Origin of the sequence: Erwinia rhapontici, from assembly GCF_020683125.1 — a bacterium.
GTDB classification, from domain to species: Bacteria; Pseudomonadota; Gammaproteobacteria; order Enterobacterales; family Enterobacteriaceae; genus Erwinia; species Erwinia rhapontici.
In genome coordinates, this window is sequence record NZ_CP085627.1 from 4,023,431 (window position 1) to 4,081,101 (window position 57,671).

The 57,671-nt window shown below is 53.6% G+C and carries 53 protein-coding genes, 2 tRNA genes and 3 rRNA genes (2 of these 58 running past the window's edge); 16 read left to right on the plus strand and 42 right to left on the minus strand.

Features of this window, described 5'->3' with window-relative positions:
* Positions 1–128: the 5' portion of a diaminopimelate decarboxylase gene (gene lysA / locus LJN55_RS18545; protein WP_133846107.1), read on the minus strand. The gene continues 1,126 nt to the left of window position 1, outside the view; 128 of the gene's 1,254 nt are visible here — the first part of the coding sequence; it begins with the start codon at positions 126–128; its stop codon lies beyond the left edge, outside the window.
* 125 nt (positions 129–253) lie between these two features.
* Here lysA and LJN55_RS18550 point away from each other — a divergent pair, with 125 nt between their 5' ends.
* A complete protein-coding gene (locus tag LJN55_RS18550) occupies positions 254–1,174 on the plus strand; it encodes a LysR family transcriptional regulator (protein ID WP_227535022.1) in 921 nt (306 codons plus the stop codon).
* Here the strand turns inward: LJN55_RS18550 and LJN55_RS18555 are convergent.
* Positions 1,171–2,340 carry an MFS transporter gene (locus LJN55_RS18555; RefSeq protein ID WP_133846109.1) on the minus strand — a complete coding sequence of 390 codons (1,170 nt, stop codon included), beginning with the start codon at positions 2,338–2,340 and terminating at the stop codon, positions 1,171–1,173. The genes LJN55_RS18550 and LJN55_RS18555 overlap by 4 nt on opposite strands.
* A gap of 420 nt (positions 2,341–2,760) precedes the next feature.
* Between LJN55_RS18555 and LJN55_RS18560 the strand changes: the two genes are divergently transcribed.
* Positions 2,761–3,384, plus strand: a complete 624-nt coding sequence (locus tag LJN55_RS18560; protein WP_133846110.1) for a serine protease — start codon at positions 2,761–2,763, stop codon at positions 3,382–3,384.
* A gap of 62 nt (positions 3,385–3,446) precedes the next feature.
* On the opposite strand, the gene LJN55_RS18565 is transcribed toward LJN55_RS18560, so the two are convergent.
* From LJN55_RS18565 to prfB, 3 genes are all read right to left on the minus strand, one after another.
* Positions 3,447–3,950: a cupin domain-containing protein gene (locus LJN55_RS18565; protein ID WP_227535023.1), complete on the minus strand. Its 504-nt coding sequence runs from the start codon at positions 3,948–3,950 to the stop codon at positions 3,447–3,449.
* A gap of 114 nt (positions 3,951–4,064) precedes the next feature.
* Positions 4,065–5,585 (minus strand): lysine--tRNA ligase, encoded by a 1,521-nt coding sequence (gene lysS, locus LJN55_RS18570; RefSeq protein ID WP_133846112.1) that lies wholly within the window; start codon positions 5,583–5,585, stop codon positions 4,065–4,067.
* A gap of 9 nt (positions 5,586–5,594) precedes the next feature.
* Positions 5,595–6,693, minus strand: a protein-coding gene (gene prfB / locus LJN55_RS18575) for a peptide chain release factor 2 (protein WP_133846113.1) whose coding sequence is annotated in 2 segments (ribosomal slippage) — positions 5,595–6,617 and positions 6,619–6,693 — 1,098 coding nt in all. Because the reading frame shifts where the segments join, the coding sequence is not laid out codon by codon here.
* A 102-nt stretch (positions 6,694–6,795) separates the two neighbouring features.
* Here prfB and LJN55_RS18580 point away from each other — a divergent pair.
* Positions 6,796–7,419: a LysE family translocator gene (locus tag LJN55_RS18580; protein WP_133846114.1), complete on the plus strand. Its 624-nt coding sequence runs from the start codon at positions 6,796–6,798 to the stop codon at positions 7,417–7,419.
* Between the two features lie 114 nt (positions 7,420–7,533).
* On the opposite strand, the gene recJ is transcribed toward LJN55_RS18580, so the two are convergent.
* The 3 genes from recJ to xerD are packed head-to-tail and all read right to left on the minus strand — an operon-like array spanning position 7,534 to position 10,904.
* The gene (recJ, locus tag LJN55_RS18585) at positions 7,534–9,252 is read right to left on the minus strand and encodes a single-stranded-DNA-specific exonuclease RecJ (RefSeq protein ID WP_133846115.1); all 1,719 of its coding nucleotides are present in this window, start codon (positions 9,250–9,252) and stop codon (positions 7,534–7,536) included.
* A gap of 5 nt (positions 9,253–9,257) precedes the next feature.
* The gene (gene dsbC / locus LJN55_RS18590) at positions 9,258–9,962 is read right to left on the minus strand and encodes a bifunctional protein-disulfide isomerase/oxidoreductase DsbC (RefSeq protein WP_133846116.1); all 705 of its coding nucleotides are present in this window, start codon (positions 9,960–9,962) and stop codon (positions 9,258–9,260) included.
* Positions 9,963–10,010: 48 nt separating this feature from the next.
* Entirely contained in the window at positions 10,011–10,904 is an 894-nt protein-coding gene (gene xerD, locus LJN55_RS18595; RefSeq protein WP_133846117.1) for a site-specific tyrosine recombinase XerD, read from the minus strand.
* A 179-nt stretch (positions 10,905–11,083) separates the two neighbouring features.
* On the opposite strand from xerD, the gene fldB reads away from it, so the two are divergent.
* Positions 11,084–11,602, plus strand: coding sequence for a flavodoxin FldB (gene fldB / locus LJN55_RS18600; RefSeq protein WP_227536411.1), 519 nt, complete (start codon positions 11,084–11,086; stop codon positions 11,600–11,602).
* 96 nt (positions 11,603–11,698) lie between these two features.
* Here fldB and creD read toward each other — a convergent pair whose 3' ends face one another.
* The 5 genes from creD to sdhE form a co-directional block, all read right to left on the minus strand.
* Entirely contained in the window at positions 11,699–13,060 is a 1,362-nt protein-coding gene (creD, locus tag LJN55_RS18605; RefSeq protein WP_227535024.1) for a cell envelope integrity protein CreD, read from the minus strand.
* A gap of 89 nt (positions 13,061–13,149) precedes the next feature.
* Positions 13,150–14,568: a two-component system sensor histidine kinase CreC gene (gene creC, locus LJN55_RS18610; protein WP_133846119.1), complete on the minus strand. Its 1,419-nt coding sequence runs from the start codon at positions 14,566–14,568 to the stop codon at positions 13,150–13,152.
* Complete coding sequence (creB, locus tag LJN55_RS18615; RefSeq protein ID WP_133846120.1) at positions 14,568–15,263, minus strand: two-component system response regulator CreB; 696 nt, start codon at positions 15,261–15,263, stop codon at positions 14,568–14,570. Before creB ends, creC begins: the two co-directional genes overlap by 1 nt.
* On the minus strand, positions 15,256–15,669 hold the full coding sequence (locus LJN55_RS18620; protein ID WP_159337897.1) for a protein YgfX: 414 nt from the start codon (positions 15,667–15,669) through the stop codon (positions 15,256–15,258). Before LJN55_RS18620 ends, creB begins: the two co-directional genes overlap by 8 nt.
* Positions 15,650–15,916 (minus strand): FAD assembly factor SdhE, encoded by a 267-nt coding sequence (sdhE, locus tag LJN55_RS18625; protein ID WP_133846122.1) that lies wholly within the window; start codon positions 15,914–15,916, stop codon positions 15,650–15,652. Before sdhE ends, LJN55_RS18620 begins: the two co-directional genes overlap by 20 nt.
* A 226-nt stretch (positions 15,917–16,142) precedes the next feature.
* Here sdhE and ygfZ point away from each other — a divergent pair, with 226 nt between their 5' ends.
* Positions 16,143–17,129: a tRNA-modifying protein YgfZ gene (gene ygfZ / locus LJN55_RS18630; protein WP_212813250.1), complete on the plus strand. Its 987-nt coding sequence runs from the start codon at positions 16,143–16,145 to the stop codon at positions 17,127–17,129.
* 11 nt (positions 17,130–17,140) lie between these two features.
* Here the strand turns inward: ygfZ and trhA are convergent, their stop codons facing one another.
* Positions 17,141–17,794, minus strand: coding sequence for a PAQR family membrane homeostasis protein TrhA (trhA, locus tag LJN55_RS18635; protein WP_133846124.1), 654 nt, complete (start codon positions 17,792–17,794; stop codon positions 17,141–17,143).
* Between the two features lie 212 nt (positions 17,795–18,006).
* Here trhA and LJN55_RS18640 point away from each other — a divergent pair, with 212 nt between their 5' ends.
* The gene (locus tag LJN55_RS18640) at positions 18,007–18,615 is read left to right on the plus strand and encodes an HD domain-containing protein (protein ID WP_227535025.1); all 609 of its coding nucleotides are present in this window, start codon (positions 18,007–18,009) and stop codon (positions 18,613–18,615) included.
* 70 nt (positions 18,616–18,685) lie between these two features.
* Here the strand turns inward: LJN55_RS18640 and LJN55_RS18645 are convergent, their stop codons facing one another.
* The gene (locus LJN55_RS18645) at positions 18,686–19,408 is read right to left on the minus strand and encodes a class I SAM-dependent methyltransferase (protein ID WP_133846126.1); all 723 of its coding nucleotides are present in this window, start codon (positions 19,406–19,408) and stop codon (positions 18,686–18,688) included.
* A 45-nt stretch (positions 19,409–19,453) separates the two neighbouring features.
* On the opposite strand from LJN55_RS18645, the gene gloB reads away from it, so the two are divergent.
* The gene (gloB, locus tag LJN55_RS18650) at positions 19,454–20,209 is read left to right on the plus strand and encodes a hydroxyacylglutathione hydrolase (protein ID WP_227535026.1); all 756 of its coding nucleotides are present in this window, start codon (positions 19,454–19,456) and stop codon (positions 20,207–20,209) included.
* A 71-nt stretch (positions 20,210–20,280) separates the two neighbouring features.
* Positions 20,281–21,660, plus strand: coding sequence for a murein transglycosylase D (gene mltD / locus LJN55_RS18655; protein ID WP_133846128.1), 1,380 nt, complete (start codon positions 20,281–20,283; stop codon positions 21,658–21,660).
* Positions 21,661–21,718: 58 nt separating this feature from the next.
* Here the strand turns inward: mltD and LJN55_RS18660 are convergent, their stop codons facing one another.
* The 8 genes from LJN55_RS18660 to gmhB form a co-directional block, all read right to left on the minus strand.
* Positions 21,719–22,483 carry a class I SAM-dependent methyltransferase gene (locus LJN55_RS18660; protein WP_227535027.1) on the minus strand — a complete coding sequence of 255 codons (765 nt, stop codon included), beginning with the start codon at positions 22,481–22,483 and terminating at the stop codon, positions 21,719–21,721.
* Positions 22,484–22,501: 18 nt separating this feature from the next.
* A complete protein-coding gene (locus tag LJN55_RS18665) occupies positions 22,502–23,305 on the minus strand; it encodes an endonuclease/exonuclease/phosphatase family protein (RefSeq protein WP_133846130.1) in 804 nt (267 codons plus the stop codon).
* Between the two features lie 179 nt (positions 23,306–23,484).
* Positions 23,485–23,561 (minus strand) — tRNA-Asp (locus LJN55_RS18670).
* A 100-nt stretch (positions 23,562–23,661) separates the two neighbouring features.
* A 5S ribosomal RNA gene (gene rrf / locus LJN55_RS18675) occupies positions 23,662–23,777 on the minus strand.
* A 206-nt stretch (positions 23,778–23,983) separates the two neighbouring features.
* A 23S ribosomal RNA gene (locus LJN55_RS18680) occupies positions 23,984–26,889 on the minus strand.
* A gap of 226 nt (positions 26,890–27,115) precedes the next feature.
* Positions 27,116–27,191: transfer RNA gene (locus LJN55_RS18685), tRNA-Glu, on the minus strand.
* Positions 27,192–27,263: 72 nt separating this feature from the next.
* Positions 27,264–28,806 (minus strand): 16S ribosomal RNA (locus LJN55_RS18690).
* The 16S, 23S and 5S rRNA genes sit together here with 2 tRNA genes alongside, the layout of an rRNA operon.
* Positions 28,807–29,217: 411 nt before the next feature.
* A complete protein-coding gene (gene gmhB / locus LJN55_RS18695; RefSeq protein WP_133842165.1) occupies positions 29,218–29,778 on the minus strand; it encodes a D-glycero-beta-D-manno-heptose 1,7-bisphosphate 7-phosphatase in 561 nt (186 codons plus the stop codon).
* Positions 29,779–29,966: 188 nt separating this feature from the next.
* Here gmhB and metN point away from each other — a divergent pair, with 188 nt between their 5' ends.
* The 6 genes from metN to proS all read left to right on the plus strand — a co-directional run bounded on the left by metN (position 29,967) and on the right by proS (position 35,554).
* Positions 29,967–30,998, plus strand: a complete 1,032-nt coding sequence (gene metN, locus LJN55_RS18700) for a methionine ABC transporter ATP-binding protein MetN (protein WP_133842166.1) — start codon at positions 29,967–29,969, stop codon at positions 30,996–30,998.
* Positions 30,991–31,644 carry a methionine ABC transporter permease MetI gene (locus LJN55_RS18705; RefSeq protein ID WP_133842167.1) on the plus strand — a complete coding sequence of 218 codons (654 nt, stop codon included), beginning with the start codon at positions 30,991–30,993 and terminating at the stop codon, positions 31,642–31,644. Before metN ends, LJN55_RS18705 begins: the two co-directional genes overlap by 8 nt.
* Before the next feature lie 36 nt (positions 31,645–31,680).
* Positions 31,681–32,496 carry a MetQ/NlpA family lipoprotein gene (locus tag LJN55_RS18710; protein ID WP_133842168.1) on the plus strand — a complete coding sequence of 272 codons (816 nt, stop codon included), beginning with the start codon at positions 31,681–31,683 and terminating at the stop codon, positions 32,494–32,496.
* 140 nt (positions 32,497–32,636) lie between these two features.
* Entirely contained in the window at positions 32,637–33,041 is a 405-nt protein-coding gene (gene rcsF, locus LJN55_RS18715) for an Rcs stress response system protein RcsF (protein WP_133842169.1), read from the plus strand.
* Complete coding sequence (gene tsaA / locus LJN55_RS18720) at positions 33,038–33,745, plus strand: tRNA (N6-threonylcarbamoyladenosine(37)-N6)-methyltransferase TrmO (protein WP_133842170.1); 708 nt, start codon at positions 33,038–33,040, stop codon at positions 33,743–33,745. The genes rcsF and tsaA overlap by 4 nt, the downstream gene beginning before the upstream one ends.
* A gap of 90 nt (positions 33,746–33,835) precedes the next feature.
* Positions 33,836–35,554, plus strand: a complete 1,719-nt coding sequence (proS, locus tag LJN55_RS18725; RefSeq protein WP_227535028.1) for a proline--tRNA ligase — start codon at positions 33,836–33,838, stop codon at positions 35,552–35,554.
* A gap of 73 nt (positions 35,555–35,627) precedes the next feature.
* On the opposite strand, the gene LJN55_RS18730 is transcribed toward proS, so the two are convergent.
* The 4 genes from LJN55_RS18730 to LJN55_RS18745 all read right to left on the minus strand — a co-directional run bounded on the left by LJN55_RS18730 (position 35,628) and on the right by LJN55_RS18745 (position 39,226).
* Positions 35,628–37,484: a M48 family metallopeptidase gene (locus LJN55_RS18730; protein WP_227535029.1), complete on the minus strand. Its 1,857-nt coding sequence runs from the start codon at positions 37,482–37,484 to the stop codon at positions 35,628–35,630.
* A 337-nt stretch (positions 37,485–37,821) separates the two neighbouring features.
* Positions 37,822–38,232: a copper resistance protein NlpE N-terminal domain-containing protein gene (locus LJN55_RS18735; RefSeq protein ID WP_133842173.1), complete on the minus strand. Its 411-nt coding sequence runs from the start codon at positions 38,230–38,232 to the stop codon at positions 37,822–37,824.
* Between the two features lie 26 nt (positions 38,233–38,258).
* Positions 38,259–38,675, minus strand: coding sequence for an alternative ribosome rescue aminoacyl-tRNA hydrolase ArfB (gene arfB / locus LJN55_RS18740; protein WP_133842174.1), 417 nt, complete (start codon positions 38,673–38,675; stop codon positions 38,259–38,261).
* The gene (locus LJN55_RS18745; protein ID WP_227535031.1) at positions 38,672–39,226 is read right to left on the minus strand and encodes a YaeQ family protein; all 555 of its coding nucleotides are present in this window, start codon (positions 39,224–39,226) and stop codon (positions 38,672–38,674) included. Before LJN55_RS18745 ends, arfB begins: the two co-directional genes overlap by 4 nt.
* Before the next feature lie 132 nt (positions 39,227–39,358).
* Between LJN55_RS18745 and LJN55_RS18750 the strand changes: the two genes are divergently transcribed.
* Both LJN55_RS18750 and rof read left to right on the plus strand, forming a co-directional pair.
* A complete protein-coding gene (locus LJN55_RS18750) occupies positions 39,359–39,562 on the plus strand; it encodes a YaeP family protein (protein WP_133842176.1) in 204 nt (67 codons plus the stop codon).
* Positions 39,546–39,812, plus strand: a complete 267-nt coding sequence (gene rof / locus LJN55_RS18755) for a Rho-binding antiterminator (RefSeq protein ID WP_133842177.1) — start codon at positions 39,546–39,548, stop codon at positions 39,810–39,812. Before LJN55_RS18750 ends, rof begins: the two co-directional genes overlap by 17 nt.
* Before the next feature lie 37 nt (positions 39,813–39,849).
* Here the strand turns inward: rof and LJN55_RS18760 are convergent, their stop codons facing one another.
* The 15 genes from LJN55_RS18760 to cdsA form a co-directional block, all read right to left on the minus strand.
* Positions 39,850–40,164 carry a c-type cytochrome gene (locus tag LJN55_RS18760; protein WP_133842178.1) on the minus strand — a complete coding sequence of 105 codons (315 nt, stop codon included), beginning with the start codon at positions 40,162–40,164 and terminating at the stop codon, positions 39,850–39,852.
* Between the two features lie 14 nt (positions 40,165–40,178).
* A complete protein-coding gene (gene tilS, locus LJN55_RS18765) occupies positions 40,179–41,480 on the minus strand; it encodes a tRNA lysidine(34) synthetase TilS (protein ID WP_227535032.1) in 1,302 nt (433 codons plus the stop codon).
* 53 nt (positions 41,481–41,533) lie between these two features.
* Complete coding sequence (locus tag LJN55_RS18770) at positions 41,534–41,929, minus strand: VOC family protein (protein ID WP_133842180.1); 396 nt, start codon at positions 41,927–41,929, stop codon at positions 41,534–41,536.
* A 90-nt stretch (positions 41,930–42,019) separates the two neighbouring features.
* On the minus strand, positions 42,020–44,170 hold the full coding sequence (locus LJN55_RS18775; RefSeq protein WP_159336928.1) for a lysine decarboxylase LdcC: 2,151 nt from the start codon (positions 44,168–44,170) through the stop codon (positions 42,020–42,022).
* Positions 44,171–44,271: 101 nt separating this feature from the next.
* Entirely contained in the window at positions 44,272–45,231 is a 960-nt protein-coding gene (gene accA / locus LJN55_RS18780) for an acetyl-CoA carboxylase carboxyl transferase subunit alpha (protein ID WP_133842182.1), read from the minus strand.
* Between the two features lie 12 nt (positions 45,232–45,243).
* Positions 45,244–48,726 carry a DNA polymerase III subunit alpha gene (dnaE, locus tag LJN55_RS18785; protein ID WP_133842183.1) on the minus strand — a complete coding sequence of 1,161 codons (3,483 nt, stop codon included), beginning with the start codon at positions 48,724–48,726 and terminating at the stop codon, positions 45,244–45,246.
* A 76-nt stretch (positions 48,727–48,802) separates the two neighbouring features.
* Entirely contained in the window at positions 48,803–49,435 is a 633-nt protein-coding gene (gene rnhB, locus LJN55_RS18790; protein WP_133842184.1) for a ribonuclease HII, read from the minus strand.
* A complete protein-coding gene (lpxB, locus tag LJN55_RS18795) occupies positions 49,432–50,577 on the minus strand; it encodes a lipid-A-disaccharide synthase (RefSeq protein WP_159336925.1) in 1,146 nt (381 codons plus the stop codon). The genes rnhB and lpxB overlap by 4 nt, the downstream gene beginning before the upstream one ends.
* A 3-nt stretch (positions 50,578–50,580) precedes the next feature.
* Positions 50,581–51,369 (minus strand): acyl-ACP--UDP-N-acetylglucosamine O-acyltransferase, encoded by a 789-nt coding sequence (gene lpxA, locus LJN55_RS18800; RefSeq protein ID WP_133842186.1) that lies wholly within the window; start codon positions 51,367–51,369, stop codon positions 50,581–50,583.
* 3 nt (positions 51,370–51,372) lie between these two features.
* On the minus strand, positions 51,373–51,828 hold the full coding sequence (fabZ, locus tag LJN55_RS18805; protein WP_133842187.1) for a 3-hydroxyacyl-ACP dehydratase FabZ: 456 nt from the start codon (positions 51,826–51,828) through the stop codon (positions 51,373–51,375).
* 148 nt (positions 51,829–51,976) lie between these two features.
* Positions 51,977–52,999, minus strand: coding sequence for a UDP-3-O-(3-hydroxymyristoyl)glucosamine N-acyltransferase (gene lpxD / locus LJN55_RS18810; RefSeq protein ID WP_133842188.1), 1,023 nt, complete (start codon positions 52,997–52,999; stop codon positions 51,977–51,979).
* Positions 53,000–53,002: 3 nt separating this feature from the next.
* Positions 53,003–53,500, minus strand: coding sequence for a molecular chaperone Skp (gene skp, locus LJN55_RS18815; RefSeq protein WP_133842189.1), 498 nt, complete (start codon positions 53,498–53,500; stop codon positions 53,003–53,005).
* Positions 53,501–53,617: 117 nt separating this feature from the next.
* Entirely contained in the window at positions 53,618–56,029 is a 2,412-nt protein-coding gene (bamA, locus tag LJN55_RS18820) for an outer membrane protein assembly factor BamA (protein ID WP_133842190.1), read from the minus strand.
* A 55-nt stretch (positions 56,030–56,084) separates the two neighbouring features.
* The gene (rseP, locus tag LJN55_RS18825; RefSeq protein WP_133842191.1) at positions 56,085–57,434 is read right to left on the minus strand and encodes a sigma E protease regulator RseP; all 1,350 of its coding nucleotides are present in this window, start codon (positions 57,432–57,434) and stop codon (positions 56,085–56,087) included.
* A 9-nt stretch (positions 57,435–57,443) separates the two neighbouring features.
* A protein-coding gene (cdsA, locus tag LJN55_RS18830) for a phosphatidate cytidylyltransferase (protein ID WP_133842192.1) crosses the window boundary here: on the minus strand, positions 57,444–57,671 show its 3' portion. 630 nt of this gene lie beyond the right edge of the window; only the last 228 of its 858 coding nucleotides appear in the window; the start codon falls outside the window, past its right edge; its stop codon occupies positions 57,444–57,446.

The following is a 57,671-nucleotide window of genomic DNA, read 5'->3' on the forward strand; positions in this document are numbered from 1 at the left end:
AGCTGGCTGATGCGGGCCTGGATGATACTGGCATCATAAGCCCAGAATGGGCCGCCATAGTGGCGTGCCAGCGGTAACAGGTTGTCCTGAGTCAGGGCGGTGGTGGTGTCAGTAAGCAGGCGCGGCATAAGGATTCTCCATAAGTTTATGCCTCTATTACGCCACAGCCTGAGACGGGATAAAAATATCTTTTTTATCGCACTCTATTCATCCATGATATGGCTTTAGCATTGATCATTCACGGGAGCCGAACGTGGCGGGCGTTTCTTTGCGTCATATTGAAATTTTTCATGCGGTGGTCACTACCGGCAACCTGACGGAAGCGGCAACGCTGCTGCATACCTCGCAGCCCACCGTCAGCCGTGAGCTGGCGCGTTTTGAAAAGCTGATTGGTCTGCAACTGTTTGAACGCGTGCGCGGACGCCTGCAACCCACGGTACAGGGCTTGCGTCTTTTTGAAGAGGTGCAGCGATCCTGGTACGGACTGGACCGCATTATCAGCGCCGCCGAAGGATTACGTCAGTTTCGCCAGGGTGAGCTGTCGGTGGCCTGTCTGCCGGTGTTTTCCCAGTCACTGCTGCCGCTGCTGTGTCAGCCCTTTATGGCGCGCTACCCGGACCTCAGCCTGAATATCATTCCCCAGGAGTCACCGCTGCTGGAAGAGTGGTTGTCGGCGCAACGTTATGATCTGGGACTGACCGAAACCACACACACCCCGGCAGGCACCGAACGCAGCGCACTGTTTACCGGCGATGAAGTCTGTGTGCTGCCAGCACAGCATCCGCTGGCCAGTCGCGACTGCCTGACACCACAGGATTTCGCCGGGCAGCGTTATATCAGCCTGTCACGCACGGACAGCTACCGTCAGATTCTTGATGGCGTGTTTGCCGAACAGGGCGTCCAGCGGCACATGGTGATGGAGACACACAGTGCGGCGTCGGTATGTTCGATGGTCAGGGCGGGTGTAGGGGTATCGATTGTGAACCCGCTGACGGCGCTGGATTACGCCGACAGCGGAGTGGTGATACGGCGTTTCAGCATCGCCGTGCCGTTTACCGTCAGTCTGATTAGGCCGCGCCACCGCCCCGCATCGGCACTGGTCGATGCCTTCAGCCAGCATTTGCAACAGCAGACGGGCCTGTTCAGCCAGCGCCTGCAACAACGACTCATTTAATGCGTTGCCCTGGCGGGCTGTGGCTGGCCGCGTGATCCCCGGAAGGTATAGAGGCAAACCAGCAGCCCAATCACTGCCAGTACGGCTGCCGAGACGGGCACCGCCGTCAGGCCGTAGCCACCGCCAATCACTGCGCCGCCCACCCAGGCACCCAACGCGTTACCGACGTTAAAGGCAGAGATATTCAGCGTCGACACCAGGTTCGGTGCATCTTTACCGTGGCGGACCACGTTGATTTGCAGCGCCGGAACCATTGCAAAGGTCGCCATCGCCCACAGGAACAGGGTAATTTCCGCCAGCCACAGTGAATGGCTGGTCCAGCTAAACAGCAGGGAGAACACCGCGATCAGCGAGAAGCTGAGGATCAGGCTGAACGACACTTTCCAGTCGGCCAGCTTACCACCGAGGATATTACCCACTGTCAGACCCGCGCCGATCAGGAACAGCGTCCAACTGACGCCCCGGTCCGTCATGCCCGTCACCTGCAACAACAGCGGCGCAATATAGCTGAATAAGGCGAACATCGCGGCGGCGAAAAACACTGTCATCAGCAACGACAGCCACAGCTTGCCGTTATTCAGCGCACTGACTTCTGATGCCAGATGTACCGGCTTCTCATTACGGTTAGTGGGCAGGCTGACGATCAGGCCGATAAAGGCCAGTACGCCAATCACCGCCACGCCCCAGAAGGTGGCACGCCAGCCAAACATCTGACCAAACCAGGTGCCCAGCGGCACACCCAGCACGTTGGCAAGCGTTAAGCCGGTAAACATCAGCGCAACGGCAGAAGCCTGTTTACCCGGTGCGACCAGGCTGGCTGCGACTACGGCACCGATACCGAAGAAGGCACCGTGACACAGCGCGGTCACAACGCGCGCCAGCATCAGCAGGTTATAGGTGTAAGCCAGCGCACAGAGAATATTCCCGACGATAAAAATCGCCATCAGCAGGATCAGCGTCCGTTTGCGCGGCAGCCTGGCCGTCAGCAATGCCATAATCGGAGCGCCAATCGCCACCCCCAGCGCGTAACCGCTGATCAGCCAGCCTGCCGATGGAATCGACACGCGCAGGTCATTCGCCACTTCCGGCAACAGCCCCATAATGACAAATTCAGTGGTGCCGATAGCAAAGGCACTCAACGCCAGCGCCAGTAATGAAACAGGCATGTCACACACTCCCAGGATAATTGGTGTAGAAGATAAATTTGATCTGCGTCACAGCAACGCATTAAAGCACAGCTAATGAACGCCTTACAGCCCGCTATCAGCAACTGTCTGTTGCCTGGGCAGCAAGAATCCTCTGGGTAATGATGAATCGGTGAGAAAAATGCGATCGCACGCTCATTTTGTCGTTTTTCTTCGCTATACTTTCCGTTAACTGGCCATTACATAAACCTTCCTAATCATTCAATTCTACGAATCATCTGAGTTTTGGAAATTTTGCTTCAACGCTGCTGGCACCTCTTCGCCTTGTGACAGATTTGATGGAGCATTGATACATTAAAGTTCTGCGACAGATGGCCGATATGCCAGTAAATGAGGTTAAAACCCTGCCATTGCTGTATCAACCATTACCAAGGAGACCCGATGCGACTCGTCATTTGCCTGCCAGCCCTGATTCTGGTCGGGTGTTCCGTCGGAAAGTATCAGTACAGCAGTGAAGCGCACGACCGGGTGGATATGACTGTTACGGGTATTCCAACCGTGCTGGGCTTAGGTACGCTGGGTACCACCATCCCGCTGACGGCCGATTACAGCCTGACCGCGGCCCATGTGGCAAAATTCTCCATGTACCGGGTGAAGTCATATCATCCTGAGTGCGACCTGGCCGTGGTCTATCATAAAAATGATAATGTCCCGGCACCGCATTTCCGTAACGGCCTAATCGGTGACAAGATTAATCTCTACGGTTACAGCTTTATTTCGGCGATGCCGGTCGCATCGACGGGCACCAATCTGATCAATACCGGGCTAAAAAACACCTGGAATAAAGTCAGTTGCGTCGTGGTGGCGTCCGATGCAGGCGTGGTACAGGGCATGTCAGGTGGCGCTGTGTATAACGCGTCTGATGATTCGATTGGCGGGGTGATTGTCGGCTACAGCAAACGCATTAACGATATGAAAACGGGTAAGACGCTGTATAAAGACGTCTCGCTGTATGTGCCGTATGCCCGCTTTAAAGACTGGCTGAACGACGCGGTGAAATCCTGAGTTTCACCGCCGCGGGCGCTCCTCCTGCCGCCTGCACATGTCTCCCTTCCATCCCGGCATTTTCAGGATGTCCCTTTTTTCAATGAGTCCGGCATCCCATCATGGGGGCCAAAATCCTGCTTTGGCGGATCGTCCCAGCGATCCTCTCGCGTAGCGAGGTAGGCTGGATTTGTCGGATACCAGATGCGGTTCTCTTTCTTATTCGCCTCACCAACGATAATAAAGTGCGCTTCGCGATCGCTGTTATTGATAAAGGTATGGCAAATCCCGGTGCCTGCCGGGAACGCTATCGCATCACCGGGTGTTAAGCGATATAACTCGCCATTGATCCATACCTCCGGCTCCCCTTCCAGCACATAAGCAAACTCTTCTTCTGCACTTTCAGCATGCGGGTAGGACATGCGACGGCCAGGCAACAGACGTTCATGATGTATCCCGAGGCGCGTCAGACCGAGCGCCCTTCCCAGCGGCGCACCTATGGACATCAGCTCCTCGCTGTCGGGATAGTGTTCGTTATCTTCGCCCTCAAGCTCACGCCAGTGGCGGATAAAATCAGGTCGGGTCATGGCAGCCCTCTTTACGGTTGCAGTTTGAAAGTCCTTACTATTTGCTTTTTTTCCCGCGGAGGCAAAAAAAAACGGCCAGCGCTAAGGCTGACCGTTGATGTTACAAGCGTGCGTTTACTTGTTGCTTGGACGCAGTGCCGGGAACAGGATCACGTCACGGATGGTGTGGCTGTTGGTAAACAGCATCACCATACGGTCAATACCAATCCCCAGACCCGCCGTTGGCGGCAGGCCGTGTTCCAGCGCGGTGACATAGTCTTCGTCATAGAACATCGCTTCGTCATCACCGGCATCTTTCGCGTTAACCTGTTGCAGGAAACGTTCTGCCTGATCTTCCGCATCGTTCAGCTCTGAGAAACCGTTACCGATTTCGCGGCCGCCGATAAAGAATTCGAAACGGTCAGTGATTTCCGGGTTCTGGTCATTACGGCGCGCCAGCGGTGACACTTCGGCCGGGTATTCCGTGATGAATGTTGGCTGGATCAGATGCGCTTCTGCGGTCTCTTCGAAGATCTCAGTGACCAGACGGCCCAGACCCCAGCTCTTCTCTACTTTGATACCCAGAGACTGAGCAATCGCTACCGATTTATCAAAGTCGTCGAGATCGGCCAGGTCGGTCTGCGGACGGTATTTCAGAATCGCTTCTTTCATCGTCAGCTTCTCGAATGGCTTACCGAAGTCGAACTCCTGGTCGCCGTAAGGCACCACGGTGGAACCCAGAACATCCTGTGCCAGCGTACGGAACAGGCTTTCGGTCAGTTCGATCAGGTCTTTGTAATCCGCATACGCCATATAGAGTTCCATCATGGTGAACTCTGGGTTATGACGTGGCGAAATACCTTCGTTACGGAAGTTACGGTTGATTTCAAACACGCGGTCGAAACCACCCACCACGAGACGCTTCAGATACAGCTCGGGTGCGATACGCAGGTACATATCGATGTCCAGCGCATTGTGATGCGTGATAAACGGACGGGCAGACGCACCGCCAGGGATCACCTGCATCATCGGGGTTTCCACTTCCATAAACTCACGGCCGACCATAAAGCTGCGGATACCCGCCATGATCTGGGAGCGAATTTTGAAGGTGTTGCGCGAGTCGTCGTTCGAGATCAGGTCAAGATAACGCTGACGGTAACGGGTTTCCTGATCGGCCAGGCCGTGGAACTTGTCCGGCAGCGGGCGCAGTGCTTTGGTCAACAGGCGCAGTTCGCTACAGTGGATAGACAGTTCGCCGGTTTTAGTCTTAAACAACTTGCCGCGTGCGCCGAGGATATCGCCGAGATCCCACTTTTTGAACTGTTCGTTATAGATGCCTTCCGCCAGGTCATCGCGGGATACGTAAAGCTGAATACGGCCGCCCACATCCTGCAACGTCACAAAGGATGCCTTACCCATAATACGACGAGTCATCATACGGCCAGCCACGCTGACTTCGATGCCAAGGTCTTCCAGCTCTTCGTTCTCTTTACCACCAAACTCGGCGTGCAGGGTGTCTGCGGTGCGGTCACGGCGGAAGTCGTTCGGGAATGCCACGCCAGTTTCACGCAGTGCGGCCAGTTTTTCGCGACGCGCTTTGAGTTCGTTATTCAGTTCAATGGCGGCATCAGCGGCCTGCGGTTGTTGTTCAGACATGTGAGTTCCTTATAAACCTGCTTTCAAACTTGCTTCAATGAAACGATCCAGATCGCCGTCCAGAACCGCCTGAGTATTGCGTGTTTCCACGCCTGTACGCAGATCCTTAATGCGGGAATCATCCAGCACGTAAGAGCGGATCTGGCTGCCCCAGCCGATGTCAGACTTGTTGTCTTCCGCCGTCTGTTTGTCAGCATTTTTTTTCTGCATTTCGTATTCGTACAGTTTGGCGCGCAACTGTTTGAAGGCCTGATCTTTGTTTTTATGCTGAGAGCGGTCATTCTGGCACTGCACGACAATGTTGGTCGGTAAGTGGGTAATACGCACCGCCGACTCCGTTTTGTTGACGTGCTGACCACCGGCACCGGAGGCGCGGTAAACGTCGATACGCAGGTCGGCCGGGTTAATGTCGATATCGATGTTGTCGTCCACTTCCGGGTAGATAAACACCGAACTGAAAGAGGTATGACGACGGCCACCGGAGTCAAACGGGCTTTTACGCACCAGGCGATGCACGCCGGTTTCAGTGCGTAACCAGCCAAACGCGTAGTCGCCGATGATTTTAATGGTGGCGGATTTGGTACCGGCCACTTCACCGTCAGACTCTTCGATAATTTCGGTTTTAAAGCCTCTCGCTTCAGCCCAGCGCAGGTACATACGCAGCAGCATGCTGGCCCAGTCCTGAGCTTCTGTCCCGCCGGAGCCTGCCTGGATATCCATGTAGCAGTCGGCGCTGTCGTATTCGCCGGAGAACATACGACGGAATTCTAATTCGCCGAGTTTCTTTTCCAGCACATCCAGTTCAGCAATCGCTTCATTGAAGGTGTCTTCATCATCGGCCTCAACGGCCAGCTCGAGCAGGCCTGAAACATCTTCCAGCCCCTGCTCCATCAGATCCAGTGTTTCCACAACGGCTTCTAATGCGGAGCGTTCTTTACCCAGCGCCTGGGCGCGTTCAGGTTCATTCCAGACATCAGGCTGTTCCAGTTCAGCGTTTACTTCCTGAAGACGTTCTTTCTTGGCATCATAGTCAAAGATACCCCCGAAGAACGCTGCTGCGCTCTGTGAGATCCTGAATACGGTTCTTTACCGGATTAATTTCAAACATGGTTTTAATCTTTTTAGGTGATCGAAATGGACGTAATAGTAACCACGCAGTTTAACCGAAATAGCGCACAGTTTGTAGCACTGAACACAATGGAGAATCGCCATGTCCGTTACCGATGCCCTGATGGCATTCACCTTTGCCGCCGCACTGCTGACGTTGACGCCGGGGCTGGATACCGCGTTGATTTTACGCACCGCCACGGTAGAGGGAACCCGGAAGGCCATTCAGGCTCAACTGGGCATTAATGCCGGCTGTCTGGCGTGGGCCGCTGCCGTGGCGTTTGGCCTCGGTGCACTGATTGCCGTGTCTGAGCTGGCTTATAACCTGTTGAAGTGGTGCGGAGCAGGCTACCTCGCCTGGCTTGGCGTGCAAATGTTGCTGAAACCTCGCCAGCAAATGGGCGACGTAACCCTGAGCAGCGGTAGCCAGAACGCGTTTCTACGCGGTTTTTTCGGCAATCTGCTCAATCCTAAAGTCGGGATTTTTTACGTCTCCTTCCTGCCACAGTTTATTCCGACCGGGCATTCGCCGGTGCTCTGGACCTTTGGACTGGTGCTAATCCATGTAGTGCTGGGCACGCTGTGGTCGGCGCTGCTGATTGGCAGCACGCGCAAACTGTCAGGGATATTAAAACAGGAAGGGGTGGTGAAGTGGCTCGACCGCACCACGGGCGCGGTGTTTTTATTGTTTGCTGCAAAACTGGCGTTAAGCCGCCGGCCGGGATGATGTGAAAAAGGGGCGACGGATCAGTAGCGTCATGGTCGCCCCCTACGGGTTAAATTTCCTCCAGGGGCTGACCTTCTGTGTCGGTCAGCCCGCCAGCACAATGGATGAGGTGAATTACAGCGCCCAGAGATGGTCGATGATCAGCTGCACATTACGGTTGCCGCGGAACTCGTTGATGTCCAGCTTGTAAGCCAGCTCAACCTGCTTCACGCTGGGATCGGGCCACAGAGCCGTATCAATGTTAAACGCGATACCGTCCAGCAAAGGGCCACCGCCCAATGGCTCAATCATCACTTTCAGATGACGCTCACCTACCAGCTTCTGCTGTAACAGCTTAAATTTGCCATCAAACGTCGGTTCAGGGAACGCCTGGCCCCAGGGGCCTGCTTCACGCAGCAGTTCCGCGGTGGGCAGCGTCAGCTCCTGCGCCATCAGTTCGCCGTCGGACCAGACCACGCCCTGAAGGGATTCCGCCTCCAGCCAGTCGCCCACCAGATCGGCAAAACACTGACGGAAACGTTCAAAGTTCGCCTCTTCCAGTGACAACCCTGCCGCCATCGCATGTCCACCAAATTTGATGATCAGCCCCGGATTAAGGGTATCCAGCCGCTCCAGCGCATCACGCATATGCAGCCCGGCAATCGAGCGTCCTGAGCCTTTCAGCGTGCCGTCGCCTGCGGGCGCAAAGGCGATCACCGGACGATGGAAACGCTCTTTCAGCCGCGAAGCCAGAATACCGACCACGCCCTGATGCCACTCTGGATGATACATCGCAATACCGAGCGGCAAAGCGTCACTGCTGCTTTCCAGACGATCGCAAAGCGCCAGCGCTTCTGACTGCATGCCCTGCTCTATCTCTTTGCGCGTCTGATTCAGTGCATCCAGCTCACTGGCAAGCATACGCGCCTGGCCCAGGTCTTCACTGAGCAATAGCGCCACCCCGACCGACATATCATCCAGCCGCCCGGCGGCATTGAGACGCGGGCCAAGGGCGAAACCTAAATCACTGGCGGCCAGCTGGCGTGCATCACGGTTGGCAATCTCCAGTAATGCCCGGATGCCGGGACGACATTTGCCCGCACGAATGCGGCTCAGCCCCTGCCAGACCAGGATGCGATTGTTGGCATCCAGCGGCACCACATCCGCCACCGTGCCGAGCGCGACCAAATCCAGCAGTTCTGCCAGATTCGGCAGCGTGGTCACGCCACTGTCGCGCAACTGTGCACGCAGTGCCAGCATCAGATAAAACGCTACGCCCACACCCGCCAGCGATTTAGACGGAAATTCGCAGTCGTTAAGATTGGGGTTAACAATGGCATCGGCAGCAGGCAGCGTATCGCCCGGCAAATGGTGATCGGTGACCACAACCGGAATGCCTTTTTCATGGGCCAGCGCCACGCCCGCATGGGAAGAGATGCCGTTATCTACGGTGACGATCAGCTGTGCACCGCGTGCAGCCGCCTGTTCTACCACTTCCGGGCTAAGGCCATAGCCATCATCAAAACGGTTAGGCACCAGATATTTGATGTTCTGCCCGCCCATGCTGCGTAGCGCCAGTACCGTTAGCGCCGTGCTGGTGGCCCCATCGGCATCGAAATCGCCGACAATCATGATGCAGAGGTTATCGGCCAGTGCCCGTTGCAGGATGTCCACCGCCGCCTGAATACCGCTGAGTGACTGGAAAGGATGCAAATATTTCGCGCCGCGTTCCAGTTCACTGGCCTGGCGGATGCCCCGGCGGGCATACAGGCGACGTAACAATGGGTGAAGATCGGCAGGTAAGGCGGCCGTGTCCGTCGCCTCGCGACGACGGAGTTCAGTTGTGCTGTTCACGAATATCAGCCGCCGTTTTTCTGGCTGTCGAGGAATTTCTTCAGGTCCTGTGGATTCTGATAGCCAGGGATCATGCTGCCATTCTCAAGCAGAATAGCCGGGGTGCCCTGGATACCGTAAAGAATGCCCAATTTGTACTGCTGGCCGATATCGATTTTGCCGTCAATCGGCGATACAGCTTCACCTTTCATCGCGGCATCAAAGGCTTTGCGCGGTTCAGCGGCAGACCAGATAGATTTCATCTCTTTCGCCACATTGCCGTTCATCCCTTCACGCGGGAAAGCCAGATAACGCACGGTAATCCCCAGCGCATTATAGTCAGCCATTTCCTGATGCAGCTTGCGGCAATAGCCGCAGGTAATGTCGGTAAACACCGTCACCACGTACTGCTGTTTTGGCGCTTTATACACGATCATCTCTTTGCTCAACGCTTCAACTTTCTTTTCCAGCAGTTGATTGGTGACGTTGACCGGCTGACCGCCGCTGACATCATAGAGAGGCCCCTGTACGAAATGTTTGCCATCGTCGGTGACGTACAGCACACCGCTTTCGCTCAGCACGGTTTTAAACCCTGGCAGAGGCGAAGGCTGAATCTCGGTCTGCTGTAAGCCCAGCTTACTCAGAGACTGTTTAATCGCTGCATCATCAGCATAGGCCAGTCCGCTGGCCAGCGCGATGAGTCCCGAAAGTAACAGGAAATGTTTCTTCATTTTTTATGTCCTTATAGCCTGACTAAGCGGGCTGTATGTTTTTGTCGATCAGGCACGCGGATGATGCTGCTGATGGAGCTGGCGCAGCCGTTCTGTCGCTACGTGCGTGTAAATCTGGGTGGTTGATAAATCGCTATGACCCAACAACATCTGTACGACACGTAAATCCGCGCCGTGGTTCAGCAAATGGGTGGCAAAAGCATGACGCAGCACGTGCGGTGACAGTTTTGCGCTGTCGATGCCTGCTAGTGTGGCGTAATGTTTGATGCGATGCCAGAAAGTTTGCCGGGTCATTTGTTGCGCGCGGTTACTGGGAAATAGCACATCGAGCGACTGACCATTGAGCAACCAGGGGCGACCGTATTCGATAAACTGTTCGATCCAGTGGACCGCCTCTTCGCCCATCGGCACCAAACGCTCTTTGTTCCCTTTACCAATAACGCGCACCACGCCCTGGCGCAGGCTGATATCGCTGAGCGTCAGCCCGACCAGCTCTGTCACACGTAATCCGGTAGCATAAAGGAGTTCCAGCATCGCCTTATCGCGCAGCTCAATCGGCTGGTCCAGACAGGGCGCCTGCAATAACCTTTCCACCTGTGCCTCAGAGAGATCCTTGGGCAGGCGCTGCGGCAGTTTTGGCGACGAGAGTAAGGCACTGGGATCGTCCTCACGCAGCTTTTCGCGGTAGAGATACTGGAACAGGCGGCGCATGGCACTGAGCAAGCGCGCAGAGCTGGTCGCTTTGTATCCGCCTTCCAGCCGTTCAGCCAGAAAACCCTGCAAGTTGATCGCATCCACCGTCAGCAGAGAAAGTTGCTGGTGCTGCAACCAGCCACAGAGCGATCGCAGGTCAAGACGGTAAGAAGCAACGGTGTTTTGCGCCAGATTACGCTCGATCCACAGCGCATCAAGAAATTGCTCAATCAGATCGTTATCCTGCACTTCAACCTCTCTAATCTGCGATTCTCATGACGCGGAGTGCGTTATATAAAATCACTTTACGCTTAAAAATCATAACCATGCAACATCACACTGCCGTACAAAGCCGCCCCATTATGCCTTATTCCTGCCTGATTCTGATATAATCGCGCCAGACTTTACGAAAAATGAGTTTCACTACCATGAATATCGGTCTGTTTTATGGATCCAGCACCTGTTACACCGAGATAGCGGCAGAGAAGATTCGTGACTTTATCGGTGACGATCTGGTGACGCTGCATAACCTGAAAGATGACTCTCCCACGCTGATGGAGCAGTATGATTTGCTGATCCTCGGTATTCCAACCTGGGATTTTGGCGAATTGCAGGAAGACTGGGAAGCCATCTGGACCGACCTGCCACAGCTCAATTTACAGGGAAAAGTGGTGGCACTCTATGGCATGGGTGACCAGGGGGAATACAGCGAATGGTTCCTCGATGCGTTAGGGATGCTGCATGAAGTGCTGGCTCCGTCCGGGGTACAGTTTGTCGGTTACTGGCCGCTGGAAGGCTATGAATTTACGAGCAAAAAACCACTGACTGCCGACGGAAAACAGTTTGTCGGCCTGGCGCTGGATGACATCAACCAGTTTGAGCAGACCGACGAACGTATTGCGCAATGGTGTGAACAGATCCTGACTGAGATGGCAGAACTGCTGTAATTCCGTCGCAAAAAATCAAAGGGCCGATCGAAAAAATGATCGGCCCCGACTGTCGGGGCGGAGTTTCTCTTTCGCTCCGCCCATGCCTTCAGAGGTTTATTTCCACAAACCGAAACGGCCTTCTTCCTCCTGCGCACTTTCAGTGCTCAACTCCGGCATTGCGGTCGCCGACAGACGATACCAGTCGATATTTCTCGTCAGCGCCATCACGGCTGCCAGTGCTGCCATCAGTACCCCCGTCCCCAGCAACAGCGCGCTGTCCTCCGATTGCAGTAACTGCCACAGCACCGCATCCAGCACCAGCAAACCCCCGACAAACATCAGACTGCGCCGCCATCCGCGTAGTACCGCCTGCAAATAGAAACCGTTGATCGCCGCACAGGTCAGGCTCGCCGTCAGCCAGGCAAGGTTAAACCCGATATGTTCGGACAGCGCCAGCAGCACCAGGAAGAACATCACCAGTGACAGCCCCACCAGCAAATACTGCATTGGGTGCACCCGCAACGCGGTCAGCGTTTCAAACAGGAAGAAAGCCATATAGGTCAGGCCAATCAGCAGAATGGCGTATTTCACCGCACGTTCAGTTTGCTGATATTGATCCACCGGGTTAACGACCATCGAACTGAAGGCCGGGAGCTTATCGCTGCTCACGGTAAAGTCATCACGCACTAGCGAATTGAGATTGTTAGCAAACCAACTGCTCTGCCAGCGTGCGGTGAAACCTTCAGGCGTAATCTGGTGTTGTTCAGGCAGGAAACTGCCGGTAAAACCCGGGTGCGGCCAGTTGCTCTTCAGATCAAAGGTGCTGTTTTTACCTAATGGCACCACTTCAAGCTGCTGTGTTCCCTGTAGTTTAAGCGTGAAGTTCAGCGCCAGGTTTTTCTCGTCTAACACGCTGTCCGGAAGCGCCACATGCAGGCCTTCACTGCTACCGGGAAGATCGCTGCCCGGCTGGAAATCCAGCTGTTGATCGCCAATATTCAGCGGTGTCACACTGCTGATCCCACGTGAGTCACCCACGCCCATCACCAGCCAGGGATTACCGAGGGTAATACCCGGCTTTTTAATATCGGCCAGTTGCTCGCTGTCGAAAGTGGCATTAATGGAGACGCCTGTACGCCAGACCTGCCCCTGATAAATACCCACCTTACGCTGTTCTACCTGCTGGTCACCCGCCACCCGCAGGTTTTTAGGCAGGTAATAACGCAGATGATTCTGCTGAACGGTGACTTCTTTACCATCGCGGGTTTCCGTAACGATTTCGCTCCATGGAATGGCGATCAACGGCCCGAAGAGACGCTGCGGACCACTGGTGCTCTGGCTGAGCTTATCGGCCACACTATCGCGCCATACGCTGCGCTCGGTAATCAATGAACTGAGCAGACTTAACGGTACCAGCAGCAGAAGCAGGCAGCCGATCAGCGTTAGCATTTTCCAGAATAAAGGGGTTTTCATCATGTTGGACTCTCCTGTGTCGATAACGCAGAAGATAGCCCCCCTGAATGGGGAGAAAATGAAGTTATGTGAAGGGACGGTGAAGTGGGCCGTTATTTTTTCACAGTGAGCTGAGCACAGACACCACCTTCCGGGCGTGACCTCAGGGTAATGTTGCCCTGATGCAAGCGGGCCACCTCCTGCACAAACGCCAGGCCCAGCCCGCTACTCTTCTCACCGTTACTGCGCGGCAGTGAATAGAAACGGTCGAAAATATGCGGCATCGCATAGTCCGGAATACCGCTACCGCTGTCCAGTACGCGGAATATCACCTCATCGGCCGACTGACTGATCTGAATCCTCACCTCGCCCTCCAGAGGCGTAAAGTCGAGTGCATTATCCAGCAGATTTCCCAGCGCCTGCTCCAGCAATAGCACATCGGCCCGCACAGACAGCCCGTCAACGTCGGCGGCGTCGAAGGTCAGATGTTTACCCTGAGCCTGTACCGCCCGGCTGTCACACAGTGAAGTAACCAGAGGCAGCAGGCTAACCGACTGGCGCTGGATTTCAGGGCGGTTTTCCAGCGTTGCCTGGCGAAGCAAATTGTCGATCAGCCGCTGCATACGGATATTCTGTTGCAGGATATTGGCAGAGAAACGCTGAACCACCTCAGCCGGAGGGCATTCACGCAGGATTTCCGCCGCACCGCGTATCGCCGCCAGCGGGCTTTTCAGTTCGTGGGTTAACGCATGGGCATAATGCTCAATGTAACGCTTCCCTTCCAGCCGCAGACGCATACTCTCCAGCGCCTGCGCCAGCTTGCGTAACTCAGTGCTGTTCATCGCTGGCAGAGGTTGCGCATCGCCTTCTGTTACCGAGTCGGCATAACGTACCAGACGACCAACAGAGCGGTTAATCCACAGGACAAACCCCAGACCGATTAGCAAAGCAATGCCCAGCAGGGCTGCACCCGCCCAGAGAATACGGTGTTCACTGCGGCGGATCACCGGCACCATCGTACTGTTGGCTTTCCCCACGCTGATCACCCCAAGCAGTTTTGCGCCATCGCGCACCGGGGCCGCCACATACATCACCGAGCTGGCATCATCGTCAGGATTGCTGCGGGTACTGCGTGCACCGTACTCACCGCGCAGCGTCAGCAGAACATCATTCCAGCGCGAATAATCCTGCCCTGTCGCCACCCCGGAAGAGTCAAACAGCACAATCCCTTTCGCATCGGTGAGGTAAACACGATATTCATTGCGCCGCTTGGCGATGCCGCTGATATTGGCATGGACCGGGTAACCCCGCAGTTGCGAGAAAGCCTGCGCCAGCTGGCCCTGCTGCGGCTGACCGCTGAGGATATCTGCACGGGCGAACTGCGCCAACAATGTCGCGGTATCGACCAATGTACCTTCGGTGGCACGCCTTACCCCAGGTTTGATCTCCTTGAGGAAAATGCTAAGAACAAACCACGCGGCGACGGCAACAATAAGAAAATAGCCGAGCAGTAGACGCATTCCGATGCGCATCAGCCCGTCACCAGACTGTAACCCAGGCCACGATGGGTCATCAGCACCTGCTCGTGCGGGTTGATGTCGCGCAGTTTGGCACGCAGGGTTTTGATATGGGTGTCAACGGTACGATCAAGGCTCTCTTCCGCCTCTTTCCAGACCAGATTCATCAACTGCTGGCGTGAGAACACCCTGCCTGGCGAGAGCAGCAAGGTTTTCAACAACAGGTATTCATAACGCGTCAGTATCAGAGACTGATTGCACCATTGCACACGTGCAGCAGATTCATCGAGAGTGAACTGGCCAACGTTATAACGCGGAGACTGAGCAATGCGCTGCTGTTTTTGCAGTCGACGCAGCAGTGTGCGCACCCGCGCGCAGACTTCACGTGGGGAGAATGGCTTGGCAACATAATCGTCCGCGCCAATTTCCAGCCCCAGCAGGCGGTCAACTTCTTCGCTGCGGGCAGTAAGAAACAATACCGGCAGGTCAGGTTGCAATGCCAGCAATCGGCGGCACAGTTCAAAACCATTGATATCGGGCAGGCCAACGTCAAGGATCACCAGATCCGGTACCTGCAGCGGCAAGGCTTCCAGCAACGGCACACCGCGCGGGAACCAGCGGGTTTCGAACCCTTCCAGTTGCAGCATATATAACAATGTATCCGCAATGGCGGCTTCATCTTCTACCAGCCAGATGGTGGGGCTACTCATCCCGCGGTTCCTTTTCATTCAGCAGGTGTTGGCGCAGAAGCCGCCATTCGCTGCTGTCCATGCCATCGGCAAATAGCCATAACCGCTCGCGACGGCCTGCCGTGTTCTGTAATGTCAGCCGAATCGCCCGTTGCGTCAGCCACGGGCGGGAGGTCATGCGCCACTGGCACTGCGCCCAGACTATCACACGCCCCTTGTGCAGGGTGATCTCCCCCCGACAATGCCGGATACGATGTCGACTGCACTGGCACTCCAGAAGAACCAGCAGCAGTAACAGGATGCGTGGCAATGAGACGCTGTCCGGCCAGGGTGCCAGCAGCAGCGCCAGGATCAACGTGCCATGCAGTACCAGCGATAACGTTTGTGCGCGCCGGGAGGCCCGCAGATTACATCGCCACCGGACCACGTGCTCGGTTTCTGTCCTGAATTAATGCCACCATCCGTTGCAGCTCAGCATCAGCGGGTTCACCGTGATTCATCAGCCAGTTAAACAAATCGGGGTCATCACTCTCCAGCAGACGTACGAAGAGCTGTTTGTCTTCATCGGTCAGTGAATCAAACTCATACTGGAAAAACGGCATGATGGAGATATCGAGTTCGCGCATGCCACGACGGCATGCCCAGTGAATACGTGATTTATTTGAAATATCCATGTCACTCTGCGTCGGTTAACCAAACAGGGTGCACAGTGTACCGCTTTTTTGCGCTACTGTTGATTCAGCAATTATCACCCTGCGCGTCAGCCCGCAAAACAGTGGCATCAGTTACAGGGTTATCACGCGTTTTGTGCCGCATTTTCCGGAAACAGGTTGCAAAGCCGTGCTGCTCTTTTAACATGAGAAACAGATTTTCATCCCCTGCTTACTTTAGGACTGAATTATGCCGACGATTTCTTTCCCGCCGCGTCAACCCGCCGCATCAGCCCGCTTGCCGTTAACGCTGATCTCACTGGAAGCGTGGGCGCTGGTGAACGCAACAGGTGCCGATCGCATCAGCTATTTGCAGGGGCAAGTGACTCTGGATGTGGCCGCGCTGGGTGCCGAACAACATCGCCCTGCAGCACACTGTGATGCTAAAGGAAAGATGTGGAGCAACCTGCGCCTGTTTCATCGCGGTGAAGGCCTTGCCTTTATTGAGCGCCGCAGCTTGCGCGATAACCAGCTGGTGGAACTAAAAAAATATGCCGTCTTTGCCAAAGTCACGCTGGTAGCCGACGATGAATCGGTGCTGCTCGGTGTTGCCGGTTTTCAGGCCCGTGGCGCGCTAAAGGATCTGTTCAGCGTGCTGCCTGATGCAGAGTCTCCGGTGGTTCAGGATGGGGAGAGCACGCTGTTATGGTTTGATCTGCCAGCCGAGCGCTTTCTGCTAGTCACCTCTCAGGCCAAAGCCGAAGAGGTGCGTAAAAAACTGGCTGATTCAGCACAGCTCAACGACAGCTCACAGTGGCTGGCGCTGGAAATTGAAGCCGGTTTCCCGGTGATTGATGCTGAGACCAGCGCACAGCTGATCCCACAGGCCACTAACCTGCAGGCACTGGATGCTATCAGCTTTAAGAAAGGCTGCTATACCGGGCAGGAAATGGTCGCCCGCGCAAAATTTCGTGGGGCCAATAAGCGTGCGCTCTACTGGCTGGCGGGCAAGGCGGGCATCGTGCCTGCAGCAAACGATGCGCTGGAAATGAAGATGGGTGAGAACTGGCGCCGTACCGGCACTATTCTGGCCGCGTGCCAGCTCGACAACGGTGACGTCTGGATTCAGGCCGTGATGAACAACGATCTGGACGCGGATACCGTACTACGTGTGCAAGGGGATGAGGGCGGCGAACTGGCGATCCAGCCGCTGCCCTATGAGATCACCGCCGGTTAATCAGCACGGGGTTACACCACATACAGGTAGATGGCCAGAAAGTGACACAACGATCCACCGAGAACGAAGCCATGCCAGATGGCATGGTTGTAGGGAATGCGCTTCGCCACATAGAAAATCACCCCAAGTGAGTAGATGATCCCGCCTGCAGCCAGTAACCACACGCTGCCCGCAGGCAGGGTCATTACCATCTGATACAGCACAATCACCGACAGCCAGCCCATCAACATGTAGGTGACCAGCGACAGTGCTTCAAATCGGTGGGCAAACACCAGCTTAAACAACACGCCAGTCAACGCCAGCCCCCAGATGACCACCATCAGCCAGTGCGCCAGCGGCGACTTCAATCCTACCAGTAGAAATGGCGTGTAGGTGCCAGCAATCAGCAGATAAATAGCCGAGTGGTCGAGTTTTTTGAGCCAGAATTTCGCCCGTTCACCCGGTATAGAATGATACAGGGTGGAGGCCAAAAACAGCAGAATGATACTGCCGCCATACAGGCTGTAGCTGATGATCGCCAGCGCACCAGCCCGGTTATCAATCGCCTGGTCCAGCATCAGGACCAGACCAATAACACCCAACAGGCAGCCGATGCCGTGGCTGATGCTATTCGCAATCTCTTCCGCCACTGAATACCCGCCCGTCAGTACTTTTTGCTTCACCATATCAACCCTTTTTCCGGTTCTTGCTACTCCGCCATCACTCGTTGTGCTGGCGGAAAAATCATCACCGCTAGCCTAACTGACAATAATTTCAGAGTACACATGTAAGCTAAAATATTGTGTGTAATCATGCAACGCACATTCTTTCGCGAAATACGCAAACGTTTCCCTTACAATACGGGCAAACTTTTTTCAGGGCATAAGTGAGACAGGTGATGTCAGACAGGGTAGCAGCCTTAGATTTCGGCGCGATGACAGAAGTCGTACAGTTTTTAATGGAGCTGGACAAACTAAAAGGCGTGGAGCGCCGTACCCGACTGCTCAGCAATGCACGTCAGGAAAACTCAGCGGAGCACAGCTGGCACCTGGCAATGGCGGCCATGAGTCTGGCCCCCTTCTCTCAGGTTACCATTGATGTTCAGCACGCCACGCAGTTGGCGCTTTTACATGATGTGGTTGAGATCGATGCAGGTGACGTCCTCGTGTACGACATCGCCGCGCGTGATGCCATTCAGGAACAGGAAGTGGCTGCCGCCGGACGTATTTTTGGGTTACTGCCCACCGAGTTGAGCCAACGTTTCCGCGCGCTGTGGGATGAATATGAAGCCGGAGAAACTGCAGAGGCGCGTTTTGCAAATATGCTCGACCGCGCCCTGCCCATCATGCTTAACCTGCACAATCAGGGCCAGAGCTGGAAAGAGAATGGTATCCGCCTGGAGCAGGTGGAAGCACGTAACGTCAAGCTGGCGGAGCAGTGGCCGGAGCTATGGGGCTATTTGAAGCAGCATCTGGACAATGCCCATGCGCAGGGCTGGTTGCTTTAGCCGCTTAGCGAGCGGCCGGGGGGGCTGACGGGAAAGCAAGGTCGGCCCTAAAACAGTTATACTTGCACTGTCAGTTTCTGCGCCCTGCCCGGTACTGGTTTGTCGCGCCCATCGCGTGTAATTGCCGGGTCCCGGCACTTTTCTTCGCCGGATTTTTCGTCAGTGGGAAGGTCCTTTTACGCGCCACAATCACATTCAGACAGCCCAGCGCAGGCAAGTGGGTGCTGATCATCTTGCCTCCCTGTCGATTCCATGGCAGCACCTGAAAACTGATGCTCTGCATCACTTCGTAATTCAGCAGACTCAGCCAGTCCAGCAGTCTCATCTGAGTAAACATTCGACTGTTCCATGGGATCCGTCGGTGCAGACCCGGGATCAGTTTGCCTATCCCCAGAACGCTGAAGAGGTTGAAACCGCTGATAATCATCCAGCCGTCATCGATAAGCACCCTGTCAACCTCGCGTAGCACCCGGTGTGGGTCACTGCTCCACGCCAGCGTATGTGCCAGCAGACAGGCATCCACTGACTTGGACTCAAACGGTAGACTAAGAGGATCGGCCCTGACCTGAAGCGACTCACCGCTCAACCCTACATTCACCTGGTGTGAGATAGCACAGCTTTCAGTGTCGATTTCGGCACTCAGGTTACCGATTTTCAGCAAATGGAAGCCGTAAAGTTTGCTGAGACAGGGCCGCAGTTGGTGTGACAGAGCATCACGATAAAATTCACCGCAGGGTATCTGCGCCCAGGACTCTGGCACATGACGGATTTGGCGTGTTTTAGCAGGCTTCATGCTTTACCATCTTCTTTCCCTTGCGAGCATCCAGGAGCGATAAAAATGAATCTTACCAGTATTCCAGCCCTGCAGGACAACTACATCTGGACCTTACATGATGATACAGGTCATTGCCTGATTGTTGACCCCGGCGAAGCGGCTCCGGTGTTACGCATGATTGAACAAAACCAGTGGCAGCCTGTGGCGATTTTGCTCACACATCATCATCATGATCATGTGGGTGGCGTGGCCGAACTGGTCTCTCATTACCCTGATTTAGCGGTATATGGCCCAGAAGAAACGCGCGTTAAAGGGGCTAAAACTATCGTCAGTGAAGGTGATATCGTGTCGGTTTTGGGTCGAAATTTTACGATTTATGCCACGCCCGGCCACACTTTAGGACATATCTCATATTTCAGTTTCCCTTACCTTTTTTGCGGAGATACACTTTTTTCTGGTGGCTGCGGCAGACTATTTGAAGGCACAGCAGAACAAATGTTTGATTCTTTTCAAAAACTTAATGAGTTACCTGGCGAAACACTGGTTTGCTGCGCGCATGAATATACGTTATCGAATTTAACCTTTGCACATGCAATTTACCCCCAAGAGCCCGAAATAGCACGCTATTACCGAGAAATTAAGGAGTTACGCGCAAAAAATGCCATAACATTGCCTACAAAACTGGCATTGGAGCGAAAAATAAATGTTTTTTTACGCACGCAAGACATTGAATTACAGAAACAAATAGGAATAGAAACAACTCCGCAACATGAATGGCAGGTATTTGCGGTTCTACGCGAGAAGAAAGACGCTTTTTAATATTTTTGGTTGTGTTGTCGGGATCGAGCACGTATTATTGCTCGTCTTTTAAGCGAACTATTGACACACACATGAAGGCTAAAGCGATATTACTCGCCTCAGTCTTGCTGGTCGGATGCCAGGCGTCAAGGCACGATGCTAACATCCCCGAACAGCATGCACAGAGTTTGTCTTCGGCAGGTCAAGGTGAAAATGGACAGTACTCAGATGAAATGTTGTCGCCGCGCTGGCAGGACGATGGAACGTCACTTGCGCAAGACAGAGATCTGTGGAATTTCATTAGCGACGAGCTGAAGATGAAGATTCCGGATAATTACCGGATACGCGAACAAAAACAGAAGTACCTGAGTAACAAGAGCTATCTCCACGATGTAACATTACGGGCAGAGCCGTATATGTACTGGATTGTCGAGCAGATTAAGCAACGTAAAATGCCGATGGAACTGGTACTACTACCCATAGTGGAGAGCGCTTTTGATCCCCATGCTACATCATCTGCGAATGCCGCTGGCATCTGGCAGATTGTGCCGCAGACGGGACGAAATTATGGTCTTAAACAGACCCAGTGGTATGACGGACGACGCGACATTGTTGCATCGACCAAAGTTGCTCTGGACATGATGCAGCGCCTTAACGGCATGTTTGACGGTGACTGGTTATTAACCATTGCCGCCTATAACAGCGGTGAAGGTCGTGTACTCAAAGCGATAAAAGCCAATAAGGCTAAAGGCCGACCAACAGATTTCTGGTCACTTGCGCTGCCACGAGAAACTACGGTCTATGTGCCTAAAATGCTGGCTTTAGGGCAGATCCTTAAAAACAGTAAGCGTTATGGCGTACGTCTGCCGGCACCCAACGAAGCACGCGCTCTGGCGCGAGTGGAAGTGGGCCAGCAGATTGAGCTGACACAGGCAGCCGAAATGGCTGGCATGTCATTGAGCAAGCTGAAGAGCTTTAATACCGGCTACAAACGCGGTACGACGGCACCAAATGGTCCTCATTACATTATGGTTCCGAAGTCCAACGTAGCTAAACTGCGTAACTCACTGGCAAGCGGTGACATCTCAGCGGTACAGCCAACTTCTCTTGCCAGGAACAGTGTTTCTCCTGCCTCTTACAAGGTGCGCAGCGGTGATACTCTTTCAGGCATTGCCAAGCGTCTCGGGGTTCCGGTGAAAGATCTGCAACGTGCCAATAATCTGCGCGGTGTCAGTATCAAACCCGGTCAGACATTGAGCCTGGGTAACAGCAGTACGCGACTGGCAGATAACGGCGACAGCATCACCTACCAGGTACGTAAGGGTGATTCTCTGGCCAGTATCGCAAAACGTCACGGCGTAAACATCAAGGATGTTGTTCGCTGGAATAGCGTCGCCAGTAATACGAAAAACATTCAGCCTGGCGATAAGTTAACGCTGTTTGTTAACAATAATGCGACGCCAGACAGTTAACTGTTAGCCACTGCGGATGAAAATCCACACAAAAAAGCCCGTCTATGACGGGCTTTTTTTATGGCCGAATGGCCTCGATAAAGATGATATCGGTACTGAAACTGCCATCAGGCTGCAAAGCATAGTAGCGCTGCACTTCGTCAGGTGCTGAATGCTGATAGGCCCGGATCGCCTTTACCATCACATCAGGTGTACGCATTCTCTCTATCCAGCTACTGAACTCAAGATCGAGACGATCCTGCGAGACAGCCTGTATCACCAGCCCACTCTCTGTCATTAATGCCAGCCACTCACCGGGGCTGTAATCCTGCACATGAGAGGTATCACGCAAGGCTTCCACCGTCTGTAACCAGATATTCAGTACCGGATTGCCCGGTGCACTGACATCCATAAATATCACTTTACCTCCGGGTTTCAATACCCGACGGACTTCACGCAATGCACTTCCGACATCGTGCCAGTGATGCGCTGAATACCGGCTGATCACCACATCAAACTCTGCATCCGCAAAAGGCAGGTTTTCCGCATAGCCCTGCTGGGTTGTCAGGTGATGGTAGCCGCGTTCGAGCGCTGTTGCTCGCACCACTGCCAGCATTTTCTCCGACAGATCGTACGCGACCACTTCTTTAACATGCTGGGCAGCAATGAAACTGGCATGCCCGGCTCCGCAGCCCATATCAAGGACCTTCGCCTCTGATGCGTCACACAGCCGTTCTGCCAATCGTACGAGGTCACGCCCCTCCGCATGGACTACGCTGGTCAGATAAGCGCCTGCCTGTTCACCGAACTGTTTATCGACGTTATCATGGTGCTTTGTTGCCATTCTGAATAGTGTCCTTGTTTATGCGTAATCCGTAGGGTGAGCATCAAACTCAACCAGCAGTGGATTGTGGTCGGATGCACGGGTAACCAGTACCGAAGCCTCTGCGACACTCATCCCGCGATAAAAAACAAAATCCAGGGGTCGACCAAACGCTTTGCGCCGATGATCGTCGGTGAAACGGACTTCACGTAGCCCCATTTCACGAGAAAAACGATATAGCGCATTGATCCGCTGACGGCTCCACGCATTAAAGTCACCCGCCATAATCACCGGGCCCTGGTGATGAAGAATCTGTTCGCCGATCGGTCCGAGCTGTTTACTGTAAACATCAATGCCCAGACTGAAGTTCACCGCATGGATATTAACGACCATTAGCATCTGACCACCGGGCAATGGATAAGCCGTGACCAGTGCCGATTTAGCCAGCCTTAGAAGCGGCTCACGCTCACGTAAAGGACAACAGTAGACAGGGTGAGCGGAGGCCAGAGTCATGACCCCTGACGGGTGCTGAGGCAGTACAAAAGCAGGCACCTGATCGGCAGCAAGATAATGAGTGGTGGCGAAACGCACCAGTTCTGGTGTCGTTTGCGCCTCCTGCAGAAGAACAAGGTGGGCATCTTTACCAAAATTTTGCAAAACCGAGAGCCAGTCTGCGCGCTGTTGCTTGAAAATATTCCACACCAGCACTTTCAGGCGGGCTTCTGTGGTGAGCGGCGCACCGGGCGGCAATGCCTGTCCGACATGCAGCATCGCCACGGGAGGAAAAATACGCTCCGCTGGCTGGCCTGCTACGTATCTCATGGCATAAGTCTTTTTTTGCACGTTACCGCCTGCACTTTTTACAGCTGAATGGGTTTACCATCTATCAGTTATAGGGACTTTGTTGCCTACTTTCAATCGGCGGGAGCCAATTCGCACGGGATTGTACGTAAGGAAATGAAAATAAAAAATACAAATACAAAAAAGCCCTGACTCTTATGAGTCAGGGCTTTCTGTTTAAGTGGCGGAACGGACGGGGCTCGAACCCGCGACCCCCTGCGTGACAGGCAGGTATTCTAACCAACTGAACTACCGCTCCACCGATTCTGTACTGACCTCAGACTACGTCTGAATTCAGGTGTTTCGCCCTTACCTTGTCAAGGGTAAGGTCACGACCCGGTTTCGGGTCTTAATTTGATGCCTGGCAGTTCCCTACTCTCGCATGGGGAGACCCCACACTACCATCGGCGCTACGGCGTTTCACTTCTGAGTTCGGCATGGGGTCAGGTGGGACCACCGCGCTAAAGCCGCCAGGCAAATTCTTTGTGCTCTGTCCTGTGTCTTTTGTGCTCTGACTGCGTTGCCTGCGCTCGTAAGCTCAGTCACATACTTATGTATGCTCCTTCCCTCACTTCACTGGCCGCCTTGTCACAGCGCAAAATCCTTCGGACTTAATTCCGGTAACAAGCTGAAAATCTCTTTTGCGTCTCTCTAACGCCACCAGAACGCTTCTGGCGTTGTAAGGTTAAGCCTCACGGGTCATTAGTACCGGTTAGCTCAACGCATCGCTGCGCTTACACACCCGGCCTATCAACGTCGTAGTCTTCAACGTCCCTTCAGGGGTCTCAAGGACCCAGGGAGAATTCATCTCGAGGCAAGTTTCGCGCTTAGATGCTTTCAGCGCTTATCTTTTCCGCACTTAGCTACCGGGCAATGCCATTGGCATGACAACCCGAACACCAGTGGTGCGTTCACTCCGGTCCTCTCGTACTAGGAGCAACCCCTCTCAATTCTCCAGCGCCCACGGCAGATAGGGACCGAACTGTCTCACGACGTTCTAAACCCAGCTCGCGTACCACTTTAAACGGCGAACAGCCGTACCCTTGGGACCTACTTCAGCCCCAGGATGTGATGAGCCGACATCGAGGTGCCAAACACCGCCGTCGATATGAACTCTTGGGCGGTATCAGCCTGTTATCCCCGGAGTACCTTTTATCCGTTGAGCGATGGCCCTTCCATTCAGAACCACCGGATCACTATGACCTGCTTTCGCACCTGCTCGAGCCGTCACTCTCGCAGTCAAGCTAGCTTATGCCATTGCACTAACCTCACGATGTCCGACCGTGATTAGCTAACCTTCGTGCTCCTCCGTTACTCTTTAGGAGGAGACCGCCCCAGTCAAACTACCCACCAGACACTGTCCCCACGCCGGATCACGGCGCCAGGTTAGAACATCAAACGTTAAAGGGTGGTATTTCAAGGTTGGCTCCACGCAGACTGGCGTCCACGCTTCAAAGCCTCCCACCTATCCTACACATCAAGGCTCAATGTTCAGTGTCAAGCTGTAGTAAAGGTTCACGGGGTCTTTCCGTCTTGCCGCGGGTACACTGCATCTTCACAGCGAGTTCAATTTCACTGAGTCTCGGGTGGAGACAGCCTGGCCATCATTACGCCATTCGTGCAGGTCGGAACTTACCCGACAAGGAATTTCGCTACCTTAGGACCGTTATAGTTACGGCCGCCGTTTACCGGGGCTTCGATCAAGAGCTTCTCCTTGCGGATAACCCCATCAATTAACCTTCCGGCACCGGGCAGGCGTCACACCGTATACGTCCACTTTCGTGTTTGCACAGTGCTGTGTTTTTAATAAACAGTTGCAGCCAGCTGGTATCTTCGACTGCCTTCAGCTCCAGGAGCAAGTCCCTTCACCTACCGACAGCGTGCCTTCTCCCGAAGTTACGGCACCATTTTGCCTAGTTCCTTCACCCGAGTTCTCTCAAGCGCCTTGGTATTCTCTACCTGACCACCTGTGTCGGTTTGGGGTACGATTCAATGTTACCTGATGCTTAGAGGCTTTTCCTGGAAGCAGGGCATTTGTTACTTCAGCACCGTAGTGCCTCGTCATCACGCCTCAGCCTTAAAGAGTTCCGGATTTGCCTGGAACTCAAGCCTACACGCTTAAACCGGGACAACCGTCGCCCGGCTAACATAGCCTTCTCCGTCCCCCCTTCGCAGTAACACCGAGTACAGGAATATTAACCTGTTTCCCATCGACTACGCCTTTCGGCCTCGCCTTAGGGGTCGACTCACCCTGCCCCGATTAACGTTGGACAGGAACCCTTGGTCTTCCGGCGAGCGGGCTTTTCACCCGCTTTATCGTTACTTATGTCAGCATTCGCACTTCTGATACCTCCAGCAAACCTCACAGTTCACCTTCGACGGCTTACAGAACGCTCCCCTACCCAACAATACTTGCGTATCGCTGCCGCAGCTTCGGTGCATGGTTTAGCCCCGTTACATCTTCCGCGCAGGCCGACTCGACCAGTGAGCTATTACGCTTTCTTTAAATGATGGCTGCTTCTAAGCCAACATCCTGGCTGTCTGTGCCTTCCCACATCGTTTCCCACTTAACCATGACTTTGGGACCTTAGCTGGCGGTCTGGGTTGTTTCCCTCTTCACGACGGACGTTAGCACCCGCCGTGTGTCTCCCGTGATAACATTCTTCGGTATTCGCAGTTTGCATCGGGTTGGTAAGCCGGGATGGCCCCCTAGCCGAAACAGTGCTCTACCCCCGAAGATGAGTTCACGAGGCGCTACCTAAATAGCTTTCGGGGAGAACCAGCTATCTCCCGGTTTGATTGGCCTTTCACCCCCAGCCACAAGTCATCCGCTAATTTTTCAACATTAGTCGGTTCGGTCCTCCAGTTAGTGTTACCCAACCTTCAACCTGCCCATGGCTAGATCACCGGGTTTCGGGTCTATACCCTGCAACTTAACGCCCAGTTAAGACTCGGTTTCCCTGCGGCTCCCCTATACGGTTAACCTTGCTACAGAATATAAGTCGCTGACCCATTATACAAAAGGTACGCAGTCACCTAACAAGTAGGCTCCCACTGCTTGTACGTACACGGTTTCAGGTTCTGTTTCACTCCCCTCGCCGGGGTTCTTTTCGCCTTTCCCTCACGGTACTGGTTCACTATCGGTCAGTCAGGAGTATTTAGCCTTGGAGGATGGTCCCCCCATATTCAGACAGGATGTCACGTGTCCCGCCCTACTCATCGAACTCACAGTAGGTGCATTTTTGTGTACGGGAGTATCACCCTGTACCCTGCGACTTTCCAGACGCTTCCACTAATGCACAAACTGATTCAGGTTCTGGGCTGTTCCCCGTTCGCTCGCCGCTACTGGGGGAATCTCGGTTGATTTCTTTTCCTCGGGGTACTTAGATGTTTCAGTTCCCCCGGTTCGCCTCATGCCACTATGTATTCATGACATGATAGTGTGTCGAAACACACTGGGTTTCCCCATTCGGGTATCGTCGGTTGTTGCGGTTCATATCACCTTACCGACGCTTATCGCAGATTAGCACGCCCTTCATCGCCTCTGACTGCCTAGGCATCCACCGTGTACGCTTAGTCGCTTAACCTCACAACCCACAAGCGTCCCGAAGAACACATTGCTGTTGTAAGCATTTGAGAGACTCGAACATATCGTTAATTTCATTCTTATTACGGAGAATGAAAACGACATGTCGTTTCAATTTTCAGCTTGTTCCGGATTGTTAAAGAGCAAATATCTCAAACGTGACTCGCCTTACGGCATAATCAGTTTTGAGATACTGGGTGATAACGACTTTCACTTCGTTACCGGTATGGCGTCCCCAAGGGGATTCGAACCCCTGTTACAGCCGTGAAAGGGCAGTGTCCTGGGCCTCTAGACGATGGGGACTCTGGTGTGACTTTTGCTCATTTCTTCTATCAGACAATCTGTGTGGACACTACGCGGGAAGGTATCTTCAGGTAAGGAGGTGATCCAACCGCAGGTTCCCCTACGGTTACCTTGTTACGACTTCACCCCAGTCATGAATCACAAAGTGGTAAGCGCCCTCCCGAAGGTTAAGCTACCTACTTCTTTTGCAACCCACTCCCATGGTGTGACGGGCGGTGTGTACAAGGCCCGGGAACGTATTCACCGTAGCATTCTGATCTACGATTACTAGCGATTCCGACTTCACGGAGTCGAGTTGCAGACTCCGATCCGGACTACGACGCACTTTATGAGGTCCGCTTGCTCTCGCGAGGTCGCTTCTCTTTGTATGCGCCATTGTAGCACGTGTGTAGCCCTGGCCGTAAGGGCCATGATGACTTGACGTCATCCCCACCTTCCTCCGGTTTATCACCGGCAGTCTCCTTTGAGTTCCCGACATTACTCGCTGGCAACAAAGGATAAGGGTTGCGCTCGTTGCGGGACTTAACCCAACATTTCACAACACGAGCTGACGACAGCCATGCAGCACCTGTCTCACGGTTCCCGAAGGCACTAAGGCATCTCTGCCGAATTCCGTGGATGTCAAGGCCAGGTAAGGTTCTTCGCGTTGCATCGAATTAAACCACATGCTCCACCGCTTGTGCGGGCCCCCGTCAATTCATTTGAGTTTTAACCTTGCGGCCGTACTCCCCAGGCGGTCGACTTAACGCGTTAGCTCCGGAAGCCACGCCTCAAGGGCACAACCTCCAAGTCGACATCGTTTACGGCGTGGACTACCAGGGTATCTAATCCTGTTTGCTCCCCACGCTTTCGCACCTGAGCGTCAGTCTTTGTCCAGGGGGCCGCCTTCGCCACCGGTATTCCTCCAGATCTCTACGCATTTCACCGCTACACCTGGAATTCTACCCCCCTCTACAAGACTCTAGTCTGCCAGTTTCGAATGCAGTTCCCAGGTTGAGCCCGGGGATTTCACATCCGACTTGACAGACCGCCTGCGTGCGCTTTACGCCCAGTAATTCCGATTAACGCTTGCACCCTCCGTATTACCGCGGCTGCTGGCACGGAGTTAGCCGGTGCTTCTTCTGCGGGTAACGTCAATCGACGAAGCTATTAACCTCATCGCCTTCCTCCCCACTGAAAGTACTTTACAACCCGAAGGCCTTCTTCATACACGCGGCATGGCTGCATCAGGCTTGCGCCCATTGTGCAATATTCCCCACTGCTGCCTCCCGTAGGAGTCTGGACCGTGTCTCAGTTCCAGTGTGGCTGGTCATCCTCTCAGACCAGCTAGGGATCGTCGCCTAGGTGAGCCATTACCCCACCTACTAGCTAATCCCACCTGGGCACATCCGATGGTGTGAGGCCCGAAGGTCCCCCACTTTGGTCCGAAGACGTTATGCGGTATTAGCTACCGTTTCCAGTAGTTATCCCCCTCCATCGGGCAGTTTCCCAGGCATTACTCACCCGTCCGCCACTCGTCACCCGGGGAGCAAGCTCCCCTGTGCTACCGTTCGACTTGCATGTGTTAGGCCTGCCGCCAGCGTTCAATCTGAGCCATGATCAAACTCTTCAATTAAAAGTTCGATTTGCTGCAACAAGTGCAGCGATGCTCAAGTGTAAAACGTCATAATGAATTTCATTATGTGTTCACTCTTAAGACTTGATATTTTTTGTCACCCTAAGGTGACTGATATCAATCCTGCGAGTGCCCACACAGATTGTCTGATAAATTGTTAAAGAGCGGTGCAATCAGTGCCGAAGCTTCCTGTTGCGAGGTGGCGTATATTACGCTTTCCTCCTTCGGAGTCAACTTCTTTTTGAGAAGTTTTTTCCGGCGGTTCAGATGCTTCCTGAACCTCCTGAGCCGCTGGCCGTAAGCCGTTGTGCCGTCTCAGTGGTTGCGCATTATAGACAGGCGCTCCGGGAACGCAAGCAGTAATCTCAACTTTTTCACTGCCTGCTGAAAGTTCCAGCGAAACGCTGCTTTTTAGCCCTGTTTGATACGTCCAGGCAGCTCTTTCAGGCTATTAAGCACCCAATCCGCTGCACTCTCGCCTTCAGCAGTGACAGGCTTCCCGCTACGAACCAGTACTTTTTTACCGACTCCGGCAGCTAAAGCGGCCTGCATGTCCTCAATCTTATCGCCAACCATATAAGAAGCGGCCATATCGATGTTCAGCTCCTGCTGCGCGGTCAGGAACATTCCCGGCTGCGGCTTACGGCAATCACATGACTGACGTAACTCTTCTACTATTGCTTCCGGATGATGCGGACAGAAATAGATGCCATCCAGATCGACATCGCGGTCGGCCAGCGACCAGTCCATCCATTCGGTCAGATGCATAAACTGATCTTCGGTAAACAAGCCGCGCGCGATACCGGACTGGTTTGTCACCAGCACCAGCGCAAAGCCCATTTCTTTTAGTTCACGCATGGCATCAATCACGCCATCGATAAACTCGAAGTTGTCGCTTTCAAATACATAACCGTGATCGACATTAATGGTGCCATCCCGATCGAGGAAAATTGCGGGGACTTTCTCAGCCACGTAGTAACTCCTGCTACAAAATTTGCCGTAGTGTATCGCATCACTACCATAAAAGAGAGAATGGCAGATTGAATGACTTCGATTGATTTAGACGTCTGGATGCCCTACCATCCATCCAGTCCCTTCAATGCGGGATGCCGTTATAATGAATGCCACGGATAACTCCCATCACGATAATAAATAAATCAATGATTAAACTTTCAAATATCACCAAAGTGTTCCAGCAGGGTTCACGCACGATTACAGCGCTGTCTGATGTCAGCCTGCATGTGCCCGCCGGACAAATTTATGGCGTGATCGGCGCTTCCGGTGCAGGTAAAAGCACCTTAATTCGCTGCGTCAATTTGCTGGAGCGTCCAACTTCCGGCAGCGTGCTGGTTGATAACCAGGATCTCACCACACTATCAGAAAGCCAGTTAACACTGGCGCGTCGCCAGATTGGCATGATCTTCCAGCACTTCAACCTGCTGAACTCACGTACCGTCGCCGGTAACGTTGCACTGCCGCTGGAGCTGGGCAACCTGTCAAAGGCTGAGATTAAAGCCCGTGTCAGTGAATTACTTGACCTGGTTGGCCTGGCGGATAAACACGATGCCTGGCCTGCCAATCTCTCCGGCGGGCAGAAGCAGCGCGTGGCCATTGCCCGTGCGCTGGCCAGCAACCCCAAAGTGCTGCTGTGTGACGAAGCCACCAGCGCGCTGGACCCGGCGACCACCCGTTCCATTCTTGAATTGCTGAAAGACATCAACCGTCGTCTTGGGATCACCATCCTGCTGATCACTCATGAGATGGACGTGGTGAAACGTATCTGCGATTGCGTTGCGGTCATCAGCAACGGTGAGTTGATTGAGCAGGATACGGTGAGTGAAGTGTTCTCTCATCCAAAGACGCCGCTGGCCCAACAGTTTATTCAATCAACGCTGCATCTGGATATCCCGGAAGACTACCTGAAACGTCTCTCCCCAGAACCCAGCGCAACAACCGTTCCTTTATTACGCCTGGAGTTCACCGGTCAGTCAGTGGATGCCCCGCTGCTGTCTGAGTCAGCACGCCGTTTCAATGTGAACAACAATATTATCAGCGCGCAGATGGATTACGCCGGTGGCGTGAAGTTCGGCATTATGCTGGCCGAAATCCACGGTGAGTCAGCCGATACTCAAGCGGCCATCGCGTTCCTGCAAGAGCACCATGTGAAGATAGAGGTATTAGGTTATGTCTGAGGCGATGATGTGGTTAATGGGCCGCGGCATCTGGGAAACCCTGATGATGACCTTTGTCTCCGGCTTTTTCGGTTTTGTGCTTGGGCTGCCCGTTGGTGTGCTTCTTTATGTTACCCGTCCTGGGCAGATCGTGGCGAACGCGAAGCTTTATCGCGTGCTGTCAGCCGCGGTGAATATCTTCCGCTCGATTCCTTTCATTATCTTGTTGGTGTGGATGATCCCCTTCACCCGGATTATCGTCGGTACCTCAATTGGTCTGCAGGCCGCGATTGTTCCGCTCACCGTAGGCGCAGCACCCTTTATTGCCCGTATGGTTGAGAATGCCCTGCTTGAATTACCTACCGGCCTGATTGAAGCATCACGCGCCATGGGTGCCACACCATTGCAGATTATCCGTAAGGTTCTGCTGCCTGAAGCACTGCCAGGTCTTGTGAATGCCGCTACTATTACTCTGATTACTCTGGTCGGCTACTCAGCAATGGGTGGCGCCGTCGGCGCAGGCGGTCTGGGTCAGATTGGCTATCAGTACGGCTATATCGGTTACAACGCGACAGTGATGAATACGGTATTGGTTCTGCTGGTTGTTTTGGTGTATTTGATTCAGTTCTGTGGCGATCGCATTGTTCGTGCGGTTAGCCACAAGTAAACACAACAGTAATTTCTCTCTATTTAAGGAAGGGATATGTCTTTTAACGTTAAAACGCTTGCCGCTGTTGGCGCACTTATCGGTACTCTGGCACTGGCTGGCTGCGATCAGAAAGAGAAAGATCCAAACCACATTAAAGTGGGTGTGATCGTGGGTAGCGAGCAGCAGGTAGCTGAAGTCGCCGCGAAAGTGGCAAAAGATAAATACGGCCTGGATGTTGAGCTGGTGACCTTCAACGACTACGTACTGCCTAACGAAGCATTGAGCAAAGGCGATATCGACCTTAACGCCTTCCAGCATAAACCTTACCTGGACCAGCAGATCAAAGATCGCGGTTACAAGCTGGTTTCTGTAGGCAGCACCTTCGTTTATCCGATTGCGGGTTACTCGAAAAAGATTAAAACGCTGGATGAACTGCAAAACGGTGCACAGGTGGCTATCCCTAACGACCCAACCAACCTGGGTCGTTCACTGCTTCTGCTGCAGAAAGTGGGCCTGATCAAACTGAAAGAGGGTGTTGGCCTGCTGCCAACCTCACTGGATGTGGTTGAGAACCCGAAAAACCTGAAACTGGTTGAACTGGAAGCACCGCAGTTGCCACGTTCCCTGGACGATCAGCAAATTGCCCTGGCAGTGATTAACACCACTTACGCCAGCCAGATTAACCTGACGCCAGCAAAAGACGGCATCTTCGTTGAAGATAAAAACTCGCCGTACGTAAACCTGCTCGTTGCCCGCGAAGATAATAAAGACGCGGAAAACGTGAAGAAATTCGTACAAGCTTATCAGTCAGATGAAGTTAACGACGCAGCGAACAAAGTGTTCAACGGCGGCGCAGTGAAAGGCTGGTAATTTAACCAATGCGGGTGGCTTCTGCCGCCCGCTATCACATTCTCATCGTCCATACGTGCCAGACTGTACGCTCTCCGCTTGTTATTTCCCTCCCGGCTTGCTTCAATAACGCCACTTTTACCGATCGTGAGGATTTTCCCATGCGTGTTTTACCGCTCTGTTTGTTAGCGCTAACGCTGACAGGGTGCTCGTTGGTACCACGGCCCTATGAGCCTGTGAAACCTTTTCCACAGTCTACGCAAACTGGCGCATCTCAGTCGAAACCCGCAGCCCGCCCTGCCCCGGTAAAACTGTATACCGACCCTGCTGACCTCGTTAGCAAACCTTTTGCTGACCTGGGCGAAGTCTATGGCGAAGATTGCCAGAGCAGCGCACAGGATTCACCACCGAATCTCGCCACCGCACGTAAACGTCTGCAGATCCGGGCATCCGGTATGAAAGCCAATGCGGTGCTGGTACATAAATGTGAGATCGTGAGTGGCGCTCAGGGCTGCGTGCGTCAGGCCGTATGCCAGGGTTCAGCCCTCAAAGTCAGCAATCAATGAGTCGTTTCTCCTTCGATCAGATTGGCGTGATCCATTCACCGTGGAAGGAGAAATTTGCCGTTCCCCGTCAGCCTGGTTTGATACAGGATGGTGGCGGCGAGCTGCATCTGCAAGCGCCTTATAACCAGCCGGAAGCCGTACGTGGGCTTGAAGCATTCAGTCATCTCTGGCTGTTGTTTGTTTTTCATCAGACGATGGAAGGCGGCTGGCGGCCTACCGTACGGCCACCGCGGTTAGGGGGTAATGCGCGCATGGGTGTGTTTGCCACCCGCTCAACCTTCCGTCCAAATCCTATCGGCATGTCGCTGGTTGAGTTAAAGGGCGTTCGTTGTGAACAGCAGCAGGTGATCCTCGAATTAGGCAGCCTCGACCTGGTTGACGGCACGCCCATCGTGGATATCAAACCTTATCTGCCGTTTGCCGAGGCGCTCCCCGAAGCGCGCGCCGGGTTTGCCCAGCAAGCCCCCGATGCCGATATGCCGGTCTGCTTCAGCCTCCCGGCACAACAGCAGTTACAACAGCATCAGCGGCACTATCCCCACCTTGAACGCTTTATCGCTCAGGTGCTGGCTCAGGATCCCCGGCCAGCATATCGCAAAGGCGAAGAACCGGACCGGGAATATGCCGCCTGGCTGCTGGAATTCAATGTACGCTGGCGCGTGACCCAGTCCGGTACGGAAGTTATCGCCATCGACCCGCGTTAATTTCTCCCGGCATCTTTTGACTCACCTGACACGCTGGTACACTAGCGTCCACGTTTTTTGGCTTTATGCGTTCATATGGAATCGTAATTCATGCGTACTACTCAATACCTGCTCTCCACTCTGAAGGAGACACCTGCCGACGCTGAAGTGATCAGCCACCAGCTGATGCTGCGCGCCGGGATGATCCGTAAACTGGCATCCGGTCTGTACACCTGGTTGCCGACCGGTTTACGCGTGCTGAAAAAAGTTGAAAACATCGTGCGCGAAGAGATGAACAACGCCGGTGCCATTGAGATTTCTATGCCCGTCGTTCAGCCTGCGGATCTGTGGCAGGAGAGTGGTCGTTGGGAGCAATATGGCCCGGAGTTACTGCGCTTCGTTGACCGTGGCGAGCGCCCGTTTGTTCTCGGCCCAACGCATGAAGAAGTGATTACCGATCTGATCCGTAACGAACTCAGCTCCTATAAGCAATTACCGCTGAACCTGTTCCAGATCCAGACTAAATTCCGTGATGAAGTGCGTCCACGCTTTGGTGTAATGCGCTCACGTGAATTCATCATGAAAGATGCCTACTCGTTTCATACTTCGCAGGAGTCGCTGCAGGAAACCTACGATGCGATGTATCGTGCCTACAGCCAGAGTTTCAGCCGTATGGGGCTGGACTTCCGCGCCGTTGATGCAGATACCGGCTCTATCGGCGGCAGCGCCTCCCATGAGTTCCAGGTGCTGGCGCAGAGCGGTGAAGACGATGTGGTGTTCTCTACCGAATCTGACTACGCCGCCAATATTGAAAAAGCAGAAGCAGTCGCCCCTGCCGGTGGCCGTGCAACCGCCACGCAACCGATGGTGCAGTTCGACACGCCAAATGCAAAAACCATCGCCGAACTGGTAGAACAGTTTGGGTTGCCGATCGAGAAAACCGTCAAGACACTGATGGTGCAGGCAACCAAAGAGAGCAGCCATACGCTGGTTGCCCTGCTGGTTCGTGGCGATCATGAGCTGAATGAAGTGAAAGCGGAACATATTGATATCGTTGCTGCCCCGCTGACCTTCGCAACAGAAGAAGAAATCCGTGCGCTGGTTAACGCGGGCCCTGGCTCCCTCGGTCCGGTAGGCCTGAACATGCCGATCATTGCAGACCGTACTGTGGCAGCGATGAGCGATTTCAGCGCAGGTGCCAATATTGACGGACAGCACCTGAAAGGCATCAACTGGGAGCGCGATTTGCCGCTGCCACGCGTTGCGGATATCCGCAATGTGGTCGAAGGTGATGCCAGCCCGGATGGGAAAGGTACGCTGTTGATCAAACGCGGTATTGAAGTTGGCCATATCTTCCAGCTGGGCACCAAGTACTCTGAAGCGATGAAAGCATCGGTACAGGGTGAAGACGGCCGTAACCAGATTATGACCATGGGCTGCTACGGGATTGGTATTACGCGCATCGTTGCGGCGGCCATTGAGCAGAACCACGATGAGCGCGGCATTATCTGGTCTCCTGCGCTGGCACCTTTCCAGGTGGCCATCCTGCCAATGAACATGCAGAAGTCATTCCGCGTGAAAGAGCTGGCGGAAGAGCTATATGCCACTCTGCGTGCTAAAGGGATTGATGTGATCCTCGACGACCGCAAAGAGCGCCCGGGTGTGATGTTTGCCGATATGGAACTGATTGGCGTACCGCATACCATCGTGATTGGCGACCGTAACCTCGATAGCGAAGAAGTTGAGTATAAAGCGCGTCGTGCCGGTGAGAAACGTATGATCAAAACCAATGAAATCGTTGATTTCCTGGTGAGTGAGCTGGCGGTTTAAGATCCACGACTACTGACCAAAGCGATCAGACATAAAAAAGCCACCGCATGCGGTGGCTTTTTCGTTTTAGCTTTTAGCTTTGCGCTGCCAGAGCCTGGTCTTGTTCCTGTAACGCCCGCATTGTCTGATGGCGCTGCCAGTAGTGACTCAGTGTGTATTTAAATACCTCAATATCCTTCTTCACCCCAGGCAAACGGATCTCAGTGCGTTTTTTACCCGCTGCATTAGGCTGAACATGTTGTAGATAAAGCACGTCAGTGCCGAAACGGCGAATCACATTGATATTTTTAATATTATCCCACGGTAACAGTTCAGCGGTCCCTGGCTTCACAATCCCCTGATACGTAATCTCAATCGGGTTGCCGTCTTTCAGCGTCCAGGCCGCCGGTGGGAAATGCTTCAGTACCAACGCCGTCTCTTCTTCACCTTCCGGCTCATAACGCCATGCAAGGCTCTGTTCATGAGCAGATGAGAAATCCTGCTCATATTTCTGCCAAAGGTGTTGTTCAATGTCTGACGCCACTGGCATCAGGTCGACCCAGCTCTCCGTCGGCAGTTCCGCCGCGATTGCGGCATAACCCGTTTCGTCGATCGTATAACCGACATTGCGCATGCGATCGGCCAGCGGCGGATGCGAATCGAACGGATGCGGTACGTTCTGTTCACGCATCACGCTAATAAAGTCAGGTGAATTAACGTGCTGAGGCAGGCCAATGGCAATCGCTTTACTGATCCCCAGCTCATTCCCATGCAGGGTTTTATTTTCAAACAGCATTTGCTCAACTTCACTACGATAGCTGGCATAGGCCGAGATTTTAATCAGCGACTCGACGATCGCCGCCGGGGTAATTACGTTTGCGGCACTGCGGTCAGCCACAAATTCGCGCTCACGGCTGTTACGCTGCCACGCCAGTTCAAACAGCATGCGATACAGGCAGAGCGGATAGAACACCACCAGCGTAGACACATCGCTGCTCATCAGATGAATGTACTGATCGAAGCGATGCAGCTTCGGCCCCAGCAGGGCACCCGAGGCGGTATCACCCTCATGCAGGTGCGTTAATTCATGCACCATCACGCCATCTGCCTGTGCCGTGGTTAGCTGGCGCAGCAAGGGAATACTGACGTACAGTTTGCGACCATTCAGTGCCTGCTCATTCACGCTGAGAGGCGCTTCAGTAACATAAAAGTTGGTATCGATACCTGCAATAATATGATCCGGCGGCGTGGTCCCCACCTGCGACGCCAGTGCATCAATGCGTGCCCAGAGTTCAGGTGCGGCTTCGCGCGTGACCACTTCACCTTCAACATCCTCATCACGTGGCAGCTTTTTGAAGATGCCTCTGATCATATAGAACATCGCGACCAGCACCAGCAGGCCCATCGCCATAACCAGCTTCGGATAATAGGTTTGGGTAAAGAATGCCGTTCCCCAGAAGGAGAGCCAGACCAGCATACCTCCCTGCACCAGCACTTCCAGCGCACTGGCCAGCATCAGGAAGGGACGTGCCAGCGTCAGGCTTTGCAACTGTCCCTGACGATTTTTAAATGCCAGCGCGCTGAACAGAACAATCATCAGCAGCATGGCGACACCGCCCACCAACGTCCAGAAGGCAACTTTATCCATCATCCAGAACTGCCACAGCTCTGACTTCTCTGCACAAACCGCCCCCTGATAGTCGAGCAGATCGTCCGGTACCACACCACAAACGCTGGAAGGGGGATTCTGTTGAAGGAAAGCAGTCAGTTTATTGACGTCCTGACCTTGCCCGCGGGCATCATCAATAAAAATTTCGCTGTATTCCTGATCGAGCTGGCGTGTGCCGTATTCAGCAAAAACCAGCGTAATAGTGGGGATCAGAAAAAGCGTGACTAAAAGCCACAGGAAGACTTTTGCATAGCCTTTTTTCAATGCCGTTAATTGATTCAAAATTATAAACTCGCAAACTGTGTGTAAGAAGACAAAGCTGCTTATATCAGGCAATACCGAAAGAGTGATCTCCCGACATAATGGGAAATGGCGTGAGATCCTTCTCTGGCGTGCTTCAGCTATATTGGATAATAAAGGTCAGAACGAGGATATAAAACGATAAATGAACCGAAGCAACAAGAGGTTAGCCACGTTTTAGGATTATTTACCTGGGGAAGTGCGCCATGACCATTGCAGAGAATCGTTCTGTTCTACAATGGCCATATTAATTTGAGTTAATTCCACTTAATCCCGGAAATGCATCACGTTAATAAATACGGGATGATTTAAGGGACTTTTATAACACCTTACGGTTATTCGCCGTGAGATGATAAGGATGCTGACTGTTCATTGCCACCGAGCGCCAGGAAATCACGTCGAGGCCATTTTCCGTGGGGCGAAAACGTTGTTTCTCACCGTTCATGGCCACCAGCGTCAGCGTATCAGCCGTGCGCGCCCATTTACCATACTGCGCACTACGTAGCGTACTCTCTCCGCCCGCACGCTGCTCCAGCACATAACTGCCATCGGCCGCCAGGAACAACGAGGATTCACTGTCCTGACAGGCAGGTCCGCAGGGCAGCAACCCGCTATAACTCTGCTGCATCGGCTCCAGCGGTGAGGGTTGTTGTGCGTTTTGTCGGTTATTACAGCCAAATAACGCGCCCAATGCCAGTGTGGCAAACAGCGTGAGAACAACAGCTTTCATAGTCGCTCCTGCAAAAAATAAACAAGTCAGTCGCCGCGAACTTTACCCCGCAGCGATTTGGTTGAGGCCTTATGCGCTTTACCTTCCAGCCGACGCTTTTTTGATGCCAGCGTCGGACGCGTTGCGCGGCGGGTTTTCTCCACCACGGTAAGCTCAAGAATCAAATTCTCCAGCCGCTTTAATGCCGCCTCACGATTCATCTCCTGGCTGCGATATTCCTGCGCCTTAATAATCACAATGCCTTCGGGAGTGATCAGATGGTGGCTGACAGCCATCATCCTTTCCTGATAAAACACCGGCAGGCTGGAGCGCCGAATATCAAAGCGCAAATGGATTGCCGTCGAACTTTTATTCACGTTCTGACCACCGTTTCCCTGCGCTCTGATCGCGGTGATTTCGATTTCGGCATCAGGAATAGTGACGCTACGTGATAATACAATCATACCCTTTTTCCTGCCTCCAGCCACTGCTCAAACTGAATTTCCAGATGATGAGTCTCATCAGAGAGCCAGATAGTGCCGTCCTGAATAGTGGCCTGTAACGTCATTGAGCGTGAAGCCAGTTGCGTCAGAGCACTCAGTTGCTCGTCATTGAGGTAACGTATCGTCAGATTATCATGCTGGGTCAGTTTGTTTTGATGCTGCTGCCACCAGGGCTGTGCCGCGCGCCAGTTATAGGTGTACAGCCAGACATGTTGAGAACGACTACAGGCCTTTTTAATTCTGCGCTCATCTGGCAGACCGAGATCCACCCAAACATCAATCCCACTATGATCGTTCAGCTGCCAGATTTCTGGCTCATCTTCTGCGCTCAGTCCACGCGTAAAGGTCAAACGCTCATTCGCATGAACCAGCCAGGCCAGCAGACGCAGCATCAAACGCTCTTCGGTTTCCGAAGGGTGGCGGGCCAGCGTCAGGGTATTATCGATAAATACATTGCGGTCCATGTCTGCGACGTTAACCGTGGCTTTATAAATCGTTGCTTTCAGTGCCATAAGGATCCTTATCTCAGTTACCCGCTATTGTAACCTGATGACGAAGCAAATCACCCGCTCGCAGGCTGATTTCCCGTAAATGCCTGTGCTATAGTCGGATAATCGCCAGAGAAAACTCGGAAGGGGGTGCATGTGCAAAAGTATTGTGAATTAGTTCGCCGGAAATATGCCGAAATAGGCAGTGGCGACCTGGGATACGTGCCTGACGCATTAGCGTGCGTGTTGAAAGCGCTTGATGAAGTAGCGGGCGATCCTGTGCTACCGTCTTCCATCAGGGAAAAGGCAGCGTTTGCTGCCGCGAACTTATTGGTGAGCGACTATGTTGACGAAAGATGAAGCCTACAAACCGATCAACTGTGATGACTATGACAACCTGGAACTCGCCTGCCAGAATAACTGGATGCTGACACTGGCGTTAAAAGACGGTGAACAGCTTAAGGCAAAGGCTAAAGATATGGTGTCGCGAAAGAACGTGGAATACCTGAGCATTGACATTGCCGGAGAAAACCGCGATCTGCGCCTCGACCATATTGCCAGCTTCAGCCACCCCGACCTCGGTACCGTGGTGGTGAGTGAATCCGATTAGTCTCCCAGTCAGGCGGATCGTCGATCCGCCTCTCTTCTCAAGGCTTCAGCCCCGCATAATACGCTGCTAAATCATCAATATCTTCATCACTCAGCCCGGCAACAAACGCTTTCATCACTTCCGCCTGGCCGCCGCTGCGTGCACCGCTTTTATACGCCTGCAATGCCTGAGCCAGATAAGGCGCATGCTGCCCGGCAAGGTTGGGGTAGATCGGTGCCGATGCTTTTCCTTCTGTTCCGTGGCAGGCCATACAACGCGCTGATTTTTCCTGCCCGGCGCCGCTGTCTCCTGCGGCCAGGGCGGGCAGGCTACCACTCAGCAGCAGCAACACCATCACTCTGATAATTATCATGACTCTCTCAATATTTAGCGACGCCAGTACACAAACCAGTCCGTATCCGCAGCCGTTGGGGCACCGTCACGGGTGACAAAAAAATCAGCGGCGGCGACCAGACGGTCGCCATAAAAAATCAGCGGTATTCGACCCCGCTGCCACGGCGGCACCGCCAGTTCCTGCCACAGTTTTTTCAGCGGGCGACTGCCTGCGCGTCCGACGATATGCAACGATCCCTGTGCCTGGAAGCGTACGCTGACCGCCTCACCGGAAAGGGGGCGCCGCAGCGCCAGACCATCATTATGCTGTTCCAACTGCCCTAGCCCGTCAGGCAGCTGTAGCGGTTGTGCTCTATCCGGCCACGGCTGCGCGTGCTCGCTTAACGATGTCAGTAATGGCAACCAGTAAAGACGGCCACGAAAACGGCGTACCTCGTTCTGCCCGAGCCGAAAACGCGGCTCTGCATCCTCACGGCTACAGGCCACCTCCTGCCATACACGCCGCAGCGCATCGCGCGAGGGCATACTGCCCTGCTGATGCGCAATCCAGCGCCGCAGCAGGGCAAAGCGCCGGGCTTCACTCATCTCCAGCATCGGGAGAATCGACAACGTGCCGGATGCATCCATCAGCGAATCCAGTGACTCCGCCAGTAACTCATCCAGAAGTTGTTCCTGCTCGCCACACAGCGCTGCGCTGCGGGCCACCGCACGTGAGAAGTGCGGCCAGCGGGCATTCAGCATTGGCATCACCTCGAGGCGCAGAAAATTCCGGTCATAGCGCGCATCGCTGTTGCTGTCATCCTCAATCCACATCAGCTGGTGCTGTTCGGCCCACTCCTCCAGTTGCTGACGACTGTGTGTCAGCAAGGGACGCAGATGCCGGTGTTCGCCCAGCCAGTGTTGTTCCGGCATCGCCGCCAATCCAGCCGGCCCACTGCCCCGCTTCAGCGCCAGTAACAGGGTTTCGCTCTGATCGTCCTGATGCTGGGCGGTTAACAGCGTTTCCCCCGCCCGCAGCCGCTGACGGAAGGCCAAATAGCGTGCGGTACGTGCGGCTGCTTCAACCCCCCCCTGACGTGCATCCACACTGACATAGACCACCTCCAGTGGCACCTGCCAGCATGCACACTGCTGCTGACAGTGCGCGACCCAACTCTCCGCCAGCGGGTTGAGGCCATGATGAATATGCACCGCCCGCAGCTGCAACGCCGGACGCTGCTGTCTGAGCAACACCAGTTGATGCAGCAATACGCTGGAGTCGAGCCCACCACTGTAGGCCAGCAGCAGGCTGTGCTCATTCGCCAGTGTGGCTTCAAGATGGGCAAGGGATGACATGGCTTTCCTGAAAGAAGAACCCGACAAAAAGCCGGGTTTAGCAGAGGGGTATTTTAAGCCTGATACAACTCTAACGGCAATCCATCCGGATCATTAAAGAAGGTAAAGCGCTTACCGGTCAGCGGGTCAATACGGATCACCTCACAGGACACGCCGTGTGCTTCCAGTTGTCGTTTCGCCGCATCAACATCCTCCACGCTAAATGCCAGATGGCGCAGACCACAGGCTTCAGGCTGAGTTGGTCGTGCAGGGGGGTGCGGGAAGGAGAACAGCTCAATAATGTACTCACCGTTCAGCGTCAGATCCCCTTTCCACGAATCGCGCTCCTCGCGATACACTTCGCCCATCAGGCCGAACCCCAGGATATCGCAGTAAAATGCCTTACTCACCGCATAATTCCCGGCAATGATTGCCACGTGATGGACTTTTTTTAACTGTAAACCTGACATTGTGGCTCCTGAATGCTCCTGATAAATACATGCCTGACGACCTTAACCGCCAGGCCTGACAGCGACAATGGCACGATTCTGGATCTTGGGTTAAATCTCTACGTCGTGTTTCAGCACCCGCACCAGATATTGCCCCTCATCGGTGAGCTTCGCGCCGTGAATATCGGTCTCAAACCCCGGATAGTGTTTGCCGATAGCGCACAGCATCAGGAGAAAATCGAGCACTGCCCGGCTCTGCTCGGTGATCATCTCGCCCGGCATCACCACGGGTACGCCGGGAGGATAAGGCAGGATCATATTGGCCGAGACACGCCCCACCAGCTCACTGATCTCTACTGTTTCGATATTGCCCTTCACCTGCTGCTGAAACATATGATGTGGTGTGAGCTTCATCTCGGGCAATGTGGCAAAGGCCTGTAACATCAGACGCGGCAGATCGTGTTGGCGGATCAGCGTATGGATCCCCTGCGCCAGATCCTGAATACGCATAGTGCGGTAAAAATCGGGATCTTCTGCATACAGATCCGGCAGCATGTTTTTCACCCGGAGGTTAAGATCGTACGAGCGCTTAAATTCGGTCAGCCCGCGCAGGACGCTCATCGCTTTGGTCTTATCAATACCGATGCTGAACAGGAACAACAAATTGTATGGCCCGGTTTTTTCCACCACCACACCACGTTCATCGAGGAACTTCGCCACCAGCGCCGCCGGTATCCCCTCTTCTGCCATCTCACCCAGTTCGCTCATCCCTGGTGTCAGGATCGTGACTTTGATCGGGTCGAGATACATATGGTCAGCATCTGCATCGCGGAAACCGTGCCACTCCTCGTCCCCGGGCTGAATCGCCCAGCATTCTGGTTCATCGACGCCTTCCGGCTGCCAGATATCAAAGAACCAGCCCTCAGACTCTTCGCGCAGACGCTGAACTTCGCGACGAAAATGCAGTGCCCGCTCCACTGACCGATTAATCAGACGCTTACCCGGATTACCACGCAGCATCGCTGCCGCCGTCTCAATAGAAGCCACAATCGCGTAGTTGGGGGACGTCGTGGTGTGCATCATGTAGGCTTCATTAAAGGTTTGCTCGTCATAGTCACCTTTAATATGAATCAGCGAGGCCTGTGAAAAGGCCGCCAATAGTTTGTGCGTCGACTGGGTTTCATAGATCACCTTACCCGGCGTGCGCTCTCCGCTCATACCGCTGAGTCCCTGGTAGATCGGGTGAAAGTTGGTATAGGGCACCCAGGCAGAATCAAAGTGGATAGACGGCACATCCAGCGTCTCTTTGATGTACTGCGTGTTATACAGCAATCCGTCATACGTCGAGTTGGTGATCACCGCATGGACCGGCCAGCTGGCACGCGGTGTTTGCGCGACTTTCAGGGCAATACTCTCTTTGGTGAATTCACGCTTCGGGATGCCGCCAAGAATACCCAGCGCGTTACGCGTCGGTTTCAGCCAGATCGGGATGATATCGCTCATCATCAACAAATGGGTGAGCGACTTATGGCAGTTACGATCCACCAGCATGGTGCTGCCTGCGGGGGCGGCGTACATACCGACGATTTTATTCGACGTCGAGGTGCCATTGGTGACCATATAGCTCTGTTCGGCACCGAAGGTGCGCGCGACATACTCTTCAGCTTCAAGATGCGGGCCGGTGTGGTCGAGTAGCGATCCCAGTTCTGTGACGGAAATCGAGATATCCGCTTTCAGCGTATTGGCACCAAAGAAATCATAGAACAGGCTGCCCACCGGGCTTTTCTGGAACGCCGTTCCCGCCATATGCCCAGGCGTACAGAAGGTGTATTTACCCTCCTTCACATAGGTAAACAGTGCCTTGGTCAGGGGTGGTGTGATGGTGTCGATGTATTCATCGGTGTAGTGCCGTATGCGCTGGGCAATGTCATCAGCCGCATTCAGGGCATATTCAAAGAACCAGAGGGTCATGCGCATTTCGTTAATGCTGACATCCATCGTCGAGTGGGTGTTGATAAAGGCGTATAGCGGCAAATACTCATTTAACTGGTTGATATCACGACAGAGTTCGAGACTGTATTCGTCCCAGTCAAACACCACGCCACAGATGCGCGGGTTGTGTTCAATCAGCTTCAGCAGGTCGCTGGCATCGTGCGGATAGATGGTCTGAAAACCCTGGTTTTTTAACGTCGCGTCGAGTTCACGGATGGGTTCATCTTTATAGAATGCGTTATGCGGTCCCATGATCGCGATAATATTCAATGTGGCCTCCTGGTAGGTTTGCTCCAGTGTGTAAGCATAGTGGACGCAAAACAAAAAGGGCCAGACAATGTCTGGCCCTTTGGGTAACGAATGCTGAACGATCAGGCGTAGCCGTAGCTCATCAGACGTTGGTAGCGGCGATCCAACAACTCTTCTTTCGTGAAGGTATCGAGATCGGCCAGATCGGCAAGCAGCTGGGCCTTCAGTGACACACCAATCGCCAGTGGGTTGCGGTGTGCGCCGCCCAGGGGTTCCGGGATCACGGTATCAATCAGCTTCAGCTCTTTCAGACGCGGTGCAATGATGCCCATCGCTTCTGCGGCCAGTGGCGCTTTGTCGGCGCTTTTCCACAGAATAGATGCACAGCCTTCCGGCGAAATCACCGAGTAGGTGCTGTACTGCAACATGTTCACTTTGTCACCGACACCAATGGCCAGTGCGCCACCGGAACCGCCTTCACCGATAACAGTACAGATAACCGGCACGGTCAGGCCTGACATCTCACGCAGGTTGCGTGCGATGGCTTCAGACTGACCGCGCTCTTCTGCGCCCACACCAGGATAGGCACCCGGGGTGTCGATAAAAGTGATGATCGGCATATTAAAACGCTCGGCCATCTCCATCAGGCGCAGCGCTTTACGGTAACCTTCCGGCGCAGGCATGCCGAAGTTACGACGAATTTTCTCTTTGGTTTCACGCCCTTTCTGATGACCAATGATCATCACCGGACGACCATCGAGACGCGCAGTACCACCAACGATAGCTTTATCATCGGCATAGGCGCGATCGCCCGCCAGCTCGTCAAAGTCAGTGAACACATTGCGAACATAGTCCAGCGTATACGGGCGCAGCGGATGACGCGCAAGCTGCGCGATCTGCCAGGCACCTAAATCTGAGAAGATTTTACGGGTCAGCTCAACGCTTTTATCGCGCAGACGCTGAATCTCTTCATCCAGATTAATATCCAGTTTTTCATCCTGACGGCCAACCGACTTGAGCGAATCAATTTTCGCTTCAAGCTCAGCGATTGGCTGTTCGAAATCCAGGTAATTAAGACTCATAATAATCCTGTTTTAGTCAAACTCCAGTTCCACCTGCTCCGATCCTATCAACGATCGCAGATCGTTCAGCAAACGATCGCTCGGCGACACGCGCCAGGTTGCACCGAAGCGCAACTTCGCCCGCGCATCCTCTCTCTGATAGTAGAGATGTACCGGAATTGTCCCCGAACGATGGGGTTCCAGGGATTGACGGAGACGGTTCAAAAGCTGGTCATCAATTTGCCTGTCCGTCAGCGAGATAGCAAGCCCACGTGCATATTTTTCACGTGCTTCATCAATGTCCATCATCTCGCGGGCCATCATTTTAAGCCCGCCGTTGAAGTCATCGAAGCTGACCTGCCCACTGACGATCAGGATACGGTCTTTCTCCAACATATGCTGGAACTTATCTAACGCATCTGTAAATAACATCACTTCCAGACGACCAGAACGGTCATCCAGGGTGCAGATGCCAATACGGTTACCGCGTTTTGTTACCATGACGCGGGCCGCCACCACCAGACCGGCTGCGGTGATCATCTTACCACGCTCGGTCGGGTGCATGTCTTTCAGGCGCAGTCCACCGACGTAGCGCTCAATCTCTTTCAAGTACTGGTTGATCGGGTGACCCGTTAAGTAAAGCCCTAACGTCTCTCTTTCGCCATCCAGTTGAATCTGTTCCGGCCATGGCGTGACGTCCGAATAGGACTTCTCTACCTGTTCCGGGGCTTCTGCCAGCACACCAAACATATCTGCCTGGCCGATGGCTTCGGCTTTGGCATGTTGGTCGGCTGCTTTCAATGCATCCGGTAAGGCGCTCATCAAGGCGGCGCGGTGCGGACCTAAACGGTCAAACGCGCCGGACATAATCAGTTTTTCCAGCACCCGCTTATTCAGCTTTTTGGTATCGGTGCGTGCGCAGAGGTCAAACAGCTCGCGGAAATACCCGCCCTCATTACGTGCGTCAATGATGGCTTCGATCGGGCCTTCGCCCACCCCTTTGATCGCGCCAATGCCGTAAACAATCTCGCCGTTATCGTTAACGTGGAACTGGTACTGCCCGGAGTTAATATCCGGCGGTAAGACCTTCAGCCCCATGCGCCAGCACTCATCCACCAGGCCAACTACCTTTTCGGTGTTGTCCATATCGGCAGTCATCACGGCGGCCATAAACTCAGCCGGATAGTGTGCTTTCAGCCACAAAGTCTGATAAGAGACCAGCGCATAAGCGGCGGAGTGAGATTTGTTAAATCCGTACCCGGCGAATTTTTCCACCAGGTCGAAGATTTTAACCGCCAGCTCGCCATCAATGCCGCGTGATTTCGCCCCATCTTCAAAGCCGCCACGCTGCTTGGCCATCTCAACCGGGTTCTTTTTACCCATCGCACGACGCAGCATATCCGCCCCGCCTAAGCTGTATCCTGCCAGTACCTGGGCGATCTGCATCACCTGTTCCTGATAGAGGATAATGCCGTAGGTCGGCTCCAGCACGGGCTTCAGCGACTCATGCTGCCACTGAATATCCGGATAAGATATCGCCTCACGCCCGTGTTTACGGTCAATGAAGTTATCCACCATGCCGGACTGAAGCGGGCCGGGACGGAACAAGGCAACCAGAGCGATCATATCCTCGAAGCAGTCAGGCTTCAGGCGTTTGATCAGGTCTTTCATGCCGCGTGATTCGAGCTGGAACACCGCCGTGGTTTCCGAGCGTTGCAGCATATCGAAACTTTTCTGATCTTCAAGCGGGATCGCCGCAATATCGATCGGATCTTTACCTTCTTTCGCACGACGGGCGTTGATCATCGCCAGCGCCCAGTCGATGATCGTCAGCGTGCGCAGCCCCAGGAAGTCAAATTTCACCAGCCCGGCATATTCCACATCGTTCTTATCGAACTGGGTAACCGGATGGTGGCCATTTTCGTCACAGTAGAGCGGGGCAAAATCAGTAATTTTGGTCGGCGCAATCACCACGCCCCCGGCATGCTTACCGGCGTTGCGCGTCACCCCTTCCAGAATGCGCGCCATGTCGATCAGCGCTTTAACCTCTTCATCTGCCTCATAGATTTCTGGCAGCTGCGGTTCTGCGGCAAAGGCTTTTTCCAGCGTCATACCGGGGTCAGGTGGCACCAGTTTGGAGATGCGATCCACGAAACCGTAAGGATGCCCCAGCACGCGGCCGACATCGCGGATGACCGCTTTTGCCGCCATGGTACCAAAGGTGATGATCTGTGAAACCGCCTGGCGCCCGTACATCTCAGCCACATGCTCAATCACCAGATCGCGTTTTTCCATACAGAAATCGACGTCGAAGTCGGGCATCGACACACGTTCCGGGTTGAGGAAACGTTCAAACAGCAGATCAAATTCGAGCGGGTCGAGGTCGGTAATTTTCAGCGCATAGGCCACCAGTGAACCGGCACCCGATCCACGTCCCGGCCCCACTGGCACATCGTTATCCTTCGACCACTGGATAAACTCCATCACGATCAGGAAGTAACCAGGGAATCCCATCTGGTTGATAACGTTGAGTTCAATATCCAGGCGCTCATCATAGGCGGGGCGGCGTTCGGCGCGCACCTGCTCATCAGGGAACAGAAACGCCAGGCGATCTTCCAGCCCTTCTTTCGATTTCACCACCAGGAAATCTTCCGTTGTCATGTCACCCGTTGGGAACTGCGGCAGGAAGTACTCACCCAGACGGATAGTGACGTTACAACGACGGGCAATTTCCACGCTGTTTTCCAGCGCTTCCGGGATGTCCGAGAACAGCTCGCACATCTCCTCACTGCTACGCATATACTGCTGCGGACTGTAGTTGCGCGGACGTTTTGGATCGTCGAGGGTAAAACCATCGTGGATGGCGACGCGGATTTCATGTGCATCGAATTCTGATTCCGTCAGGAAACAGACTTCGTTGGTGGCGACCACCGGGATCGCGTTCTCCATCGCCAGCGCAACGGCAGCATGCAGGTACGTTTCTTCGTCCGGGCGACCGGTACGAATCAGTTCAAGGTAGTAGCGATCGGGAAAATGATGCTGATAAAACGCCAGACACTCTGCGACCTGCGCCGTGTTGCCGCGCAACAGCATTTTACCGACATCGCCACGTCGTCCGCCTGACAATAAAATAATCCCCTGCTGATGCTCAACCAACCAGTCCCGATCAATCGTCGGGCCCGCCGGACCGTAGCCACGTTGGTAGGCTCGGGAAATCAACAAGGTGAGGTTTTGATAACCGTCGTTATCGGCGGCCAGTACGGTGATTTGGGACAGCTCATCACCCATGGCTTCACTACTGACGTTGAAATCTGCGCCAATAATCGGCTTCATGCCTTGACCGTGTGCAGTGCCGTAAAATTTTACCAGCCCACACAGGTTGGTGAAATCCGTGATCGCGATGGCTGGCATGCCCATTTTTGCCGCGTTTTTCACCAACGGGCCAGTTTTGGCTAGCCCATCGATCATGGAGTAGTCGCTGTGGACGCGTAAATGAATAAAACGAGGTTCGGCCATCGGTGATCCTGTTAAAACAGAGGAAGAAGATTAACTATTCTGCAAACGTGAAACGGCAGCGCTGCCACCGTAACCGTTATATCGGCTCACGCGTACGCGCAACCGTAGCGGCAACATCGGCATCCATTAAGACATTGCGTACCGGAGCGAAACTGCGCCGATGCTGCGATGTCGCGCCAAACTGAGTCAGTTTTTCCATATGCAATGCGGTCGGGTAACCTTTGTGCTGGGCAAAACCATATTCAGGATAGAGCCGATCCAGCTCAGCCATTTCGCGGTCGCGTGTCACCTTCGCAATAATTGAAGCGGCGCTGATTTCTTTCACCAGGCTATCACCTTTAACCACTGCCTGACTGGGCATGGCCAGCGCCGGGCAACGATTACCGTCAATCAGTACAAAATCGGGCGTCAGGTGCAAACCGGCCACCGCACGCTGCATCGCCAGCATGGTGGCATGCAGAATATTCAGCTGATCAATCTCTTCCGGTTCTGCCCGGCCCAGGCTCCAGCTGAGTGCCTTCTCTTTGATCTCATCGTACAATGCCAGGCGGCGTTTTTCCGACAGTTTTTTCGAGTCGGCAAGCCCGACAATAGGCCGCGCCGGATCCAGGATCACGGCGGCAGTCACCACGGCACCGACCAGCGGGCCACGGCCGACTTCATCAACGCCCGCAATCAGCGCGGCATTGGGATAAATAAATTCACTCATGGGCACAGCTCCAGTACGGCTGCCGCTGCCTGCTCATCGGCATTCCAGCGGATCTGATGATGGAGTTCAGCAAAAGTCGCCAGCAGTTTATCGCGGGTTTCACCTTGTGCCAGCAGCGGTTCTAATGCTGCGGCCAGCCGCTCGGGCTGACATTCATCCTGAAGCAGTTCTTTCACCAGCTCACGGCCCGCCAGCAGATTGGGGAGTGAGACGTAATCCGTTTTTACCAGGCGTTTTGCCAGCCAGAAGGTGAAAGGCTTCATACGATATCCAACCACCATCGGACACTTCGCCAACATACACTCCAGCGCAGCCGTACCGGAAGCCAGCAGTGCGGCATCACTGGCGACCATTGCCTGTCGCCCTTTACCATCCAGCAGATGCATGGTCAGGTCAGGTGCAACCTCGGCTTTGATTTTCTCAAACTGCTCGCGACGGCGCGGATTAACCAGCGGCACCACAATTTCCAGCGCCGGGTATTTTGCCCGAAGCAGCATCGCCGTTCGCAGAAAATCGCCACTGAGCATCTCGACTTCAGCCCCACGACTGCCAGGAAGCAGTGCCAGACAAAGTGCATCCGGGGCAATGCCCAGCTCGCGGCGTGCAGCCTCTTTATCCGGTTCTATAGGCATCGCATCAGCCATGGTATGGCCAATAAAGCGACACGGCACATTAAAACGGTCGTAGAAAGCTTTTTCAAATGGCAGGAATGCCAGCACCAGGTCAGTGGAGCGACCAATCTTAAACACCCGTTTCTGACGCCATGCCCAAACGGACGGACTGACGTAGTGAATTGTCCGGATGCCCTGCTGTTTCAGACGCCCTTCCAGGGTGATATTGAAATCTGGCGCATCAATGCCGACAAAAACGTCAGGCTTTAGCGCAGTAAAGCGGCGGGTCAGATCGCGGCGTATATGTAACAGGCGACGCAGGCGGCCGAGCACTTCAACAATGCCCATCACCGCCAGTTCTTCCATTTCATACCAGGCTTCACAGCCTTCAGCCTGCATCAGCGGGCCAGCCACCCCAACAAAACGGGCGTCAGGATGCTTTTCTTTCAGCGCACGAATGAGACCTGCACCAAGAATATCGCCGGAGGTTTCTCCGGCGACAAGGGCAATCGTTAAGGGATGCTTTGGCATGAGTTAACGAATCAAACCCCTTGTAGAGCGGGCAAAGAAGTCATAGAACGGCTGAACTTCAGGATGCGCTTTCGCGATTTCCTCAATTTCAGGTTTCACTTCGTCCAGTGTTTTGCCGCTGCGGTACAACAGCTTGTAGGCGGCAGTAATCGCATGCAGCGCGTCTTTGCTGAACCCACGGCGCTTCAGGCCCACAAGGTTAATACCAAACGGCGTCGCATGGTTACCCTGCGCAATCACGTAGGGTGGCACATCCTGGGCAACGCCAGAACAACCACCTACCATCACATGAGCACCGATGATGCAGAACTGATGCACTGCCGTCATCCCCCCAATGATCGCATGATCATCGACGGTCACATGGCCGGCCAGCGTTGCGTTATTCGCCAGGATGCAATGACTTCCTACCACACAGTCGTGCGCCACGTGCGCATTGACCATCAGCAGGTTGTCATCACCGACTTTCGTCAGCCCACCGGACTGCGCCGTACCACGATGGATGGTGACGCTTTCACGGATGCGGTTACGGTCGCCGATCTCAACTCGCGTCGGTTCACCAGCGTATTTCAGATCCTGATTCGCTTCACCAATTGAAGCAAACTGGTAGATAGTATTGTCTTTACCGATAACGGTGTGACCATTGACCACTACATGGGACTTCAGAACCGTGCCTTCGCCGATCGAAACGTTCGCACCAACGATGCAAAACGGACCAATCTGGACACCGGCACCAATAATGGCGCCTTCTTCTACGATCGAGCTGGGGTGAATTACGGCGGTGCTATCAATCACGAATTAAGCCTCCCGGCTGCGGGCACACATCATCGTTGCTTCGCAGACAATTTTACCGTCAACAGTGGCCACACCTTTAAAGCGTGTCACACCACGGCGGGTTTTTTCGAAAGTGACTTCCATGATCATTTGGTCGCCTGGTACCACGGGGCGCTTGAAGCGCGCATCGTCAATACCGGCAAAGTAGTACAGCTCACCCGGCTCAAGTTTACCAACGCTTTTAAACGCCAGAATACCTGTTGCCTGTGCCATTGCTTCCAGAATCAGCACACCGGGAAAAATCGGTTTACCAGGGAAATGGCCCTGGAAAAACGGTTCGTTGACCGAGACGTTTTTTACTGCACGCAAGAACTTGTGTTCTTCAAACTCAAGGACGCGATCAACCAGTAAAAACGGATAACGGTGCGGTAAAAGTTCAATAATCTCTTCAATCTTCAGAGTATGAGTTTCAGTAGTCAAAATACTCTTCCTGTCCTAAAAATTCTGATGGCATCAATGACACGGCCCGCAACGATCATCCCATCGTCTGCAGGCCGCAAATTTTTCTGTACGCTAACGCTTTCGCATATTGTATTTATGAAAGCCGGGCAGCGTGATGTTGACGAGCTTAGTCTTTGCCGACCTTGCGTTCGATGGCTTTTAAGCGTTTGCTTATTTCATCGATGTTCATCACCAGAGCTGCAGTTTTGCGCCAGGATTTGTTGGGCTGTAGCGGAATCCCGGAGGAGTATACTCCAGGTTCAGTGATTGGCCTCATCACCATTCCCATCCCTGTGACGGTAACTTTGTCACAAATTTCCATATGACCATTAATCACGCTGGCACCACCAATCATGCAATAGCGGCCAATTTTCAGGCTGCCAGCCATAATTACGCCACCGGCCACTGCGGTGTTGTCGCCAATCACCACATTGTGAGCAATCTGGCACTGGTTATCTATGATAACACCATTCCCTATTTGGGTGTTATCGAGAGCACCGCGATCGATGGTGGTACAAGCACCAATTTCTACACGATCGCCAATGATCACCGTGCCAAGCTGGGGAATTTTCACCCAATTGCCACGATCGTTAGCATAACCGAAGCCATCAGAACCGATCACTGTGCCAGACTGAATCAGGCAATCACGGCCAATCTCAACTTCATGGTAGACAGAAACGTTGGCCCACAAGCGGCTACCGGCACCAATACGTGCCTTTTTACCCACAAAGCACCCCGGGCCGATAACAACATTATCGCCAAGGGTAACATCAGATTCGATCACCGCATTCGCGCCAATCGAGACATTATTGCCAAGCTGTGCGCTCGCATCAATCACGGCGCTGGGGGCGATATTTTTGGCAGGTTGCGGCGTAGTATCCAGCAACTGTGCCATACGGGCGTAGGTCAGATACGGGTTTTTAACCACCAGCGCTGCGCCAGGGAAAAATTCCAGATCCGCTTCAGTGAGCACCACGGCTGAAGCCTGACAGGCTGCGAGCTGCTCGCGGTAACGGCTGTTTGAAAGAAACGTGATCTGACCGGTTTGGGCGGATTGCATAGAAGCAATGCCGGAGATGGCGATATCGCCATCTCCGTGCAATTCTGCATCCAACTGCTGGGCTAAATCAGCCAGTCGAATTGAAGACATGAATTATTTAACCTGTTTCAGAACATCAGCAGTGATGTCTTTAGATTTAGCAGAGTATGCAACCGCATTTTGATCGATTACAACATCGTAACCTTCGCTATCAGCCACTTTCTGAACGGCGTCCTGGATACGGCTCAGGATCTTGTTACGCTCTTCCATCTGACGACGACGGTTGTCCTGCTCGAAAGCCTGCGCTTTCGATGAGAATGCTTCACGCTGCGCCATCACGTCTTTTTCCATGCGGCTGCGGTCGGCTGCCTTCATGGTAGAACCGTCACGCTGCAGACGCTGCATTTTAGTTTGCAGATCACGTTCCATACCCTGCAACTCAGTTGCACGGCCTTTGAATTCATTCTCCAATTGCTTCGCAACGGTCGCACGCGCTGGTAACTGTTGGAAAATGCTGGAAACGTTCACCACTGCAATTTTATCAGCAGCCTGAGCACCGGCGGAAACCGCCAGAGCAATACCCAGACCTGCGGCACACAACAACTTTTTCACTATAAAACTCCTCACCATCAACGTTTGTGTCACGGACACATGTGTTGCGCTTACCCGCTCTTTTTTCAAACAGAGTAAGCGCGATACTCTCTTGCAGTGCTTCCGTGCAAATCCGAATTACCAGGTTTTACCAATGTTAAATTGGAACTGTTCGGCCTTATCTCCATCATACTTTTTGAACGGCTGGGCGTAAGAGAACACCAGCGGGCCCAAAGGGGACATCCATTGTAATGCCAGACCTGCTGACATACGGATGTTGCTTGGATCGCTGTAGTCCGGGATACCTGCTGCACGGGTGGCGGCAGTGTTTTCCCATTTGGTGTCCCACACAGTACCAGCGTCCACAAACAGGGACGTACGTACAGAGTTAGCGTACTTCTCACTCAGGAACGGCGTTGGGGTGATCAGCTCTGCGCTGGCAACCGCCATGGCGTTACCACCGATAGCATCATCGGAGTTACACACCTTATTCACATCGGTACCTGAACAGTCCGAAGAACCGTTATTCAGGTAAGCCGCTTTAGGACCAATGTTATTGGAACGGAAACCACGAACGGTGCTGGAACCACCGGCATAGAAGTTCTCATAGAACGGCATTTCTTTACCGCTCAGGCCATCCCCATAGCCCACACGGCCACGACCTAACAGAACCCAGGTACGATCCTGGTTCAGTGGCAGATACTGTTGCGTATCCAGCGTCGCTTTGTAGAAGGCATTATCGGAACCTGGGATGGTCACTTTACCGTTCAGGTTGGTACGGTTACCCGCCGTTGGGAAGAACCCACGGTCAAGGGTGTTATACGTCCAGCCATAGTTAAAGGTGAAGTCATCTGCGGAGTAGTCTTCATCACCAGACAACGTCGGATTCTGCCCCACAGAACGCAGGTAGCGCCACATGGCAACCTGAGGCTGCATATTAGACAGGCTGTTATGAACATAGCCCAGGCCAACACGCAAACTGTTGTTCTCATTGATTGGGAAGCCCAGCGTTCCATCCACACCATAACTTTTATTGGTGTAGTCAGACAGGTCAGCATCGTCCGCTTTAAAGTCATTATAGAAGACGCGGCCACCCAGGCTGACACCATCAACCGTGAAGTACGGGTCAGTCAGTGAGAATTCAGCATAGGTTTGGTAATCGTTCTTGGTTCCGCTGATGCCAACGGTATTACCCGTACCCAGCCAGTTATCCTGGGTGACGCCGACCTGGAAGCTCACGCCACTCTCGGTGCCGTAACCCACGCCGAAGTTCAATGTACCGGTGTTGCGTTCTTTCACCTTGTACACGACGTCGACCTGGTCAGGCGAACCTGGCACACGCTGAGTGTCAGTGTCGACGGTTTCGAAGTAACCCAGACGGTTCAGACGCTCTTTACCCTGCTCGACCAGGTCGCTGCCTAACCACGCACCTTCCATCTGGCGCATTTCGCGGCGCAGAACAGAGTCTTTAGAGGTGTCGTTACCTTCGAAGCGGACTTTGCGCACATAGAAACGGTTGCCCGCATCCACATTGATACGTAATTTTACGGTTTTGTTCGCATCATCAATTTCTGGCTGTGTCTGCACACGCGGATAAGCGTAGCCATAACGACCCAGCAGTTTCTTGATATCGTCTTCGATGCGCGTCACTTTCGAACCGTTATACAGTTCACCTGGGGTGATTTTACTCAGCGTTTCGATTTCTGCTGAGTGCCCGGCCAGATTACCCGTCACCGCAACACCGGAAAGCTTGTACTGCTCGCCTTCATTGATGTTAACGGTAATGTAGATACCTTTTTTATCTGGCGTCAGGCTGACCTGGGTTGAGTCGATATTGAATCGTGCGTAACCGCGATCCAGATAGAAACTGCGCAGGGTTTCAAGGTCACCCGCCAGTTTCTGTTTCTGGTATTTACGATCGCCGACGACGTTCCACCATGGCACATCATCACGCAGCTGGAAGCGCGAGATCAGTTCATCTGAACTGTACGCTTTATTACCCACGATGTTGATCTGTTGGATCTGAGCAGAGACACCTTCAGTAAACACCAGCTTCAGGTCAACACGGTTACGTGGCAGTGGCGTAACCACTGCTTTCACGCTGGCACTGTATTTACCGACGCTGTAATAGAAGTCTTCCAGGCCTTTCTCAATGGAGGAGATCGTGGTGCGATCCAGAGCTTCACCCACTCGCACACCGGATGCTTCAAGGTTCTGCTTGAGCATGTCCTCTTTCACCGCTTTGTTACCGGAGAAAGTGATACTGGCAATGGTCGGACGCTCTTTCACCTGGACGATCAACGTATTGCCGTCGCGCAGGACCTGAACATCTTCAAAATTCCCGGTGGCAAACAGTGCACGAATGGTGTTACTGAGATCTTCATCGGAGACAGTATCTCCAACGCGGACTGGCATACTGAGCAATGCCGCACCGACGGCGACTCGCTGCAGGCCTTCAAAGTGAATATCATTCACCACGAATCCGTCTGCACCGTATACGGTAGCGCTGCTAAGCAGCAGCGACGCTATGAGCAACTTTTTCATCGCCATCGTTTTTCTGCAATCTTCCTAACTAGTTCTCACAGACAATTTACCGATTGGTAAACTATAGCCTTGAGAAGTCATTGAATAGCGCAAGCCCCATTAACAGCACCAGCAAAATCGAGCCGATACGATAACTGAAGTCCTGAACTCGCTCGGACACCGGCCCTCCCTTGATCTTTTCAATCAACAGGAACAGCAAATGGCCACCATCTAACACCGGCAATGGGAACAGATTGATAATTCCAAGGTTCACGCTAATCAGAGCGAGGAACATCAGGTAGTAAATCAAACCGTATTCCGCTGACATCCCAGCACCCTGCGCGATCGAAATCGGCCCGCTGAGATTGTTCAACTTCACATCACCAACAATCAGTTTGCCCAGCATGCTGACCGTAAGCTTCATCAGTTGCCAGGTTTTCGCGCTGGCCTCACCGATTGCGGCAAACGGGCCATACTGGCGCACCGTTCTGTACTCTTCAGGCAGAGGAATAATGCGCGGTATCACTCCGGCAAACCCTTCGGCCTTGTTATGAGGATTAACGTCCGGTGTCAGTGTCAAACTGACCGTACTGCCCTGACGCTCCACCTCAATGGCTATATCTTTACCTGGATTATCGCGCACTGTGGCAACAAAATTTTGCCACTGGTCTAAAGGCTGACCATCGACTTTAACGATCCTGTCGCCAGCTTGCAAACCCGCTCGACTTGCAGCGGAATCCTTTTGCACCTGTGCCAACACCGATTCGATCTGTGGTCCACGCGGCTGTATCCCCAATGACGTCACGGGATCCTGCTTGTCTGGCTCAAACTGCCAGCCGTGCAGATTCACTGTCTTATCACTGGTTTTTTCACTGCCGAATGGCGCAAGGGTTAACGTGGTGCTTTCGTCACCAATCTTCGCAACCAGTGCCATACGCACAGCATCCCAATCAGGCGTTTCGATACCGTCAACGGCTTTAAGTTCCGTGCCTGGGGTAATTTGCGCTTCAGCAGCTGGCGATCCGCTCACTATTTCGCCAACAACCGGGCGTACACCCGGAACGCCGATGATAAACACCAGCCAATAGGCGAAGATGGCAAAGATGAAATTTGCGATAGGGCCGGCACTGATGATCGCGGCACGCTGGAGGACCGTTTTGTTATTGAAGGATTGATGGCGAAGTTCTGGCGGTACACTTTCTACACGCTCATCGAGCATTTTGACGTAGCCGCCCAGCGGGATCAACGCGATAACGTACTCAGTGCCCTGCTTGTCACGGCGCCGCCACAGCGCTTTACCGAAACCAATGGAGAAGCGCTCAACTTTCACGCCGCAACGGCGGGCTACCCAGAAATGGCCAAATTCATGCACGGTGATTAATATCCCCAGTGCAACAATAAAGGCAGCAAAACTCCAGAGTACGCTCAACATAATGTTTCCCTACAGCGTCCCAAAGACCAGCAGCAACAGGCAGGCAAACACCGGTACAGCTGCCGTGAGGCTGTCAATGCGATCAAGAATACCGCCGTGACCTGGAATAAGACTGCCGCTGTCTTTAATGCCCGCTTCGCGTTTAAACATGCTCTCGGTTAAATCACCCAGGACCGATGCAAGCGCGGCAGTAATTGAACAAATCAGCAATGTCGACAATGGCACCTGAAGCGGAGC

Excerpts from the sequence above, each read along its gene's own strand:
- LJN55_RS18555 (WP_133846109.1), bottom strand. The coding sequence starts at position 2,340 with ATGCCTGTTTCATTACTGGCGCTGGCGTTGAGTGCCTTTGCTATCGGC.
- LJN55_RS18560 (WP_133846110.1), top strand. The coding sequence starts at position 2,761 with ATGCGACTCGTCATTTGCCTGCCAGCCCTGATTCTGGTCGGGTGTTCC.
- LJN55_RS18565 (WP_227535023.1), bottom strand. The coding sequence starts at position 3,950 with ATGACCCGACCTGATTTTATCCGCCACTGGCGTGAGCTTGAGGGCGAA.
- lysS (WP_133846112.1), bottom strand. The coding sequence starts at position 5,585 with ATGTCTGAACAACAACCGCAGGCCGCTGATGCCGCCATTGAACTGAAT.
- LJN55_RS18580 (WP_133846114.1), top strand. The coding sequence starts at position 6,796 with ATGTCCGTTACCGATGCCCTGATGGCATTCACCTTTGCCGCCGCACTG.
- dsbC (WP_133846116.1), bottom strand. The coding sequence starts at position 9,962 with ATGAAGAAACATTTCCTGTTACTTTCGGGACTCATCGCGCTGGCCAGC.
- fldB (WP_227536411.1), top strand. The coding sequence starts at position 11,084 with ATGAATATCGGTCTGTTTTATGGATCCAGCACCTGTTACACCGAGATA.
- creD (WP_227535024.1), bottom strand. The coding sequence starts at position 13,060 with ATGATGAAAACCCCTTTATTCTGGAAAATGCTAACGCTGATCGGCTGC.
- creC (WP_133846119.1), bottom strand. The coding sequence starts at position 14,568 with ATGCGCATCGGAATGCGTCTACTGCTCGGCTATTTTCTTATTGTTGCC.
- creB (WP_133846120.1), bottom strand. The coding sequence starts at position 15,263 with ATGAGTAGCCCCACCATCTGGCTGGTAGAAGATGAAGCCGCCATTGCG.
- sdhE (WP_133846122.1), bottom strand. The coding sequence starts at position 15,916 with ATGGATATTTCAAATAAATCACGTATTCACTGGGCATGCCGTCGTGGC.
- ygfZ (WP_212813250.1), top strand. The coding sequence starts at position 16,143 with ATGCCGACGATTTCTTTCCCGCCGCGTCAACCCGCCGCATCAGCCCGC.
- trhA (WP_133846124.1), bottom strand. The coding sequence starts at position 17,794 with ATGGTGAAGCAAAAAGTACTGACGGGCGGGTATTCAGTGGCGGAAGAG.
- LJN55_RS18640 (WP_227535025.1), top strand. The coding sequence starts at position 18,007 with ATGTCAGACAGGGTAGCAGCCTTAGATTTCGGCGCGATGACAGAAGTC.
- LJN55_RS18645 (WP_133846126.1), bottom strand. The coding sequence starts at position 19,408 with ATGAAGCCTGCTAAAACACGCCAAATCCGTCATGTGCCAGAGTCCTGG.
- gloB (WP_227535026.1), top strand. The coding sequence starts at position 19,454 with ATGAATCTTACCAGTATTCCAGCCCTGCAGGACAACTACATCTGGACC.
- mltD (WP_133846128.1), top strand. The coding sequence starts at position 20,281 with ATGAAGGCTAAAGCGATATTACTCGCCTCAGTCTTGCTGGTCGGATGC.
- LJN55_RS18660 (WP_227535027.1), bottom strand. The coding sequence starts at position 22,483 with ATGGCAACAAAGCACCATGATAACGTCGATAAACAGTTCGGTGAACAG.
- metN (WP_133842166.1), top strand. The coding sequence starts at position 29,967 with ATGATTAAACTTTCAAATATCACCAAAGTGTTCCAGCAGGGTTCACGC.
- LJN55_RS18705 (WP_133842167.1), top strand. The coding sequence starts at position 30,991 with ATGTCTGAGGCGATGATGTGGTTAATGGGCCGCGGCATCTGGGAAACC.
- LJN55_RS18710 (WP_133842168.1), top strand. The coding sequence starts at position 31,681 with ATGTCTTTTAACGTTAAAACGCTTGCCGCTGTTGGCGCACTTATCGGT.
- rcsF (WP_133842169.1), top strand. The coding sequence starts at position 32,637 with ATGCGTGTTTTACCGCTCTGTTTGTTAGCGCTAACGCTGACAGGGTGC.
- tsaA (WP_133842170.1), top strand. The coding sequence starts at position 33,038 with ATGAGTCGTTTCTCCTTCGATCAGATTGGCGTGATCCATTCACCGTGG.
- proS (WP_227535028.1), top strand. The coding sequence starts at position 33,836 with ATGCGTACTACTCAATACCTGCTCTCCACTCTGAAGGAGACACCTGCC.
- LJN55_RS18735 (WP_133842173.1), bottom strand. The coding sequence starts at position 38,232 with ATGAAAGCTGTTGTTCTCACGCTGTTTGCCACACTGGCATTGGGCGCG.
- arfB (WP_133842174.1), bottom strand. The coding sequence starts at position 38,675 with ATGATTGTATTATCACGTAGCGTCACTATTCCTGATGCCGAAATCGAA.
- LJN55_RS18745 (WP_227535031.1), bottom strand. The coding sequence starts at position 39,226 with ATGGCACTGAAAGCAACGATTTATAAAGCCACGGTTAACGTCGCAGAC.
- rof (WP_133842177.1), top strand. The coding sequence starts at position 39,546 with ATGTTGACGAAAGATGAAGCCTACAAACCGATCAACTGTGATGACTAT.
- LJN55_RS18760 (WP_133842178.1), bottom strand. The coding sequence starts at position 40,164 with ATGATAATTATCAGAGTGATGGTGTTGCTGCTGCTGAGTGGTAGCCTG.
- tilS (WP_227535032.1), bottom strand. The coding sequence starts at position 41,480 with ATGTCATCCCTTGCCCATCTTGAAGCCACACTGGCGAATGAGCACAGC.
- LJN55_RS18770 (WP_133842180.1), bottom strand. The coding sequence starts at position 41,929 with ATGTCAGGTTTACAGTTAAAAAAAGTCCATCACGTGGCAATCATTGCC.
- accA (WP_133842182.1), bottom strand. The coding sequence starts at position 45,231 with ATGAGTCTTAATTACCTGGATTTCGAACAGCCAATCGCTGAGCTTGAA.
- dnaE (WP_133842183.1), bottom strand. The coding sequence starts at position 48,726 with ATGGCCGAACCTCGTTTTATTCATTTACGCGTCCACAGCGACTACTCC.
- rnhB (WP_133842184.1), bottom strand. The coding sequence starts at position 49,435 with ATGAGTGAATTTATTTATCCCAATGCCGCGCTGATTGCGGGCGTTGAT.
- lpxB (WP_159336925.1), bottom strand. The coding sequence starts at position 50,577 with ATGCCAAAGCATCCCTTAACGATTGCCCTTGTCGCCGGAGAAACCTCC.
- lpxD (WP_133842188.1), bottom strand. The coding sequence starts at position 52,999 with ATGTCTTCAATTCGACTGGCTGATTTAGCCCAGCAGTTGGATGCAGAA.
- bamA (WP_133842190.1), bottom strand. The coding sequence starts at position 56,029 with ATGGCGATGAAAAAGTTGCTCATAGCGTCGCTGCTGCTTAGCAGCGCT.
- rseP (WP_133842191.1), bottom strand. The coding sequence starts at position 57,434 with ATGTTGAGCGTACTCTGGAGTTTTGCTGCCTTTATTGTTGCACTGGGG.